The sequence below is a fragment of the Spirosoma pulveris genome (assembly GCF_054781875.1).
This window is the reverse complement of sequence record NZ_BAAGTO010000020.1, coordinates 1-54,591: the sequence shown is the minus strand read 5'-3', so window position 1 is coordinate 54,591 and position 54,591 is coordinate 1. Positions and strand designations below refer to the sequence as shown.

The 54,591-nt window shown below is 46.6% G+C and carries 52 protein-coding genes, 3 tRNA genes and 2 pseudogenes; 25 read left to right on the top strand and 32 right to left on the bottom strand.

Annotated elements, in window-relative coordinates:
• Nucleotides 1–499 (bottom strand): TlpA family protein disulfide reductase (locus tag ACYVJM_RS30505; protein ID WP_461151908.1); only part of this gene is annotated, 499 nt, incomplete at its 3' end.
• 398 nt (nt 500–897) lie between these two features.
• Between ACYVJM_RS30505 and ACYVJM_RS30500 the strand changes: the two genes are divergently transcribed.
• The 7 genes from ACYVJM_RS30500 (at nt 898) to ACYVJM_RS30470 (ending at nt 12,830) form a co-directional block, all read left to right on the top strand.
• Nucleotides 898–3,255: an ABC transporter permease gene (locus ACYVJM_RS30500; protein WP_461151907.1), complete on the top strand. Its 2,358-nt coding sequence runs from the start codon at nt 898–900 to the stop codon at nt 3,253–3,255.
• Nucleotides 3,256–4,674: 1,419 nt separating this feature from the next.
• A complete protein-coding gene (locus ACYVJM_RS30495; protein ID WP_461151906.1) occupies nt 4,675–9,717 on the top strand; it encodes an Eco57I restriction-modification methylase domain-containing protein in 5,043 nt (1,680 codons plus the stop codon).
• Nucleotides 9,718–10,064: 347 nt separating this feature from the next.
• Entirely contained in the window at nt 10,065–10,343 is a 279-nt protein-coding gene (locus tag ACYVJM_RS30490) for a hypothetical protein (protein ID WP_461151905.1), read from the top strand.
• 35 nt (nt 10,344–10,378) lie between these two features.
• Nucleotides 10,379–10,720: a hypothetical protein gene (locus ACYVJM_RS30485; RefSeq protein ID WP_461151904.1), complete on the top strand. Its 342-nt coding sequence runs from the start codon at nt 10,379–10,381 to the stop codon at nt 10,718–10,720.
• An 11-nt stretch (nt 10,721–10,731) separates the two neighbouring features.
• Nucleotides 10,732–11,028: a hypothetical protein gene (locus ACYVJM_RS30480; RefSeq protein ID WP_461151903.1), complete on the top strand. Its 297-nt coding sequence runs from the start codon at nt 10,732–10,734 to the stop codon at nt 11,026–11,028.
• Between the two features lie 59 nt (nt 11,029–11,087).
• Entirely contained in the window at nt 11,088–11,501 is a 414-nt protein-coding gene (locus ACYVJM_RS30475; RefSeq protein ID WP_461151902.1) for a hypothetical protein, read from the top strand.
• Nucleotides 11,502–11,870: 369 nt separating this feature from the next.
• The gene (locus ACYVJM_RS30470) at nt 11,871–12,830 is read left to right on the top strand and encodes an ArdC family protein (RefSeq protein ID WP_461151901.1); all 960 of its coding nucleotides are present in this window, start codon (nt 11,871–11,873) and stop codon (nt 12,828–12,830) included.
• A gap of 230 nt (nt 12,831–13,060) precedes the next feature.
• Here ACYVJM_RS30470 and ACYVJM_RS30465 read toward each other — a convergent pair whose 3' ends face one another.
• The 14 genes from ACYVJM_RS30465 to ACYVJM_RS30400 all read right to left on the bottom strand — a co-directional run bounded on the left by ACYVJM_RS30465 (nt 13,061) and on the right by ACYVJM_RS30400 (nt 25,027).
• Nucleotides 13,061–13,225: a hypothetical protein gene (locus ACYVJM_RS30465; RefSeq protein WP_461151900.1), complete on the bottom strand. Its 165-nt coding sequence runs from the start codon at nt 13,223–13,225 to the stop codon at nt 13,061–13,063.
• 76 nt (nt 13,226–13,301) lie between these two features.
• Nucleotides 13,302–14,435, bottom strand: a complete 1,134-nt coding sequence (traN, locus tag ACYVJM_RS30460) for a conjugative transposon protein TraN (RefSeq protein ID WP_461151899.1) — start codon at nt 14,433–14,435, stop codon at nt 13,302–13,304.
• Between the two features lie 26 nt (nt 14,436–14,461).
• Nucleotides 14,462–15,784, bottom strand: a complete 1,323-nt coding sequence (gene traM / locus ACYVJM_RS30455) for a conjugative transposon protein TraM (RefSeq protein WP_461151898.1) — start codon at nt 15,782–15,784, stop codon at nt 14,462–14,464.
• 252 nt (nt 15,785–16,036) lie between these two features.
• On the bottom strand, nt 16,037–16,687 hold the full coding sequence (gene traK / locus ACYVJM_RS30450) for a conjugative transposon protein TraK (RefSeq protein ID WP_461151897.1): 651 nt from the start codon (nt 16,685–16,687) through the stop codon (nt 16,037–16,039).
• Between the two features lies 1 nt (nt 16,688).
• The gene (locus ACYVJM_RS30445; protein WP_461151896.1) at nt 16,689–17,741 is read right to left on the bottom strand and encodes a hypothetical protein; all 1,053 of its coding nucleotides are present in this window, start codon (nt 17,739–17,741) and stop codon (nt 16,689–16,691) included.
• 11 nt (nt 17,742–17,752) lie between these two features.
• Complete coding sequence (locus tag ACYVJM_RS30440; RefSeq protein WP_461151895.1) at nt 17,753–18,622, bottom strand: hypothetical protein; 870 nt, start codon at nt 18,620–18,622, stop codon at nt 17,753–17,755.
• On the bottom strand, nt 18,619–19,467 hold the full coding sequence (locus ACYVJM_RS30435; protein ID WP_461151894.1) for a hypothetical protein: 849 nt from the start codon (nt 19,465–19,467) through the stop codon (nt 18,619–18,621). Before ACYVJM_RS30435 ends, ACYVJM_RS30440 begins: the two co-directional genes overlap by 4 nt.
• Nucleotides 19,468–19,520: 53 nt before the next feature.
• The gene (locus tag ACYVJM_RS30430; RefSeq protein ID WP_461151893.1) at nt 19,521–22,058 is read right to left on the bottom strand and encodes a TraG family conjugative transposon ATPase; all 2,538 of its coding nucleotides are present in this window, start codon (nt 22,056–22,058) and stop codon (nt 19,521–19,523) included.
• Nucleotides 22,042–22,368, bottom strand: coding sequence for a DUF4133 domain-containing protein (locus ACYVJM_RS30425; protein ID WP_166693938.1), 327 nt, complete (start codon nt 22,366–22,368; stop codon nt 22,042–22,044). The genes ACYVJM_RS30430 and ACYVJM_RS30425 overlap by 17 nt, the downstream gene beginning before the upstream one ends.
• Before the next feature lies 1 nt (nt 22,369).
• Nucleotides 22,370–22,705 carry a DUF4134 domain-containing protein gene (locus ACYVJM_RS30420; protein ID WP_461151892.1) on the bottom strand — a complete coding sequence of 112 codons (336 nt, stop codon included), beginning with the start codon at nt 22,703–22,705 and terminating at the stop codon, nt 22,370–22,372.
• A 19-nt stretch (nt 22,706–22,724) separates the two neighbouring features.
• On the bottom strand, nt 22,725–22,985 hold the full coding sequence (locus tag ACYVJM_RS30415; protein ID WP_461151911.1) for a DUF4134 family protein: 261 nt from the start codon (nt 22,983–22,985) through the stop codon (nt 22,725–22,727).
• Between the two features lie 102 nt (nt 22,986–23,087).
• Nucleotides 23,088–23,765, bottom strand: a complete 678-nt coding sequence (locus ACYVJM_RS30410) for a hypothetical protein (protein ID WP_461151891.1) — start codon at nt 23,763–23,765, stop codon at nt 23,088–23,090.
• On the bottom strand, nt 23,762–24,313 hold the full coding sequence (locus ACYVJM_RS30405) for a DUF3408 domain-containing protein (protein WP_461151890.1): 552 nt from the start codon (nt 24,311–24,313) through the stop codon (nt 23,762–23,764). The genes ACYVJM_RS30410 and ACYVJM_RS30405 overlap by 4 nt, the downstream gene beginning before the upstream one ends.
• Nucleotides 24,314–24,316: 3 nt before the next feature.
• Nucleotides 24,317–25,027, bottom strand: a complete 711-nt coding sequence (locus tag ACYVJM_RS30400; protein ID WP_461151889.1) for a ParA family protein — start codon at nt 25,025–25,027, stop codon at nt 24,317–24,319.
• Between the two features lie 693 nt (nt 25,028–25,720).
• Here ACYVJM_RS30400 and ACYVJM_RS30395 point away from each other — a divergent pair.
• From ACYVJM_RS30395 to ACYVJM_RS30380, 4 genes are all read left to right on the top strand, one after another.
• The gene (locus ACYVJM_RS30395) at nt 25,721–26,140 is read left to right on the top strand and encodes a hypothetical protein (RefSeq protein WP_461151888.1); all 420 of its coding nucleotides are present in this window, start codon (nt 25,721–25,723) and stop codon (nt 26,138–26,140) included.
• Nucleotides 26,122–27,450, top strand: a complete 1,329-nt coding sequence (locus tag ACYVJM_RS30390) for a relaxase/mobilization nuclease domain-containing protein (protein ID WP_461151887.1) — start codon at nt 26,122–26,124, stop codon at nt 27,448–27,450. The genes ACYVJM_RS30395 and ACYVJM_RS30390 overlap by 19 nt, the downstream gene beginning before the upstream one ends.
• A gap of 154 nt (nt 27,451–27,604) precedes the next feature.
• Nucleotides 27,605–29,662 (top strand): conjugal transfer protein MobC, encoded by a 2,058-nt coding sequence (gene mobC / locus ACYVJM_RS30385; protein WP_461151886.1) that lies wholly within the window; start codon nt 27,605–27,607, stop codon nt 29,660–29,662.
• 19 nt (nt 29,663–29,681) lie between these two features.
• Nucleotides 29,682–30,062 carry a helix-turn-helix domain-containing protein gene (locus tag ACYVJM_RS30380; RefSeq protein WP_461127623.1) on the top strand — a complete coding sequence of 127 codons (381 nt, stop codon included), beginning with the start codon at nt 29,682–29,684 and terminating at the stop codon, nt 30,060–30,062.
• Nucleotides 30,063–30,074: 12 nt separating this feature from the next.
• Here the strand turns inward: ACYVJM_RS30380 and ACYVJM_RS30375 are convergent, their stop codons facing one another.
• On the bottom strand, nt 30,075–30,671 hold the full coding sequence (locus ACYVJM_RS30375) for a M23 family metallopeptidase (protein WP_461151885.1): 597 nt from the start codon (nt 30,669–30,671) through the stop codon (nt 30,075–30,077).
• A 302-nt stretch (nt 30,672–30,973) separates the two neighbouring features.
• On the opposite strand from ACYVJM_RS30375, the gene ACYVJM_RS30370 reads away from it, so the two are divergent.
• From ACYVJM_RS30370 to ACYVJM_RS30325, 10 genes are all read left to right on the top strand, one after another.
• Nucleotides 30,974–32,959, top strand: coding sequence for a DUF3945 domain-containing protein (locus tag ACYVJM_RS30370; RefSeq protein ID WP_461151884.1), 1,986 nt, complete (start codon nt 30,974–30,976; stop codon nt 32,957–32,959).
• A 17-nt stretch (nt 32,960–32,976) separates the two neighbouring features.
• Nucleotides 32,977–34,446, top strand: a complete 1,470-nt coding sequence (locus tag ACYVJM_RS30365) for a DUF3945 domain-containing protein (RefSeq protein WP_461151883.1) — start codon at nt 32,977–32,979, stop codon at nt 34,444–34,446.
• 39 nt (nt 34,447–34,485) lie between these two features.
• Complete coding sequence (locus tag ACYVJM_RS30360) at nt 34,486–35,853, top strand: toprim domain-containing protein (protein ID WP_461151882.1); 1,368 nt, start codon at nt 34,486–34,488, stop codon at nt 35,851–35,853.
• A gap of 59 nt (nt 35,854–35,912) precedes the next feature.
• Nucleotides 35,913–36,116 carry a hypothetical protein gene (locus tag ACYVJM_RS30355; RefSeq protein ID WP_297366897.1) on the top strand — a complete coding sequence of 68 codons (204 nt, stop codon included), beginning with the start codon at nt 35,913–35,915 and terminating at the stop codon, nt 36,114–36,116.
• Nucleotides 36,117–36,263: 147 nt separating this feature from the next.
• Nucleotides 36,264–36,932, top strand: a complete 669-nt coding sequence (locus ACYVJM_RS30350) for a hypothetical protein (RefSeq protein ID WP_461151881.1) — start codon at nt 36,264–36,266, stop codon at nt 36,930–36,932.
• A gap of 89 nt (nt 36,933–37,021) precedes the next feature.
• Nucleotides 37,022–37,411, top strand: coding sequence for a hypothetical protein (locus ACYVJM_RS30345; RefSeq protein WP_461151880.1), 390 nt, complete (start codon nt 37,022–37,024; stop codon nt 37,409–37,411).
• A 55-nt stretch (nt 37,412–37,466) separates the two neighbouring features.
• Nucleotides 37,467–37,880: a hypothetical protein gene (locus ACYVJM_RS30340; RefSeq protein WP_461151879.1), complete on the top strand. Its 414-nt coding sequence runs from the start codon at nt 37,467–37,469 to the stop codon at nt 37,878–37,880.
• A 67-nt stretch (nt 37,881–37,947) separates the two neighbouring features.
• On the top strand, nt 37,948–38,352 hold the full coding sequence (locus ACYVJM_RS30335; protein ID WP_461151878.1) for a hypothetical protein: 405 nt from the start codon (nt 37,948–37,950) through the stop codon (nt 38,350–38,352).
• Between the two features lie 526 nt (nt 38,353–38,878).
• A complete protein-coding gene (locus ACYVJM_RS30330; RefSeq protein ID WP_461151877.1) occupies nt 38,879–39,529 on the top strand; it encodes a hypothetical protein in 651 nt (216 codons plus the stop codon).
• 8 nt (nt 39,530–39,537) lie between these two features.
• Nucleotides 39,538–39,738 (top strand): hypothetical protein, encoded by a 201-nt coding sequence (locus ACYVJM_RS30325; RefSeq protein ID WP_461151876.1) that lies wholly within the window; start codon nt 39,538–39,540, stop codon nt 39,736–39,738.
• Nucleotides 39,739–40,251: 513 nt separating this feature from the next.
• Here ACYVJM_RS30325 and ACYVJM_RS30320 read toward each other — a convergent pair.
• From ACYVJM_RS30320 to ACYVJM_RS30305, 4 genes are all read right to left on the bottom strand, one after another.
• The gene (locus ACYVJM_RS30320; protein WP_461151875.1) at nt 40,252–40,413 is read right to left on the bottom strand and encodes a hypothetical protein; all 162 of its coding nucleotides are present in this window, start codon (nt 40,411–40,413) and stop codon (nt 40,252–40,254) included.
• Nucleotides 40,414–40,630: 217 nt separating this feature from the next.
• The gene (locus tag ACYVJM_RS30315) at nt 40,631–41,779 is read right to left on the bottom strand and encodes an acyltransferase family protein (protein WP_461151874.1); all 1,149 of its coding nucleotides are present in this window, start codon (nt 41,777–41,779) and stop codon (nt 40,631–40,633) included.
• A gap of 106 nt (nt 41,780–41,885) precedes the next feature.
• Entirely contained in the window at nt 41,886–42,305 is a 420-nt protein-coding gene (locus ACYVJM_RS30310) for a hypothetical protein (protein ID WP_461151873.1), read from the bottom strand.
• Between the two features lie 185 nt (nt 42,306–42,490).
• Nucleotides 42,491–43,309, bottom strand: a complete 819-nt coding sequence (locus ACYVJM_RS30305; RefSeq protein ID WP_461151872.1) for a hypothetical protein — start codon at nt 43,307–43,309, stop codon at nt 42,491–42,493.
• 359 nt (nt 43,310–43,668) lie between these two features.
• Between ACYVJM_RS30305 and ACYVJM_RS30300 the strand changes: the two genes are divergently transcribed.
• The 3 genes from ACYVJM_RS30300 (at nt 43,669) to ACYVJM_RS30290 (ending at nt 45,885) form a co-directional block, all read left to right on the top strand.
• Entirely contained in the window at nt 43,669–44,385 is a 717-nt protein-coding gene (locus ACYVJM_RS30300) for a recombinase family protein (RefSeq protein ID WP_461151871.1), read from the top strand.
• A gap of 106 nt (nt 44,386–44,491) precedes the next feature.
• A complete protein-coding gene (locus tag ACYVJM_RS30295; protein ID WP_461151870.1) occupies nt 44,492–45,430 on the top strand; it encodes a hypothetical protein in 939 nt (312 codons plus the stop codon).
• A complete protein-coding gene (locus tag ACYVJM_RS30290; RefSeq protein WP_461151869.1) occupies nt 45,430–45,885 on the top strand; it encodes a type II toxin-antitoxin system VapC family toxin in 456 nt (151 codons plus the stop codon). Before ACYVJM_RS30295 ends, ACYVJM_RS30290 begins: the two co-directional genes overlap by 1 nt.
• Before the next feature lie 141 nt (nt 45,886–46,026).
• Here ACYVJM_RS30290 and ACYVJM_RS30285 read toward each other — a convergent pair whose 3' ends face one another.
• From ACYVJM_RS30285 to ACYVJM_RS30230, 12 genes and pseudogenes are all read right to left on the bottom strand, one after another.
• Entirely contained in the window at nt 46,027–46,410 is a 384-nt protein-coding gene (locus ACYVJM_RS30285) for a hypothetical protein (protein WP_461151868.1), read from the bottom strand.
• Complete coding sequence (locus ACYVJM_RS30280; protein WP_461151867.1) at nt 46,407–46,802, bottom strand: HEPN domain-containing protein; 396 nt, start codon at nt 46,800–46,802, stop codon at nt 46,407–46,409. The genes ACYVJM_RS30285 and ACYVJM_RS30280 overlap by 4 nt, the downstream gene beginning before the upstream one ends.
• A gap of 522 nt (nt 46,803–47,324) precedes the next feature.
• Nucleotides 47,325–47,410 (bottom strand) — tRNA-Ser (locus ACYVJM_RS30275).
• Between the two features lie 127 nt (nt 47,411–47,537).
• Nucleotides 47,538–47,608 (bottom strand) — tRNA-Cys (locus ACYVJM_RS30270).
• Between the two features lie 15 nt (nt 47,609–47,623).
• A tRNA-Tyr gene (locus ACYVJM_RS30265) sits at nt 47,624–47,703 on the bottom strand.
• Nucleotides 47,704–47,876: 173 nt separating this feature from the next.
• Nucleotides 47,877–48,458 carry a hypothetical protein gene (locus tag ACYVJM_RS30260; RefSeq protein ID WP_461151866.1) on the bottom strand — a complete coding sequence of 194 codons (582 nt, stop codon included), beginning with the start codon at nt 48,456–48,458 and terminating at the stop codon, nt 47,877–47,879.
• A 2-nt stretch (nt 48,459–48,460) separates the two neighbouring features.
• Nucleotides 48,461–48,898 (bottom strand): hypothetical protein, encoded by a 438-nt coding sequence (locus ACYVJM_RS30255; protein WP_461151865.1) that lies wholly within the window; start codon nt 48,896–48,898, stop codon nt 48,461–48,463.
• 516 nt (nt 48,899–49,414) lie between these two features.
• Nucleotides 49,415–50,806 (bottom strand): annotated as a pseudogene (locus ACYVJM_RS30250) (IS3 family transposase).
• Between the two features lie 679 nt (nt 50,807–51,485).
• Nucleotides 51,486–51,746 (bottom strand): hypothetical protein, encoded by a 261-nt coding sequence (locus ACYVJM_RS30245; RefSeq protein ID WP_461151864.1) that lies wholly within the window; start codon nt 51,744–51,746, stop codon nt 51,486–51,488.
• A 309-nt stretch (nt 51,747–52,055) separates the two neighbouring features.
• Complete coding sequence (locus ACYVJM_RS30240) at nt 52,056–52,262, bottom strand: hypothetical protein (protein WP_461151863.1); 207 nt, start codon at nt 52,260–52,262, stop codon at nt 52,056–52,058.
• A gap of 370 nt (nt 52,263–52,632) precedes the next feature.
• Complete coding sequence (locus tag ACYVJM_RS30235) at nt 52,633–52,860, bottom strand: IS3 family transposase (RefSeq protein ID WP_461151910.1); 228 nt, start codon at nt 52,858–52,860, stop codon at nt 52,633–52,635.
• 42 nt (nt 52,861–52,902) lie between these two features.
• Nucleotides 52,903–53,094: pseudogene (locus ACYVJM_RS30230) on the bottom strand (DDE-type integrase/transposase/recombinase); the annotation flags it as partial.
• 419 nt (nt 53,095–53,513) lie between these two features.
• Between ACYVJM_RS30230 and ACYVJM_RS30225 the strand changes: the two are divergent.
• Nucleotides 53,514–54,575, top strand: a complete 1,062-nt coding sequence (locus ACYVJM_RS30225) for an IS110 family RNA-guided transposase (protein ID WP_461151909.1) — start codon at nt 53,514–53,516, stop codon at nt 54,573–54,575.
• Nucleotides 54,576–54,591 lie beyond the last annotated feature (16 nt).

The window sequence follows — 54,591 nt, the reverse complement described above, 5'->3', positions numbered from 1 at the left end:
GACGTTTTGATAGAAGCTTCTGAATTCGGACAGCTGACTCAGGGGCAGGAGCAATAAAGACAATATTTTTACCTGTGTACTTGGCCATTAAATCACTTAAAAGGGGCATCTCCTCGATACAGGGCCCGCAAGTTGTTGACCAGAAATTAATAACGATTAATTTTCCTTTCAAGGAGGCGTTGCTATATACGTTACCCTGAATGTCTTTCAACGAAAAGGCTGGTAGCTGCTTACCAATCCATTTTGCTTTAAATTGATCGTTTGGATTGTCAGCCAATAGTTCAAAAATAATCTGAGTTTCATTCTCTTTGTGGATTACATCCATCTGAGCAATGGGCTTACCTCTACTCGCTGTTTGAATGCTATCGAATTGTTGTGGAGTATATCGAGTACCCCGTGGATCAATATATACTTTCGGTTTTACTGATTGAGCCCATCCTATCGAACTAACTAGAAATAAGGAAACAACCGGTAAGGTATGACGCAGAAAGTTTAGCATAGTCGATTTGAACAATTTGGAGTACATGTCAACGCAATATAGACTGTTGTTTCACAAATCTTTCACACAACATAACTCTAGTGGCTGTTGCATAAGTCGATATCAGCCTATTTTAGCTCTGCTAATAGGTGATTTCAAGTCATTGAAATATCTCTGATCAACGGTTACCTTTGCTTATACGCTCCCTTTCAGACTTTTGCAACAGCCACTCTACTTATATAACTTGACGTATGCCACGGATTAGATTGGACAGATATTAAAAATGAGCGTCTCAGCAAAGGCTCATTCACGAGACGGATGGCTTTTCTCATATGTAGCATAACAGGCTTAACAAACTTTAACAGCTTGTCTATTAGCTATAGACCTACCTTAGGTACTCTATAAGGTAGGAACATTCTATGCTACAGAACTATCTCAAAATTGCCTGGCGTGCCTTAGTAAAAAATCGGCTCTACACCGCTATCAATATTACTGGCTTGTCGATCAGTATGGCTGCTTGCTGGCTTATCACGCTTTACGTTTGGAATGAGCTGACCTTCGACAATTTTCACCAACAGGCCAATTCGATCTTTCGCGTAATTACCCGCTTCAAAACAACCGGCTCGGATGACGGCCTGGCCGTGTCGAGTGCTGATATTGGGCCCCGCCTTCAGCAGACCTATCCTGAAGTAGTGAAGACAGTCCGCTTTAAGGCTATGCCGGTGGCTATTCTACGAAACGCTACTGGTTTGGTTAATGAACCTGATATGTATCAAGTGGACAAACGTGTATTTGAAGTCTTCTCCTACAACCTGCTTTCGGGCAGTAAGACTGCGTTAAATAAGCCCTATAGCCTGGTACTCACTCAGAAAATGGCCACCAAATACTTCGGTATTGGCGACCCGATGGGGAAGACGCTACTAGTTAATAAACAGCCCTACACCGTCACCGGCGTACTACGTGACCTACCCGTTAACTCCGACCTGAAATTTAGTATGCTGCTTTCTTGGCAGGATGCTCCCCCCTCCCCTGAAGACGTATTCGATACATCTTGTTTTACCTACGTGTTACTAAACGACCAAGCGCAGGCCGTTCGCTTTGGGCAGAAGCTGGCCCAATTTGATCAGTTGCAGGTAGCCCCACGGATTAAGGCATTGGGCTTAGGCAATGACATCCAAGTTAACCATCAACTGCAACCACTGACAGAGCTTCACTTCGTGGAAGGGCTCTTCGATGATACGCCCAAGGGTAATCGACTCTATTTAGTCGTCTTCTCCATCATAGCGGCCTTTGTTTTGCTGGTGGCCTGCATCAACTATATGAATCTGTACGTAGTGCAAGCGGCCAAGCGGCAGAAAGAAGTGGGTATCCGGAAAGTACTGGGGGCTGGTACGTGGCAGTTGATGAGTCAGTTTCTGGGCGAAGCACTTTTATTAATGGGGGTGAGTTGTGTACTATCTGTGGCCATAATCGGTCTGGCTAGTCCCTTGTTTGAGCAGTTAACGGGCATTCCGCTACTGCTGCCCAAGGGATCATTGATGGCGGGTGGTCTCACCGTGTTGGTACTGGTTGGTCTGCTAACGGGGCTCTATCCGGCCTTATTTTTGTCGTCCGCTCAACCGGTACGGGTGCTGAAAGGACAGACTTATGGACTAGGTCGTGGGTGGACCCGCCAGTCGCTACTGGTGCTGCAATTCACGATTTCGGTCACGTTTATCGTCGGTACGCTAGTGGTACGGCAACAGACCAATTACCTGCGCAGCAAAGACCCGGGCTTCAGCAAAGAACAGGTGCTGGTCATTAGTATTCCCCCCGACGAATCCATTCGCAAAAAGATGCGCCTTCTCAAGGCAACCCTGGAAAAAAGCAGTCGAATTGAAGCCGTATCGCTAGGTTTGAGTCCGATCACTAACGAAGCCAAAGCCAGTGTGATCCGGGAGAAAAACGGTCAGCGGACCGAGCAGCTCGTCTTTTCGGCGCATATCGACGAAGATTATCTGCCGCTGCTACAAATCCGGTTACGGGTTGGGCGAAATTTCCGTTCGGAGGGTGACAAATCCCGGGCGGTCGTGGTTAACGAACGCTTTGTACATTGGATGGGCTGGCGCATGGATCAAGCCATTGGCCAAACAGTGAAGACCTCCACGACGGACTCCCTTCCTCAGCAGGTGATCGGGGTGGTCAAGGATTACCATTTCGCCTCCCTGCATAATTCGGTTGAACCCCTGATTTTATATTATCAACGGGATAATCCATGGAACGTGCTGGTCCGGCTCAAACCCACGGCGATGGATGAGGTTCGGTCGGTGTGGGCCTCCCTGATTCCCGAATACCCTTTTGAAGCGACTTTTCTAAACACAAGTTTCGATCAACAATACCAGCAGGAGGCCAAAGGAGAAACGCTCCTCCACTGGTTTTCGGCCTTGATTATTCTGCTGTCCTGTTTAGGGGTGTTCGGTTTGATGGCGTTTACCACGCAACAACGGACGAAGGAGATTGGCGTCCGCAAAGTACTGGGTGCGTCGGTGACTCAGATCATCAGCCTGTTGGCCAAAGACTTCCTGATCCTGGCACTTATTGCTGTTATCGTGGCTAGCCCAATTGCTTGGTATGCTATGCATCGGTGGTTGCAAAGCTTTGCCTACCGAGTAGCAATCGAGTGGTGGGTATTTGTTTGGGCCGGTCTGTTGGCTGTTGGCACGGCTCTGATAACCATCAGTTTTCAAAGTGTCAAAGCGGCTTTGGCCAATCCCGTACAGTCCCTACAAAGCGAATAGCCTCACAAACCATTGATTGGAAGAGTTTGAGAATGTATAAACTGAGTTTATTTATTCTCATTTAACGCTCCCAAGTGAGACAGCTCTTTCCACTGCTGATTCAAACGACGAATTACCTCCGCTCTTGTAGAACTGACTAGTGTCGCCTTCTGGACCCGTAATCATGAACATGGTCGCGATTTTTCGATCAATGGCTTTATCAGTCATTATTCTGATTTTATTATTGTGACCAAGCGGGATAAGGTCATTTTAGTCGAAACCAAAGGCGACCACTTCGATAAAACTGTTACGGTAAAAAAAACGCTCGGGTAACCTATGGGAAAACAAAGCAGGCAATGACTACCGGTACTACATGTTTTTTGAAACGAAAGATGTTGTAGGTGCCAATACCTTAGCCTATATGGTCAATAAAAACTATTAGTTGTAGGGCGAAGATAACGAAGTAAATCATCGTTGATGGAGGGAATGTGCTACAAGGGGCCGATGAGCATAGCGGGGAGGTAGGCCATGTATAAAAGAAAACAGCCTGATAAATAAAGCAAGTTAAAAGTCGTTTCTACAGATTTACAGGCAAAATTGGGTTTAACGAATTCGTAACCAGCAGTAATATGCCTAAAATCGAGATTTACAGGCGACCGAGGTAGATAATTTAGTGATTTGTGAGTCAGTTCGTGGATATTTCTATCAAAACCGTCACAATAGTCGAGAAGAAATTAGCGGCCAATAGGCTGAATATCAAAACTCTGGAAGCCCCATGGCTGTCGCCAACACCTAAAACCTACTTCTATCTTGCTTTAACAAAGGCGCTGTTTTCTACATCGACATTAGATACAACATCGTGTTAAACAATTACTGGAAGGACCTAACCAAATGATGATTGTAAATGGAAGGGAATACGATCCATCAATTAGACAAGCAAACCTACCGAGGCCAACAACCATCAGTGATTGCTGATGCTCTATCTTAATCTAAAAGCAAGATGGAAGTAGGTTTTAGCACGATTTGATGTTTAATGTTAGTTACTTAACCTAGATTATCGAGAAAACTACCCGGCGTATAGTGTGATTCTCTACCGCTATCAATAAACTGATAAACGCCGTAAGAATGGCTCTGTAAGAGATTAGGCCTACAAATTGATAGCCCAGGATCAATTATTGGCAGAGAACATCTATATAACATGGCCTTTAAGAAAGAGGATGTGTTTCTTGGAAAAGGGTATGCAATTCAGAAGTATTTTGACTGTTTATCTGTGAAAACCGACGTTTGTAATGCTTTAATGGACGTTGACGAATCGGAAAACGAAAGGGGGCGAAGGCTCCGGCTATATCTTACTGAAACCTTGCCATACCGCCTAATAAGCGGTATTTTTATAGTGTTACTTCTGCGCGGCTCCGACGTGTTACTTCGGGCAAAATCAGGATGCGTCAACGCCGACATATCCATGCTGACCGTATGCAGGTCAGCCCGCCCAACTGTATCCAGCTTAGTCTGTTCGGGCTTGTCTCGTCTGCCAATGTACTGACTTTATCGCAAGCCAGAGATAGCCAAGGGTGTCTTTTGCCAAGTGATAGGCTGAGCGACGAACCCAATGTCATTTTACCGTTTTCGGGTGTAGAATCAGGGTTAAACAGCCGTAATTACCGACTGTCTGCTGATACGTTCTATAACCGGACATTAAGCGAACGTATAAAGGCTAACGTTAAAGCCATTCAGTTAGCCAAGTTTCTTGCCAAAGAGAGCCGGAATGCTACGGCCGACGAGAAAGGTGTATTAGTACAATTTTCAGGTTGGGGAGGTTTGGCATCTGCGTTTGAGGAAAGTAGCCGCTACTCATCGGTTATTGACGAAGTGCTGACGATGGAGGAACGGCAAGCCGCAGCCGCTTCATGCTTAACGGCTTTTTATACGCCCCCTACCCTCATTACCGCTATTTGGCAAGCCGTTGACCAGTTCGGTTTCACAGGTGGCCGCATTTTGGAGCCGGGCGCAGGTATCGGGCATTTTGTGGGATTTGCTCCCCCTTCTGTAAACGACCGCGCTGAATGGGTAGCCGTTGAAAAAGACCCTATTGCCGGGCTTATTCTGCAATTGCTGTACCCAGATGCTACCGTCGAGGTGGGCGGGTTTGAGCAAGCCGATCTACCTAATGGCTCGTTTGACCTTGTTATTGGTAACGTACCTTTTGGAGCCTACAGCGTCTATGACCGGCTGAACTCCGATGTATCGGCCTATCCGATTCATAACTATTTCATTGGCAAATCGGCGCGGTTGGCAAAGCCGGGTGGTTTGTTGGCACTAATTACCTCGTCGGGTACACTTGATCAGGGCGGGGCTGAGTTCCGGCAATGGTTGACCCGTCAGGCTGAGACGGAATTGGTTGGGGCTATTCGTTTACCATCCTGCGCGTTCGAGAGCCACAGCGGTACGAGCGTAACGGCCGATGTGCTGTTTTTGCAACGGCGCGACGGAGTGAACCGCCAGTTTGCCGGACATTCCTTTGAGCGAACCGTCATCGTCCGGAACCGAACGGTGCAGGAAGAAGGCGAGGAAGTGACCAACAACCTGTACGTAAACGAATACTTTGCCGGGCGGCCAGACTTTATGCTTGGTGAAATGGTTTGGGCCGATGAAGTAGGGAAAGGAGGGTTGTACCGAGCGGACCGGCCAACCCTTTATTTAGAAAACCAATCTGAGTTGACAGATCGGTTAGCCAATGCCATCGACCAACTACCCAAGGTTTTTTTGTCGAAGAGTCATAAAGGACAACAAACGAAGCAGCCCGCCGTAAATCAACTTGCTGATTTATATCCAGGCGTTGTACGTATAAAAGGCCGGTCGTACATTCAGGCAACTATTGTCCGGCAATACATTCGGCTCCGCGATACGTTGACGGGCTTATTAGAGGCCGAACGGGAAGGAAAAGACGATTGGGAGGTTGCCATGTTGCGTACCCACCTCAACACACTATACGATGAGTTTACCGCCTTCTTTGGTCCGCTGACCAGTAACCGGCATCTGTCATTTTTAGAAACGTTTGATGGTCAATTCAGCCGTGTTCAGGCGTTAGAAGTTCCTGAAAAAGTTAACGGGAAACAGGTTCTACAAAAAGCGACCATTTTCCGGGAGCGGGTAAACGTAGCCCTCTCCTATCCTACTTCGGCAGAGTCAATAACCGATGCGGTGAATCTGTCAATGTGGTTTCATGGGAGGTTGATATTACCGGCCATTACAGGTTGGCTTGGGTTGTCGGTTGGTGAGGTCACTGAACAGTTATTAGCCGCCGGTTTGGGATTCATTGACCCTGTAACGGGCAGTCTGATTGACCGGGATGCGTACTTATCCGGTAACATTCGGCAGAAATTAGCCATAGCCGCAGAGAAAGCCCGTCACGAGCCGATTTATCAGGCAAATGTGTACGCTTTGGAACATATCGTTCCTCCGACGATTCCGGCCGCGTTAATATCCTTTGGTTTAGGGTCGGTGTGGTTGCCGGATGAATTAGTAACCCGATTTATTCAGGAGACCTTACAACTGCCAGAAGTAACGGCTACTTACAACAACCGTAGCCGACAGTACGAGATAGAAACGCCAACCTATTTTTATTCATCGTTGAACCAGTCGTTGGGTACGTCAAATAGAACGGCCCTGCAACTGATTGAATCGGCCTTGAATAGCCGAAGTGTGGTAATTGCCAAAACCATTACCCAGGATGGTAAAGAACGCTCTGTTCGCGATGTAGAAGCAACGAGCCAGGCGATTGCCGCGCAGGAACGACTAAACGAGCTGTTCGTTGATTTTGCCCGGCAGCATTACGAACATGTCATTGAACAGACATTTAACCGCCTGTATAATACGCATGTTCCCCGGCGTTTTGCCCGGCCATCGTTTTGTCAGTACCCAAATGCTAACCCGGCCATTTCATTACGTGACCACCAGTTTCGGGCTGTTGAGCGCATCAAGATTCAGGATACGATGTTGGCCCATGCCGTAGGTAGCGGAAAAACCTACACGATGATTACCGGCGCAATGGAGTTAAAACGGTTAGGTATTGCCCGCAAACCGCTGTTAGTCGTACAAAACTCAACGGTTGATGAAGTGGCCCGTAGTTGGCGGCTGTTGTACCCGTCGGCGGTTGTATATGTGCCGCAACGGAGCGATCTGGAAGCAACGGGCCGTAAACGGTTCCTGCAACGAATAGCGACCAACCACTTCGACGGGATTATTATTCCGCAAAGTTTCCTCAAACTGATTCCAGACGATCCGGCCAGCGAGCAAGCTTTTTTGCAAGAGGAAATAAACCGGGTAGAAGCCGCCGTTGCCGCAGCGTCCCGCCAGACCGAACGCGGCCCGAACAAGAGTAAGAAGTCATTGGTAAAGCGGCTCAATGAATTACGGTTACGGTTAGAAGCCCGGAGACTCCGGCAAGCCGACCGAAAAAAAGACAATATCCTGTCGTTTGATGAATTGGGCATCGACGCGCTGTTTCTGGATGAATGCCACAAGTACAAGCGGTTAGGCTTTTTTACGTCCCGGCGCGGCATCAAAGGCATTGACCCGGCAGGATCGGAGGATGCATTGAGCGCCATGTTTAAATGCCGCTCGGTGCAGGCCCGGCAAGGGCGGGTTGTACTAGCTACGGGAACGCCAATCAGCAACACAATGGCCGAGGCATGGACAATGTTACGGTTTATCGCCCCTGACCGCCTGGATGAAGCTCGAATTGCCACGTTTGACCAATTCGCGGGAGCTTTCGGACAACTAATTGCCTCCTTCGAGTTAACGACTACCGGCCAGTTTAAAGCTGTTTCTCGGTTTGCCCGGTTTGTCAATGTCCGTCAGTTGTCAGATTTATACTGTGCTCATGTTGATGTGGTGCTGAATGATGATGTAATCGAGTTTCAGCGGGACCAAACCTTGCCGACGCTGAAAGACGGTGGATTTACAAAAATTATACTACAGCAGACCGAAGGCGTACAGGCTGAGTTAGACGCGATTCGTGAACGGCTACGGTGGTTTGAGGGATTAACAGGCAGTGAGAAGCGGGAGAACAGCCATTTGCCGTTGGTACTCTTTGGGCAGGCCCGAAAAGCTACGTTAGACATTCGATTATTGAACGCCAGAAACGAAGACGAGCCAGGCTCAAAACTAAACCGAGCCGCAGCGGAGATTCTACGGCTGTATCAGCTCTCAGATTCATATAAGGGTACTCAGTTAGTTTTTGCCGACGTATACCATTCACCGGCAAACTTATTTGCTGATGAAGACGAGCGGCTATATGTTGAGGCTCGGTTTAATCTCTTCGACGACCTGAAAATGAAACTCGTTTCCGAAGGTATTCCGGCCTGTGAAGTGGCCGTTTGCCCCGCCGAAGCAGATAAACGGGAAGCGGTTTTTGCCAAAGTCCGAACTGGTGAAGTTCGGGTAATGCTGGGCACGTCTGAGCGAATGGGCGTTGGGGTTAACGTGCAGGAACGGCTAGTTGGCTTGCATCACCTTGACGCGCCAAACCGCCCGACCGATTTTGAGCAACGCAATGGGCGTATCATCCGTCAGGGGAACGCACATGCCGCCTGGAATATGCCCATTGAAATTCTTACCTATGGCGTTGATAAAACACTCGATGCGACTGCCTACGGACGATTGGCGATCAAGCAAAAGTTCATTAACCAAGTGCTGAAAGGGCATCTGACCGACGAAGGTATGAATGACATTTCGGCTGATGATGATTTTGCAGCTATGTCGTTCGAACAGATGATGGCTACTCTTTCGGGCAGTCAGTATGCCTTAGCCTATGCCGCCAAGCAACTTGATTTGTCTCGATTGCTAACCGCTCGTAAGAACTGGCAACGGGGCGTTTTGGATGCTCAAATGCAGGTAGAACGCGCCCGGCGTACGTTGTCAGTGCAGGTGCCTTTACTGCCAACGCTCCAGGCAGAAAGCGCCATACTTAAGACCCGGTTTATTACTGATGGAGACGAATACAGAGTAAACGAGGTGATAATTGAGGGCCAAACCCATACTGAAAAGTTTGGTGGACCATTACAACACCTGTTGGACAAAATGCGCGGCCAGCTAAAACGTCGGTTGACAACGCAGGCAATCGTTACGGTAAACGGGCTACCACTGATATTGACCGGCGAGATTCGGCAAGACCCCTTTTCATTTCGGAACGAGTACGTATTTACCTATCAATGGGGAAGCAGTTTGCGGGGCGAAGTGATGAGCGGTCCCGGCTTGTTTCAGTCTCTACGCCAGTCGGTGGCCCATGCTGCCCACTTGCCCGCGCAATGTCAGCAACGAATTGAACGCGCCCGCGCCGACGAAGCGGCTTTTCTGCAAAAGGTTAATGAACCGTTTCGCCACAGCGAAAAATTAGCTCAGTTGGAAACGGAGATTGCCGAACTACAGGAAGCCATGTTGGCCGCATCAGAGCCAGAAGTCGAAGCGGTATTGGCAGAGTAAGAAAAGAAACACAGTAGGCCGGGGAACACCCGGCCTACAAATAAAATTTGCCTTACACGGTTCGTACCACTCCCCTTCCTCCTATTGTCGGTTAGTGAGCCATACGCACTAATAAGTAGCAGGACATCGCCTAGGGCGAAAACCTGCTGGCACGCACACTTCCACCTGCCACGAAAAAAACACGGCTGTAGCAACCAAAAAACACTGCAAAGGTACTTGACAAAAGGGAGTAGGATTTTATCCTAAAAAACTATAAGTCAGCTATATAGCTTGTATAGGTAACGCTATTTTCGTATCTTTATAGTGTCCCCATTGCGCGGCACCGACGTGTTACATCGGGCGAATCCATGATGTATTCAGTAGCGACCTGCCCGATAAGGCAGGGTATTGACAACCGCCTGAATCGCGACCTAATTGCCCAGGCGCGGGAGCAGGGATTTGTGTTCTCTGACCCTTTTGCAGATGCTGATATGTGGCGGGGACTAGAAGCCGCCGACATTGAAAACCCGGCTCACCAATGTGACCCGGACGAAGCGGATTGGCTGTTTGGTAAAGCCATCGAAGCCACCTTGTTTTTCCTTTATCAACAAACCCGTCGAGTTGGCGGCCAATGCTCCCAGCTATGAACGGCAACTATTCTATTTGCCAACCGAGACATACAATGAACCCATGTGTCCAGGCAATTTATAATCAAATTGGTCAGGTTGCTTTCGCCCGAATGAAGGCAACAACGTTGAAGCCAGATAACCGCAAGAATGCGTTGCAATGGAAAATGAAAGGCACCCGGTTTACATCGATTCGTGTGGAAGGCCAGCAGAACGGAGTCGGATATCAGGTAAGCTTTTTCATTATCAACCATCAGCAGTTTACCGAAATAGTCATTGAGCAGGTAGAGGCACAGGAACTGATTTCTACAATTGAGCGCATAACGGGTTTAGTGCAATCATACGTACCTACCAATCTAGTGCATGATGTTGATGAGAACTTCACCCTTAAAGAGTAACGCTCAAGCCTATGGAAACAGCACAAGCAAATTTATGGAATCGACTAACGGCAGACCCTACTTACGTGGCCTTTCACATGGCCCGAATAGCCCCAGTTTTTGCTATTACCCCGGCTGACCTGATATGCCTGGTAGCAGGGAATGAAAAGCTGATTCGGTTGGCCGCTTGTCGGGTTGATGCGCAGATCGGACAAGCATGGATTGAGCAGGTTAGTCAGTATACGGGTATAGACAGTGAAACAATCGACCTATATCTGGTCCCCATGATTCAGGGCTATTATGATACAGTAACCATGAATGATCACTAAAACCAGTTAACGCCCGACTCCTGACCGGTCGTCCGTTTCGAAGTCGGGCAACTAAAGCAATGGTCAACACACAAAACTCTCAGGGGTCAGCCTACTCCGCTCCTACCCCATCCGGCAGAACGCTAGAAGAATTCAGGATTCGGATTTCAGCCATGACCAAAGACAACCAACTGACCGTAGCAGGCAAAGATCTGGTTAAGGGGTACGATTGGAAATTTGCCGGTGAAGAGTACCGCCTGGCTTGGCGCTATTTGTTCAACCGTGCCGGGCAACTTGGTTTGACTTATTGCAAACATTTTAAGCGGTTCTACAAACCACTGCCACCAAAACCAGCCGTTGGTGACCGAGTGCGGTTAACCAGTACTGGAGCTACCGGCATCGTGACCGGCTATAGTCGGTTCAATGTTATGGTCAGTATCGACCAGGAGCAACGCGAAGCAGAAGTTAGTGTCGAGTATCTCGAAAAAATTTAGGCATCAAAAAACGCCTGAGCCAGGAAGCCTCTGCTCTGACTCAGGCGTTTTAACTTTCTGCGAGCTGCACACGCGTTTCACGGGTCATACCACTCCTTGCGAGCAGCGGAGCCGTATGACCTAATTCTACATCCCGGATAGCCACTGAAGAGTAGCCATCCATTCACGATGCACGCTAACACTAAAGCACGCACAACTTTTGCCACTGGAGATACACATCTTTTACACAAAGCTTAAAGACGAAAGGGGGCGAAGGGTTAGGTGTAAACTTCTGTATATCAACTATATATGTTGTATGGGTGCCAGAAGTGCCGTATCTTTATAGTGTTCCTATTGCGCGGCACCGACGTGTTACTTCGGGCGATTATAATGCAGAATGCAAAGGCTTCCGCACAGCGGGGCAGTATGGATCTATACGCCCGGGTTACTGATCTCATCGTCGACGAGCTTGAAAAAGGCCGTATCCCATGGCGCAAACGGTGGGGTATCCTGAAAGATGGGCAGGTTGAGGTGGCTCAAAATTACATAAGCAAACGCTCCTATACGGGTATCAATAGTGTCCTTTTGGGATGCGCTAGCTATGAACGCCCGTATTTTCTGACCTTCAAACAGGCAACAGAATTAGGGGGAAATATTCGCAAAGGTGCGCGGGGTAATATGGTCGTTTTCTGGAGTGTGCTGGAGAAAGAAAAGGAAGTAACGAACAACAAAGGCGAGGCCAAAATCAAAAAGGTGGGCTTCCCGCTCCTTAAGCATTATTTCGTTTTCAATGTGGCCGACGTAGAAGGAGTAACTATTGATTTGCCGGAGTTGAAAACACCTGATGCTCTTGACGATGTGTATAACTACAATGCCTGTGATGCCGTATATTCAGGTTATTCAAATGCACCCGAAATCGTGCATATTGATCCTGCCCGTGCTTATTACAGCCCGTTGCGCGATGTCGTGAATATGCCCCGCCCTACTGCTTTCGATTGCCTGGAAGCTTATTACTGCGTTTTGTTTCATGAACTGATTCACTCAACTGGCCACCGCGACCGCCTGAACCGGGAGGAGTTGGTCCATTCTGATGGGTTTGGTGGGGAGTTATACGCCAAAGAAGAATTAACAGCCGAAATCGGAGCCTGTTATTTGGCCAGCAGTTGCGGCCTTGACCTGACAGACCACCGGCTTTTGACCAATGCGGCCGCGTACCTGCAAAATTGGCTGTCGGCTTTGAAAGGCGACAAAACGCTAATTTTCCGGGCATCGGGACAGGCTCAGAAAGCAGTCAACTATGTACTAAATGACGTAACTGAAGAAATAGCTTCGGATGTTGTAGCGGCCTAACACGTATGTGGCCGGGTTAAAGCCCGGCCACATACTTTTAAAAACACTACGGTAAATTCACAACTAGTAAAAATCATCACCGATTCACTGACCGAGTACATTTGACGGAAAAACGATACATCAAGTAAATGCACGTAAGGTAGCAAGCTGGGTCTACTCTTTAATTTGAAGTGCACACTGCCAATACTTGACAAAATACACACTTTACTATACCTTTCGGCTAAATAGACTTAAATCCGGTTGACGGGTAGAAAGGAGTGTGAGCGATGGTAATTGGATTCGTAGTTTTCTTCCTGTTTTTCTTCATTCGTGGCTTTGTGCAGCAGCGGCAACGGCAGCGCATTGACAAACTGCAACGCGATATTGACCAGATGAGTCGTCGATTGCGTCAACAAGAACGTCGGTAAGGAATAGAATAAATGCAAAAAGCTCCGCTTGTGACGGAGCTTTTCTGTTTGGTAGATAGTGCCCTTATAATGGCCGGGCCTTCATGATGTCCTTGTTCTGTACCTGAAATGCTAGTTCCCGACCGCCATTCTGTTCGCCAATCACAATCAGCAACTGCTTATTGCCCGGTATAGTAAACCGCTGAAAGGCGTATACACGCTCGACCCTTTGATGTCCACGCACCGTGGTAATTGCTTCGTTATGCACATAGATAGGCCGTAATTCAATTTCCTGCCGGGAGGTCAGTTTTGCCGTTTTGCCATCTACGATGAAGTACCGCACGTAATCGATGTCGTAGTTAAGATTCGATTCATTCTCGATGGCTAGCCGATAATAAAGCACGTTGTCTTTCACATATAGCCCCCGTAATCGAGCCTCCATCTTGTTGGCCTCAGTTCCCCGCTTTCCCCGGCCACGATTGCGTAGTATGCGATCACTGGCATAAACGATGTCTGACTGCGTTGCTTTCACCGCACCGGCGGACCGCCCCGCAAACTGAATATTTCCTTCCTGGCCATCGAGACCATTTACAGATTGGGTGCGATCGTTTAAGTTAATCTGACTGGCTTGGCTTCCCGGCTCCGTTTTTCCAGACCCTGCCAGGTTGAGTGCCAGGACCGCTGGCGTTTCATTGTAGTTGACCACAAAGCTGTAAAACTTGCCGTCGGTAGTCATCACCGAAAAGTTAGTTTCGTTGAAGCCTATTTGCGACGCTTTTACTTTCAGTACGTTCTCTACATCAGCCGCTTTGTCGGCCATAATGCTGCGGCTTCCCAGGTCGACCGAAAGTACGGCCGTTGGGAAAATAATCGATACCGTTTTGTTGTACGCCAAATCGACGTAGTACGAGCGGATTATGTGCTGGGGTTGTATAAGCGCTTCTGGAGAAGTGCGCGGAGCCCCTGAAGCCGATACCGGCTTGTTCTCAGGGAAGTTTACGGCAAACTTACTTTCAGCTCGAAGCGTGCTGTCTGGCTTACCAACCGTTTGTTGCTGAACTAACAGCACAGGGCTTTCAGGGATGGGAGACCGGGCCGGTACGTCCCGCTTGTTTATCAATTTTGCGTACGTACGCTTGATATACGTTGGTTTGCGTTGCGCCATACCCGGACCCGATAGGATGAGGAGCGCGCTAACAGAAATAATGAGTCGTTTCATATAGTTCAGTAATTACCTGGCTAAGCTCATTTGAGCAGTACATAATAGTTTCCTTTCAGTGTAGCCTTCTGTTGGACAATCTTTCGTTGAAGAATGCTTCGAGCACCAGAGAGGCCTAATTGTGCAGCTGATATGCCGGCCATTGCTGCGTCTGCTTTGGCGCTATTGGCTGAGATACCATTCAAATTGTAGTTGGCCCCACCAATGGTCTGTCCCAGAAGTTGCTTTCCTTCCTGTGCGGCCAGCACGTTCGGTACGAACACGCCAGGCATACCGTCCATATCGTGCACTGTGAGCTTGATTGGAAATATTTGTCCTTCGTACTGAAGATTACTCAGTGTAATACCCACGCGTTCTGTCCCAAAACTGCCAGTACCGAAAACCAGTGTATTGGCCGGAATGAGAATACCACGTACAGTCACTGGCTCCAGTAGGCGAAGCTGTACCCGTCCTCCATCGGTAATTTGCTGATCTTGATGAATGACCGCCCGGATGGTGCCCAGATCTTCCGTTAAAGCCGATTCCTGACCCCCTTTCTGGTCCTGTGTGTATAACCCATAGAAACCATTCAATCGTCGATTGGTGGTTTCCCCCAACGTAGAGACGACAGCTCCTGATTCTGCCTTACGCGGCCGCTCCCCTTCGCGGGCAATAGCCGCCTTGGCTTCTTTGTCCCGCTTGTACTCTGTCAATAAAGCCAGTAATCGCTGTCTATCCTCTACTTGTTTCTGCACATCTCGTCTGGGCAATGCCTCCTCATCAAATTCATCAGGAAGTACCGTTTGGGCATAACCTGTTGAGACCGCCCGAATTCGATTGGTTGGACGGGGCCTACCTCCTACCCTGTTTTGACGCGGAGGGGGCGAAGGGTTATACAACGAGTCCATCGCGGCAAATTCCGGATCGATTGCTTCGGGCATCCGCTTTTGCTTGTATACATAGGGGTCTAGCGTAGCAGGTAAACCCGTAGAGGGCGCTGATTCAGGTAGTGCAGGGACAACACCAGTTTGCATACCGTTGACGGTAGACTGACTATTTAAGCCTTGTCGCTGCTGGGCTGCCTGTAACTCCAACTTAGACTTGGGTACGCTGTCGGTTTGTGCGTTAGGGATCGTAGCGTTCACATTGTTGATGAGCGGCATTTGTTTGCTCTCAGTCCCCGATATCAGGAAGTACCCGGTTGATCCCAGTGCGAGTAATAACACGGGGGCCGTCATCCAAAATCGTTTGTCTTTCAAAACGTCCTGAAACGATTTGCGAGCCGTTGGTGCTTCGGTCGCATCAGGTATATCCGCTGGTAAAGGATTATCGATGTAATTTTCTGGTTGAGTCGGATCGGTAAGGTTCATGAGTTACACGTTGGGTTTCTGAATGATTAGATACCTTCGGGGTTAATGGTTGACCCTTGGAGAAAGAGTATGGCAGGGCAGGTGGCTGGTGCGACAGATTCATACTCACGGACCACCCACCCAGTAGCAGAAGGGTAAAAAATGCGGCCAGCACGTGCCATTTTCGCTGAGATACAGGTCGACTTTCCCACCCCCTTAGTTTTCGGACAACAAGTCTGCGCCATAACCGCCAGTACGCATGATGTGGCCTGTTCATAGATTCGAAGTCTGGTTGGACCGCTGAACCGTTTCGATGTCCTGATTCTGGACCACCTTGAACCGCTCAATCATGAAGCCATGCGGGTTATTGTCCGTCCTGGCCACATCAATGAGGTAGCATTCCGTCACTAATTTTCGGATGGTAATGTTGTTCGCCCGAATCAGCAGTTGCCGTCCGCTGGTGACAACACGATAGGGCGATTGGCTAAAATTGACCTCGACTTTATCAATCTCTACCTTCTGGTGTACGTTACCCTGAATCAACTGTCCATAATATCCCGCTTCCTGCAAATCCTGATACAACCTGACAACCGAGCGATCGCCCAGATACGTTGCTTCTCGGATATTACCTTCCACCTGTTTCTCGTCGGGCTCAAGCGTGAAAAAGAGTCGATGAAATGTCTTGATATGGTCTTTTGCTTCAGCTGGCCGGTTGATATTCTGCTCCTGAGCGAGGGCTACCATAATGGACTTTCCATTGTCTAGTACGTACACTTTCTGGCGACTGGCCGACACCTCGGCGAAAGCCCAGTAGGCTACACCCAGCGCGAACGCGAGGCTTCCAATTACCGCAATGATGGCCATCCAGCGCACCATTTTGAAGGATGTTTCTAAATTGGTCAGGTAACGAAATTGTCCGTTCATGTTAGATGCTGTTTGAGGTCGGTTGCGATTTTGACGATGAGAAAGCACTGGCAACGGTTCGACCTAGTGAGGCTGCTCCAGCCCCGGCTGCCTGGCCTGTGCTGGCCCCGGCTACTATTGCCGTTGGTTGTGTGGCTGAACTGATTGCATCACCCACCCCGGTAGATTCGATGATGTAGGAGGCTACTTTTGGGATTGACAGGTACGCTCCAGCGCCAATGAAATAGAAAATGATTAAGCCCCAATCGGACGAACCCATGCCGGTATTTCCCGATCGCAGCTGCTCATCGAAAACGGCCAGATCCTGATTCAGCATGGAGATATGGATTGTCTCCAGAATCGAACCCAGAATATTGACCAGCGGAATGTACAGCAGGATATGGATCAGGCGCGAGAACCAGGCCGCTAGACCGGAGTAAAACCATTCGAAGGTGGCTAGGCCAAAGGTGATTGGGCCGGTGAGCGCCAGTACGATCAAAAAGAATGTGCTGATCAGTTTGATGTAAATAGCCGCCAGATCGTAGAAGATTTCCCCCAGCCAACTCAGAAACTGATCAAAATAATACTGCATGACCCCGCTCACGGCATTTCCCACCAAACTGTTACCGCTACCTGTGGGGCCGAATACAGTCTTGACAACATCCCAGGTGCCGATCTCGCCATCTTCGCCGGGCGGAATGAGAATCTTATCCCAATTCTCTTTGACTTTTGCTTTTTTGACCTGGTTCAAGCGCTCTACTTCCGCTTTTTGACTGGCCACCATGGAGCCGGTTCCTTTATCAAGCAATCGCCCGATACCTACCATACCTTTGACCAACAGCGGATAGCTAAGCAGGCAAAGGGCCAGGGCGAAGGGGCGGAGCAGCGGATACACGTCGATGGGCTCGGCCCGGGACATGTGCCCCCAGATCCGGTAAAACACATAGCAAAGTGCACCGATGAAGCCAATAGCCTGACCAAAGGCAACCAATGCCCCAAATCCATCTGAGAACTGGGTGAACACTTCGTCGATCGATGTTTCCAGGACGGGCGAAACCAACAGAATTGCTTGCATACAGTTGAGGTTTAGCGATACGATTGGGTTCGTAGGTATTTAGTTTGGTAAGCTTTCCGATTACGTTGGTATTTGTAGTAGTCCAGCCCCTGCGAAGTGATTTTGTCCATCGCCAGTAGCGTTGTGCGACGGGCCTTGCTTTCCTTATCAATTTCGCGAAGCAGCCGAAGCCGGTCCGCTGGTGATAGGTAGGCCGTTTGACCCTGCTTCTCAACGAGGGCCATTTTTGCCTTCAATGTTTTGTCATCGGCTAGCAACGACGAGCGAGCTGAGGCTAACACTGTCCAGCCAATGTCCTCGTTTGGATAGCGCGCATCAATGTCCTCTTTCATCAGCCGAGCATTGGTGGGATCTGTGATTGTTATGGCGACAGGCAGCCCATCTGTCCACAATGCCTTTACTGACTCGTCAATGGCCTGGCGACGGGTGCCTTGCATCACGTCTAACGGGGCTTTATTCATTGCCTGCTGATAGGTGTATTTGACTTTGAAATCCTGATAACGAACTTTGTTGATCCGTTCCTGGCCATCTTTCCACGTTCTCTTCAACTTCTCGATGGCTTTGGCGAGGTCCTTATTCTTCTGTTTCTGGTATTGCTCCATGATCTCGGTAGCAATAGGAGCCAGTACAGTAGCATTAGCAATCCCTTTGACTACCTCGTCCATGACCTTTTCTTTTATGAGCTCACCATAGTCGAGTCCAGCATCTTTTAAACCCGCCATTATGTCGCTTTCTGACACGCTTAATAGTTGGTCTATCTCGGATTGAATGACGTTGCTACCCCTGTTTCCAGTTGGTATTGCATTGGCGGAGGGCATCTGTGCGTTGGCAGTACCAGCTACGCAGCCGAGCCAAACCCAGTATAGTGTTCGCTTTTTCATCTGGTTTGGTAGGTAGTGGTGCGGGTGCTTACTGTCCGGTTGAGCGTTGAGTTTTGTTTGTACAATCCCTGCCTATAAGCGTTTTTAGCTATTTCCCGAGATCGGAATTGATAGGTCGCTCGGATTAGGGCTAATGTCTGATTGGTCCGCTTAATTCGGTCGTAAAGGTCCGTTCGCACGGCGTTTAGGGCCGATAACCGTTCTCCTTCTGACATCCACACCGGTTTACCGCCGAGGTTAATAATCGTTTTAACCTCAGCTTCCAAATCGCTCGTCTCAGCAACCCCCTGTAAAACCTGTCGCATTGCTGCCGCTTCTTTAGCCGTAAATGCTGACGTATTCAGAAATTTGTCGGCCGCTTTCTTACTGGCCCCAATGGCACCGGTAAGCTGGTTCAGATTTAGCTCCCGATAGTATGTAGCAAAGGCAGGCGAGAGCTCCATGTGTGCTTTTTTCCAGGCGTAGTCTACCTTATAGTTTTGATACTCGATCTTTTGCTGCTTGGATAAACCGTCCTTCACCATCGACTGGAGGGATTTAACAGCCGAGATAGGCGAGACGTCAAATAGTTGGCCCAGGGCGTTACCAAGCAATCCGGTAAGTTCATCCTGAATACCCTGCATTATGGAATTCTCTGTTTCGCCGATGATACTCTCGATTTCTCCGGATAACTCATCGCCTAAACCACCAAGCAACGTCTGTCCTGGTGGCCTTTGTTGTGGAGGCTGACCCGGATTTGTGGTGTCCACTTCAGCCATCGCCGACTTAACGTGTAAGCCATTTGGTACGCTCCTAACACCGGCCTGAATGGGGTACATCCAACCAAAAAGGCAAAGGCTTGTCAAGAGCAGTTTGTTAACAGACTGCTTCACTTCAGTATAGAAATAGATTCGCAGATTTAGCGACTAACGAGGGTGCCGGTCTTCACTTCGTCGGCGTAGTCGCGCAGGGCTAAGTCGTAATTACCGCCGTAGGTTGCCACCTTTTCTTCGAGCCGATTTTTTTCGTTTTGCTCGGTTGAATAGGCCAGATACTCTTCGGTCGATACTTCGACGCCATATACTTTTGATTCTTGTCCTCCCCAGGAGATAAAGACCTCTTTATATTTCCGCTTTGGGTCGAGGTCCCTGTTCAATGACAGGCAAAGATCTTTCTCCTTATCTGTCAGGGCCAGCAAATCCTTTACGTGGGAAAACTTGTTGCGGTACTTGCGCTGGTCGAGCAGGATCTTGGTGTCGGCATTGTTGATGATCGAGTCTTTAACGATCTTGTTGCCAATGATGTCGTCCACTTCCTGCGTGACGATCCAGGCTTCCCCGAAAAACTTACGTACCGTTTTGTAGAGGTATTTGATGTATTCAGCCATCCCATCTTTCATGATGGCTTTCCAGGCCTCTTCAATGAGAATTATCTTCCGAACCCCATTCAGCTTTCTCATTTTTGAAATGAAAGTGTCCATGATGATAATCGTAACCACCGGGAACAGGATCGGGTGATCCTTGATGTTGTCCAGCTCAAATACGATAAAGGGTATGTTCAGCAGATCCAGATTAGCCCGGCTATTGAGTAGCTCCTCGTATTCGCCACCCCTGTAAAAGGGCCGTAGTACATAGATGAAGTTATCATAATCGAAATAGCCGATTTGTACTTTGTGTTCGTCCAGGTACCGGGGGAAATCTGACTGCATAAACTCGTAGAACGAGTTGAAACAGGGGAAGGTATCCGGATTATTGGGCAGGTAACTTTCGAAATATTGCGTTACTGCATCCGAAAGCGCGGTGTATTCTGACATCGTTTGCCGTTCGTCACTTCGTTTCCAGAGCGTCTGCAGCAGTACCTTGATGGCTTCTTTCTTCTCGACGTCGGGGAGCAGGCGGTTTTCGATAAAGAATGGATTGAAGTTAATCGGTTCTTCTTCTGAATAAGTAAGATACAGCCCACCCAGCATATCGCACAGTCCGCGGTACGAGTGGCCAACATCAACAATGACGGCATGGCTACCCTGAACGTGAAAACTTCGCAGTGCATGGTTGGTAAAGAACGATTTGCCGCTGCCCGATGGACCCAGTATGAACTTGTTCCGATTCGTTACCCACCCTTTGTTCATGGGGTGATCGGATAAGTCGACCAGTAACGGCTTTCCGCTCATCCGCTCAACCAGTTTCACGCCGTAGAGCGAGACAGAATCATAGTAGTTTGTTTCCTGGTTGAGCAGACACACTGATTGCGGCACAAAAGACCAGTATTTGTCTTCACTGGGCAGATCGGCCGCGTTACCTGGTATGCCTGCCCAGAATAGACCCAACGCGTCCTTCGTGTTTTCACGGGGACGAACGCCTAACTTGGCGATGGCTGAAGAAACCAGATTGCGCAGTACTGGTAAACGGCTTCTGTCTTCGGTCCAGACCTGAATGTTGAAATGAGAACGTACCGGCGTAAAACCAGTCTCAGCTGCATAGCTTAGATACTGGTTCAGTAGCATGGCGTTCACTTCGTTATCCTTCCCAAAGTTGGCCAGTGACCTCATTTGTGTAGCCCGTTGCTCTAATTTGGGGAATGCCGCCTGCTTATCCTCGATAAAGATGTACTGGTTGTAAATGTGATTACAAGGTAGCATCAGCGAAATCGGAGCCGCATAGCTTACCGACACATTCGACCTTTCTGTGGAGAGTGCTTCAACCCGGTTATTGGTGTGTACCCACTCGGGCAGATCGTCAATATCCGAGATTGTGTAGAATTTGGCATACTTCCCCCCAACCCGTAACTCCTCATCCATCTCTAAATCCGCCAGCGTTACTACCTCATCGCGGAGCGATAAACTCATATATCGCTCTAACAAGCCCGCTTTTTCGCTCGTACCGGCCAATTCGGCTGATCGTAGCCGACGCAGGCCAATTAACCGGCTACTTTCCAGAATCGAAGTGAACTGCTCAACGCTGTTAAAGAACTCCTCAACTTTGTGCTTATCCCCTACTTCCTTTGGTACCAGTCGACCACGCGCCAGCGATGTTTTGACCGCACTCACGTCCCGTCGTTCTGGATGGGTTTTGGTTAAATACAGGTAGCACTCGTGGTGGAGGTAGGGACGCTCATTGAAATGGCGATCACTGGCCCGATCAAGGAATGTGCGTTGCGTTGTGCCTGCTCCTTCGCCTGAAGTTTGATAGTTTTCTTCTACGAACCAATCCTGTTTGTGCAGGATCGTATAGCTTGGCAGTACACCTAACGCTTTTGTCCATACGTTGCACAGGGTGATGTAATCTCCCTGCTCAACGCGCCCCTCCCCTACCCCATCGAAACTTGCATTCAGGGTAAATATTTCTGGTAAGCTAACGGCGAAGCAAACGGTCAAATCCCCGTGAACCGATATGAGGCAATCCTGCTCAATGGCTCTTAGGGGAAACACGTCATGAATAGCTTTACTTTTTAGGTTCATGCCTCAGTTGTTTATATACCCCCGAACTTCTAACCATGATCAATTTAGGCTGTCTGCCCCGTCCCTGTGTTCGGGCCATTCCCCGTTCCCCATGCACCCGGGAAATCCGTACCAGTTGTCCATAGAGTACAATCAGCCCAACCAGGTACGTACCATAACAGATCAATCCTGACCAGCCAGTTACGATCATAATGAACGTACTTACAACCAGCAGTCCAACAGCTGCTCCTCCCAAGACCATCAGGAAATTCATTCCTCTGATGCCGAGTACCTGAGGTGGCCTATCCACTCCTTTATTAACTCGAAACATATTAAGCTCCGAATACGGCCGACAGTGTCACTACGACCAATCCCGCAAAAATGAGCGCGCCAAACCAGGAGGCTGCTGCTTTCCGGGTATCAGGATCTCCGTTTGACCACTTGCTATAGACTGAAATGGCACCAACAATGCCTATGATGGCACAAACGGCGTACATCAAATTCGTTACGATCGTGAACGCTCCTCTGACCTGTGTTGCCGCCGTGCTCAACCCTTGAGTACTTAATCCTTGCGCCGGGGCCATATGTGCCACCAGTATGCCTGCCACAATTAACGCGATAAGTTGGGCCGCGCTAGTACCCTTCGATTGGTTAAAGCGATTTTGCATTGTTGAGTTGTTTTTACAGTTAAATGGACTCTAGAATCATAAAGGCGATGGCTATGAACAGCAAGCCACCCAACCAGGAAGCACTGGCCTTCCGTACGTCACTCTCTCCGTTTGACCATTTACTGTATACCGCAATGGCCCCCACAATTCCCACTATCGCTGCAGCTGCTTGTCCAAGTCGGATCGCTCCCGCTCTAGCGTTCGTTATTTGCGTCGTTGCACCCTCAACTGCCTGTTTTAATTCATCTTGGGCGAGAATCTGTTGACTCAGTAGAAGCATCCCTACAATGCCTAAATTGCACAAAGTTGCCTTCATTATATAATATACATATTGAAAATACGATGCTAATATATATAGTATTTTAATTGGGGCAAAATTTTTTTAGGCTATTAAACTTTCAATCCGATCGAAGAGCGAGCCGTAATCAGGTTTAGACGTTTGCTCATGCTGTTTGAAAAGCCAATCTAATGCCTGGTCATTCTCAAGCTGATACGTATCGATCAATAGCCCTAGTTCTTGTTTTACAAAGCTTGTATCTGCGTTGCGTCGTTTGTTCAGTTGCGTCATTTTTCGTTGAACTGTATGTACTCGCTTTACATATTCGTTCAGCGGCACAAGTGGCTGTTCACTTTTTGATTCATCATCGTTTTCAAAGTCGACCAATGAAATAGATTCCTCATCCATCCAGCTGCACGTTTCGGGTATCTGATCCGTTTCGGCTGGGTACTCCGTTTCGTTCATAGGTCCATCTTTCGGCATCAGGGTTGTGGCTGGCTCAATAATTGGTCCTTCCGTCTCTTCATCGATGCTGCTATCATCAGTTTCAAGGGCTTGTTGGTTTGTTGTTGTAAATCCACCCAGTAACTTCCCAAAGTTGGTTCTTGAACGGCCCAAGCCATTCTCAGCTGATATGGTGTTTTCTGATGAAGGTATTTCAGCAACTTCCCCCTTTTTAGATAGGGTTGTGCTCCTCCCCCACCATCCATACTCTTTTCCTAACCGGTAGCCCTGCCAGCCCGTCAGAGCTAGCAGGGATGCACTGATCCATAGTGTTATCATTCGTGTAGTTCGGCTTCTTTTTGTTGTACTGTTGTCCTCATCATCTCGATTTCAGCCTTATTGTCGCTGAAGTGCTGTCGGAATATATTCTCCATGATTTCCTGCATTGATACCTTGCTGCCTGTCAGGTCAGCGTATCGCTGTAAAAATGCGATATATGAATGTGAGCGTTTTGATATGTAAGCCACCTTTGTGGGCCTTTCAAACCCTTTAATAGGTTGTAAGTACGTGTTTGTGTATTTATCCACCTTTTTACCTGACGTTGCGGGCTCCTTTGATACTTTGCTTAAAACCTCAGTTTGTGATTGGATTGCCTCCTCCACTGTTGGCACAACCGGTGATTCATCAACTGGTTCATTTGCTAATGGTTGTTCTGATGGTGCTGACACCTCCATTGCAGTCACTTTCGGTTGCTGTTCGACTGGCGCGGTTTCATCCGCATTCCACCCGTAATTCTCCTGTAGCTTGCTGAGGTCAGATGAAGCCGTTGCCAGGTTAGCCATCGCCCGTAGGGATGCGTCGTCTAAGGTTTTCTTGTTTTTAGCCATGGCTTATCCTACTGGTTGAGTGATGTTAAGTAACTGATTTAATTCTCCAACCAGGTTTTTAACCTTGTCGCTCGGAAACAGCGTGGAACGTTCCCGTTTCCAGGTTACTGAGTCACTTACCCGGTGTTCAAGTATCTTCACATTCCCTCGTTCCCGCACAATGTTTTCTATTCCCTGCATCAAGCTCGGATTTTCCGATTTCTTGTATTTGTTCCAGAGCATAAACAGCTGGTAGTCCGCTCCCTTTGCTTCCCTGAAGAGGTCGAAAAGGTCTAACGTTTGCAGTCCGGCTGTGAAGCTCATCTTATCTGCTTCCATTGGTAGTATAACGTAATCCAACTGCGATGCCACCCGGTCGAAACCTTTGACGTTCATGGTACCAGGCATATCGATGAAGACTAGTTCATCTTCCCCCCTACCCTTTAGGTCGGTTAAGAACATAGCTAATTCCTCGAGTGAACCCTTGTAGACCTTGTACAACTCACGATTCATCTCCGGGTATAGTGTTACATATAGACTTTGAATCTCTTCGTCGTTCTGGATGCTTGCTAATTCAGATCGGCGCGTTGCATCAAAAGAGTGCTGAGGGAAGTCAGCATCAATTACCGTTACCGGTTTCCCTAAGGTAGTATGGTAGTAGGTAGCCAACAGCATAGTCAGTGTCGTTTTACCGACACCCCCCTTCTGGGTACATACGGAAATCAGTTTTGCCATTTTGGAAGCGCTTTTATGATTTATTGCAATTTTAAGAGAAATATATAAATGCTTATGTATTTATTAGTTAAGTTCTTTATTAAATACAATTAATAATTATTAAGTACAATTGATAGTAAGTCAATAAGGTAGTAAATAAAGTATTACTTTATATAGTATTTAAGATAATATTTTATTTATGTAAAAATATAATATGACAATGCAAATTCACAATAACACACTAAAACAATAAACTAATATTGTTGCACTATTATATTGTTGTTTATAAATAATGTGATATTACGACACAGCTATAATGTCATATTGTGAGTTTATGATAAAATCATATTGTGAAGTAGAGGATTTAATGTATGATATTATAACAAGGTCATATTATTATAAGGCGTTAGTTTATAAGGCTGATTATTAAATACTTGCAGTGTATTTTTCTTGAAACACGTTACATCTCTTCGAACAGGACAAAATAAGAAAGGACAAGTTAAGTGGGTTCGATCTTAAATGATATGTTGTATTAAGCACAACAACGGCACTTTGATAAAAGATAGAACATAAGCATATTTGTACTGGCCATCTGAATACACAACACCTCACTAGGACGTATTTGCAAGATGTGTTTTGCTACCCGCGAAACTGCCCTGCTTTCATTCTCACTTAGAACAGAATGGAAAATAAGTTGAAAATCAACGGTACGCAGTGTACAACGCAAAGGTGGAAAAAAGTAAAACAGGCCCACGTAAAGGGGGAAGACCTCCTAAAATCGATTCTGAGAGATCGACTATCAAACTTAATTGCTGGGTAACTCCCGTTGAGAATAGGCAAATACAGGCAAAATATGAGCAGACGAAGGCGGGCAGGAAGCTGGTGTTTGCCCAGTTTCTCAAACAAGTATTGTTATCAGAGAAGCAAAGCAGGGGGCCGAAACCAGATGAATTGCTACTGACAATCATCATCAATTTACAGGAAAGGGGGCGCCAATTGCAGCTTATCGCTGAGATAATCGGAGAAGATCGGAAGCAGGAAGCCCAGTCTATTGTTGGCAATAAGCTAAGCGAAGAGCTTCTTAAGATTCAGGAAACCATTGAAAAGATCGCAGCATGGTTATACGAATCTTAACCGGAAAAGATGTAGCAGGAGCGTTCCGGTACAATGAGCAGAAAGTGGAGCAGGGAGAGGCCGAGCGTATCCAAATCGCCAACTACCCCGATCATGAGAAAGCCCAAAAATATGCGCGGTTCAGGCTTCAACTGCTCGAACAGTACGCTCGTCTCAATCCTGCTATTCAAAAACCATCGGTACATTTAGCCGTTGCGTTTCATCCCAAAGAAGTGGTAAAAGTCGATCAGCTGCAAGCCATAGGAGGTGAGGTAATGAGGGAAATAGGTTTTGGTAAACAGCCTTACCTGATGTACCAGCATCATGATACGAAACACCCGCATATTCACGTGGTGAGCGTTGCGGTGGATGCAGAAGGGCGTAAAATCACGGATACATTCATCAAGAACCGTTTGCAAAAAGTACGTCGTCGACTCGAAACGAAACACGGTTTGGTGCAGGCCGAACGACCATTCGTGACTAGAGAGTCAGATAGGGTAGCGGAGGAGTTAGGTGTTGAACAACATTCGACCAGGCTGACAGTTGATGAGAAGGTAAAAAGGACATTGGAGACGTACTCATTTGGATCAGTGAACAGCCTCAAGCAATACTTGAGTTGTGAAGGGATTGTAATGAATACGAAAGCTGGGCGTAGCCAATCAGGAATCACCTACCAACATGTTAATCCAGGGGGTGCTAATAATCGACCCATAAAAGCAAGCAGTCTGCCAAGCCGCCCAACACATGCCAGGTTAACAGAACTATTCTCAAATCGAGAAGATCAACACAAAAAAGAGTGCAGAGCAATAGTAAGCCTGATTGAAAAGCGATTAGCCCTTTACCGAAGCTTGACAGAGACCGAGTTTAAACAGACGTTACGTCAACTCAGCATCGAAATACGAGAAACGGATGGAGCTTACCTCTACATAAGTACCCAGACCAGAGCTGTTATACACGAAGCCGAATTAGAAAAGCACTTCAGCAGGGAAGTGCTAGTGAAAGGCTTCTCAGAAAAGACGGAACGGAAACCTATTGAAAAGTCGAAACCAGTAATCCAAAGTTCTCATGATGCTGCCGTTAAAAAACAAAAGCAAGTTGCTACGAGTGAGACAAAAGCACATAAACGAGAAGCTACAGTGTTTACGGAATCAACGATCGTCCAAAGAAAGAACAAGGTGATTGAAGAGAAAACCGAGAAGCATACGAAAAGCTCAGTAGTACTGGATCAAACTGGAGAACTGCCAGAAAAACCAGCAGGAGAGGAGCAGGTTCTGGGCCAAGTGAAGAAAAAACAGAAAAAAAATCTGATGCGAAAAATTCGTCGTATGTGAACAAATAATATATTATATATATGGAGTGGGTTTGTGGAGTATCTATCTGAGCCTGTTTGTACGCTTTTAGACATCGTGTTGATGAAAATAATATATATCATATATTAGCGAGAGGAATAACTTTGTATAACATTCATCGCTACGTCAACGTAAAATGGGAACGCAGGATAAAGAGTATAGGGGCATACTGAACATGCTCCTTTTTATGTCGCTAGCTCTGATTGGGTTTCATCTATACTTCTTCTGCTACGACACGCTACAATCGATAGGGTTCAGCTTTACCTTGTTGGACCGATTCATCTTGAGTATTGACCGGGCAACCCACCTTTTTTCACATCCCATGTACTCCAAGCTAGTCGCCTCATTGCTACTTGGGATATGGACGTTTGGTAACAAAACGCGTAAGAAACTAAACGTAACTTGGGCACATGTCATGCGGGCCAGTATTATTGGCGGAGTATTGTTATTGTTGAATGGAAAACTTCTTCGGGTGGCGTGGCTGTCAGCTGAGACCCGTAATGGAGCCTACTTATTAACAACGCTGATCGGTTATTTGCTGCTGATCAAGGCTGGCAGTTACGCAAATCAGATTCTGGGTGTGCAGATTGGGGAAGATGCGTTTAATGACGAAAACGAGTCGTTCGAGCAAGAGGCAGAGTTGAAACAGAACGAATACTCAGTCAATATTCCAACAGAATACCATGTGAAGAAGAAGCTTCGGAAGGGATGGGTAAACGTGGTCAATCCGTTTCGGGCAACGTTGGTCATGGGTACGCCTGGGTCAGGAAAGTCGTTTGCTGTCGTCAATAACTTCATACGGCAACATCTTGAGAAGGGGTTTACCATGTACATCTACGATTACAAATTTCCCGATCTGTCGAATATCGCATACCATTACTTACAGAAAAACCGTCGGGCATTCAAACGGATGCCGACATTCTACGTTATCAACTTTGATGACCCCCGGCGATCGAATCGGTGTAACCCATTGCTGCCGGAGTTAATGTCAGACATTATTGACGCACAGGAAGCAGCAAGGACCATTCTTTTGAACCTCAATAAATCATGGATTCAGAAACAGGGGGATTTCTTTGTGGAGTCACCAATGAACTTTCTAACGGCCGTTATCTGGTACCTCAAAAAATACGATGAGCGTCGATTGCGAGGTCTGGCCCAGCAGGGGTTGCCAGATGACGGTCAACGCTACTGCACGTTTCCCCATGTTATTGAATTTGCAGGAGCTGAATACCGCGAGCTCTTCCCGATCCTACAATCGGAACCCGAGATTGAAAACTTACTAAAACCCTTCGCCAGCGCGCTTAGAAATGAGGCTTATGAGCAACTGGAGGGTCAAATTGCATCAGCTCGTATCCCACTTTCCCGACTCTCCAGCCCGGCGCTTTATTGGGTGATGACGGGTAATGATTTTAGCCTAGACATTAACAACCCAGACGATCCCAAAGTGCTGTGTGTAGGCAATAACCCGGAACGTCAGGAAGTGTATGGAGCAGCACTGGGTCTCTTCAACGCACGACTAATCAAGCTCGTCAATAAGAAAGGCCGGTTAAAGTCGTCGCTAATTATTGACGAGTTGCCCACTATCTATTTCCGGGGGTTGGACAACCTGATAGCGACCGCACGGAGTAACAAGGTGTCTACGTGTTTGGGCTTACAGGACCTGAGTCAGTTAAAGCGTGATTACGGTGATAAGGAGGCTACTACCATATTCAATACGATCGGAAATGTGTTTTCGGGTCAGGTGCTTGGTGAAACGGCTAAGACCATGTCCAGCCGCTTTGGAAAAAATAAACAGGTTCGACACTCACTCTCGTTCACGGAACGGGATACCAACTTATCTATTTCCGAGAATCTGGATTCGGTAATACCCGAGTCAAAAATCTCAAATTTGTCGCAAGGACATTTTGTCGGAGCGGTTGCTGACAACTTCGATGAGGCTATTAAGCAGAAAATATTTCATGCCAGGCTGCTGGTAGAACCGGCGATGATTGCTGAATTAGAGCGGGTAAAGTCCATTCCGCCGGGTGTCGAATTTGCCCAAATCTCTGACCATCAACTAAGTTATATGTTGGAGATGAATTACAACGGGGTAAAAAAGGATATTTCTGCGTTAATTCAAGCCGAAATTGAGCGGCTGACCAATGATCCAGCATTGAAGCACCTGGTCGAAAACCTGCAACCTAAAGATGAGTAATGACCGTATAACACCAGTAATGGAACAACTAGAAAAGGATAATGAAGCCTATGCAGCACTTGTAGCCCGGCGAATGGCTAAAGTACGTGAATTCCTGAAAATGAGTCAGCAGGAGCTAGCCGACGAGTTTGGCACCACACAGAATCTGATATATCGTCTGGAGAACGGGCTGAAAGTCTCGCGCGAAATGTTCACGCTTATTGCTCTCTACTACGTAAAAAGGCACAAGGTAAGTTACGAGTGGCTGTTCAATCCCGAGCAGGAGGAAGAGCCGAACGTACCTATGTTCACTAATGAAGTGGTCAAACGACAGCGTATTAATGACCAGCGCGAAGCCCAACGACTCGCCCTGCTTCATCAGTTCATGGAAGAAATCAGTAAGGTCGAGCAAAAGCCATAACAAATTGGTTGCTCAATCTCGCTTAATCGTTCCTTTTGTACTCTTTGGAATGAAACCTTGCCCGTCAGATTGATGCTGTTGTATTTGGGTTAGTTCGGCGCGGGCCAGCTTGATCCATAAAAAACAATACCGTTCGGGGTCAACAGGCTTGCCCTGAAATAGTATTGCATAGTGTAAGTGCGGTCCTGTAGAGCGACCCGTACTACCTACCTGTCCAACTAACGCACCTCGTTGGACGACATCCCGCTCACGGACCGCATGGGTGGAAAGATGTCCATATACGGACTCATATCCCGATGGGTGCTCAATACAAACGGCTAATCCCAATCCATCCATTTCCCGCTTTACCCATTTTACAACGCCAAAGGCGGTTGCATAAACCGGTGTGCCGGTGGGTTGAGCTATATCAAGGCCACTATGATGGCTAATAGTCCCGCCAATTGGATGAGTCCGCCAGCCAAACTTACTCGTAACGCGATACTCCTGCCAGGATACTAATCGTAGGGGTGGTATAGCTGGTACATACTGTAACTGGTGGACAGGGTTTCTAACGGAATGTTTAGCCGCATTAGAACCGTTAAAAATACTATCTGTGAAACAGGCCAGCATTGAGTCTATTTCCGGATTGATTACCGGTCCTCCTAGAGAGCTGTCACGTTGCAAGTTTACTGTTGAATCGAAGCAGCTAACCCGAAAGATGGACCGGCCTTGCCGGTTTATTGACGTATCCAGGGGTAAAGCAGGAGTAGTGAAAAGGACCTGAGCCTGAAGGGACTTTGTGCACATTAGTAGAAGCGCGGTGCTTGCAGCCATGATCTTTAATTTCATGTTTAATATATATAATAAATTATTTATAATAAAATTATATGAGTAATATATAAAAACAATAATTTTGCCTGAAACAACACAAAATGCATATGGAGCCGATGCGTATTGCCGAAAGCACGGTAGAGCCTAAACCCAATGAGCGCACACGCCTGGAAGCTGAGCAACTACAGGAATTTGAGCGATTAGAAACGCAACAATATCAGCTGGTGCTGCCCGCACAATATGAACAGTTGAGGGGATACTTGGCCAATGATGGCTTACTGTCGGACGAGGAGATTACCCGATGCCTGTACGACGAGACGCTAAAAAAAGCAGACCTGGCTAAACGCGTTGAAGAGCGTACCCAAACAGCACCTGAAACCGACCGTGCTAAACTAACTGATTACCTGTGGGAGATCCATGAAACGGTAAAGGGTTTGCCGCTTTCGTTCATCGATCCAAAAGAGACGTACCGCATTGATGTAGTCAATACGCCCGGGCGTATAGCTGAAGCCGAATCTCGTAATGAACAAGTAGGGGAGTTGGGTACGCCATTAATGCGTAGTCAGGTAAGTCCTGTGACATTACACCTGGACATTAATGGTGGGTTTCTAGCCAACTTCCTGCACAATGCTCAGCTTAACCATGAGCAGATGAGCCGATTTATTACCGATCTGGAACGTCAACATAAAGAACTGAAAGGCCAGCTCCAGAGCAATGACCGTCTTCAGCCAATCCAGGAAGTAGGTTCTGAAAAAGTCAAACCTGTCGAGACTCCATCCTTTCAGTTACTCCAGGAATCTAGCCCCTCTTTAACCGCCTGGCAACGTCTGCGGCAGTCCGTAAGTGACTGGATTGCGCCAGCAAAAGCAATGCCTGACAACCGGGAACCCTATGACATAGCACGCCAACCGGACTCTTTCACAAAACCGTCTCAGGTAGGGGAACGACTGGGAACTGTCAACCAGGCAGATGCACAAGTTCCCCAATCTACAATCGCCCAAACTTCCCAAGGTCATATCAGCTCATTTGCTGAGGCACCAGCTATAACTGAGAGGCATCTGTCTGCTGAAAGTCCATCGGTTAATACGGCGATGGAACGTAAGCTAGCGACCGATGGAGCGACCACAACTGCGGGCATATCGCTTCAATCGACTACTCAATCAATTGTAAATAATCAGACTCAAGTTATATCCATGAACGAGACAAACACTCCGGGCGTAGAGGTACCCGTAATGGGTCGGCCAACTCGCTACCAGTGGGCGGAAGTTGCCGCTCAATTCGAAAAGGTTGGGGTGACCCGGCAAGATTTAGAAAAAGCTGGCCACCTTGATGATTTGCTCAACGGTAGAAAGACCGGGTTGATGAAGCTGACGCAGGCGGGTGAGGAAGGTAAACCCTTTCAAATAGCTGGGAAACTGTACATCGTCAATACGCCAGACAATGGGCCAATTGTCGGTATACAGCCGGAGCGTAAGCAATTGCTGCTACCGAAAGAATTTCTCGGCTATGAGTTGACAGCCCGTGACAAGCAAAATCTAGAAAAAAACGGGGAGATGGGTAAGCGGGTAGACCTAACCGACAAAATCACTGGCAAGCCGTTCGTGGGATACATTGGCGTTGATAAAGACACGAAAAGCCTGACTGTCCTTCGGGCCGAGCGCCTACACATCCCGCAGACGATCAAAGGGGTAACACTGACTAAACCGCAGCAAAAAAACTTAGAGCAGGGGCGAGCCATCAAGCTGGAAGGTATGACTGGTAACAATGGTCAAACCTTCAACGCTTATGTGCAGGTTTCGGCGGCCAAACGCTCGCTCACATTCGCTAAAATCCCAGATAACGCAGTCAAACAGACGGTCGATCAGAAGACAGCCCAGGACCTGACCAAACCCGTACACCAACTCAAAGGAGATGGGGCTGGCGGTAAGAAAACGATTCAGCCAAAAGAAGAACTAATGCAGGCAGCCGCACAACGGGTCGAAGCACCCAAGCCAGCCAAACAGAAAAGACAGGACGCGCAGAAGCCACTAGGGGAGGAGGCTAAACCCAAGAAAGTGAAAAAGCAGAAAGGGCCAAAAGTAGGGTAAACTAAGATTATAGTTGTATGCATGAAGGACCGAAAGTCACAGCGCAAGTGAGGGCTTCAAGGGCACAGCAGGTGCTTGATCTGGTAGGGGAGGCCATTCTTAAAGAGATTCGCCAAGTACTAATCAGCGACGAACCTGTGGGGGAGCCGATCCGGTATGTATCGGAAATTGATTCAACTAGTCAGCCGCCTTCAATCGAATTGAGATTTGAGAATACGTCTCATACCCAGCATCTGTATCAGTGCTTACCAATTGATCCACAGATTGATGTGTATTGTGCTTTATCCTCATCAATTCGTTACACGATAAATCAGTACAAACCTTCTGACATACGAAAGGAACCGGAGGCAGAGGTATACATTTTTAACGACCAATCTGCCGTCGTATTGATTGAGGAAAAGTATCGACGAGACGAACCGCTTTTTTTCCCTACGCTCAGGGCCATAAGCTGGAAACAACCTGTGCTCTTAGTTGGTGATCCCGATTGTCCTACAGAAATGAATCTTTACCGGTTGGGTTATCGGGAAGCTATACGCACCATTGAAACTATACTTTATAGTCACTATGACCCGAGCATGCCACTAGTTGGCTACGGGTATGTTGGAAGTCAATTTCACGTAACAGTTTTCAATAAAGGGGAATCACCCAAAGTCGTGACTGTCGTTGGTACTTTACCGGGTACAGGTCAGTTTGTGGACCTGCGTCAGGCAAAACTTGTTTCGGGTGAATCGTTGGTTGGATCACCGGTAGCTGAAAAGCCAGTAGTAAGCCATCTACTCCAGCCATTGGTATTGGAAACTCGATACCCTGATTCACTGCTCGAACAGGCTAACCGTCAGTTTGCTGTCGAGCTAATCGGGGAGAACGCAAAGCGATTGCTCAATGGCCAAAAAACGGATGTCGTCACAACAGGTGATGGCAATACCGGTAAGCTATATGTGTTAAATACGCCAGACGACGGCCCACAACTTGTACTTCAGGACGTTCAGCAGAAGTTGACACTCAAAGAAAGTTACCTGGGGCATATCTTCTCTGAAAAGGATAAAGCTAATCTTCATAAGTACGGCGACATGGGCCGGGTAGCCGAACTAATCGACAAGCAGAGTGGCCAAAAGTTCACTGGCTTCATTGGCGTTGACAAAGACACGAAGACACTTACGGTACTTCGTGTAGATGTGATTCGACCGAAAATTGAGCGGATGTCCCATTTGAAAGGTGTAACGCTCAATGGCCTGCAAAAACAGCGGCTGATTGAGGGAAAGGCCGTTCGGCTCGATAACATGACCAGTAAAGCCGGTACATCTTTTTCGGCTTACGTGCGTGTCTCAGCGGTAAGCCGAGGCCTACGTTTCGACCACATTCCAACCGCTACATCCGAAAAAAATGGTTCGATCACCGCATCTGACTCCGGCGGTAAAAACAATGAAAGTAAGAGCGAAACAGCAAACGCTCCTCGGGCAAAGCGGGCATCTAAAGCAAATTCCTAAGCAACTTCTCTCAACGTTATAACCAACTAACATACACGTATGCTGACTACAAAGCCGCAGTTATCCGACTACAAGCAGCAGATTGACCTGGTGCAGTTTCTGGAGACAGAAGGTTTCACGAAGGACCGGCGAAAATCGACCCGGCGCTGGCCAGTGCTTGAAAACGCCGAAGGTCGAAAGCTCATCATCGGCAACAATCAAAAAACAAACGAATACTTTTATTATAACCCAGAGGACCGCCGTGATCGGGGGACGATTGTTGATTATGTAATTGATAAACTACACATCGACACGGCAACAAGGGAGGGCTGGCAGCAGCTTCACGAGTTTATTGGCCGGTACACGGGTGATTTATCACACCTTGCTAATAGCCGTTCCACTGGTACGGTTGAAAGTCAACCGCCCGCTGAAGCGACCCGAAGTAAGGCCATGTCTAATTACTTCAGGCTTGATCCGTTGACCAACACGGATTATCTCTTGGAAAAGAGGGGCTTGACAGTCGATACAATTGGCCACCGGGCGTTCATCGGTAAAATTTTCAACAAAACGTTCATTAGTAAGAAAACAGGGGAAACGGTCATCAACACGGTATTTCCTATGGAGAGTGAACAGGGCATTACGGCTATTTTACTGAAAAACGACAGTCCTACGGGTTTGGTCAATGGACATACATGGGGCGAACGCCTAGAGAGCATCTGGGTGTCGAACCTGCCCAAAGGCCATCAACCCAAAGAAATGCTGATTTGTGAAAGTCCGATTGATGCCTTGTCGTATCATCAGCTTCACCCACCGAAGGAACCCTACGACCGGGTCTATGTGGCTACTGGTGGGCAACCTTCTTCACTTCAGCCCCTTACCGTACAACGGTTAATTGACCGGGTGAAGCCGGAGCAAGTAATTCTGGGACACGATAATGATAACAGCGGCATTCGCTTCAATATTGGCTGGTCAGGTCGACTTCAACTTCTAGGCCAATCCATTGAGCAGGCGAATCACCAATTGAGTATCAATCATAACAAACACAGTAACATTTTATCAATTGACGTATATGGGTTACCGGTTGAAGAAGCAAAACGGCAGGTGTACCTTGAATCACTACAAGAAAAAGTGTTGACAAGCTTAAACAAAGGGTACACACCGGACATGAATCGAGCGACGGCGGATGCTATTGTGAATCAGGGAAACCATAGTTTGCTGACCATTCACTTGCCCAACCACCGCCCTATGCTGACCCGAATTGAAAAACTGGCCATCGAATGGCGGGGTCTAACCGACAAACTGGTTGTCAAACGCCCCTTTGCTAAGGATTGGAACGAAGAGCTTCAAACGCAAAAAGCAAATGTCGAGAGGTCTCAACCCACTTTGAGGAACACACCTTCTAAAGCTACACCACAAAAATTAATGTAATTACTTGATAACCAAATTAACAGCCATTGACTTGATGCCAATGCTTGACTAAATAAAACATGGATGCTGAGCAACAAATGGACATGCAGAGTGGGTACGTTGAGCACGAACAGTATGAGCGATTAGTAAGTGACCTCATTGACCGCATCAACGTTGCTTCGGAGGAAGTGAGCCTATCTAAGCTTGACAAACTGACCATTAGCTTTGGCCTAAAGCTTTTACGATTTGAGCTGGCAAAGGAGGCTGATTTAATGCAAGAATAACCCTTAAACGAACGGCGAACGAAAGGGAGCGGAGGGTTGACTTATATTGCTGTTTAACAGGTAGATAGCCTTGTATTATGCCTATTTAGCTGTATCTTTATAGTGTTCCTATTGCGCGGCACCGACGTGTTACTTCGGGCAAAGACAATGCAAGCGTTAGCGAATGCCTCTGTTGCCGGGTCGCCAGTTGGTCCCTTTCAGATTGTTGATACTGAAACGGGTGAAGTTGTAGACAAATACCTGTACATTCCAGGTAATCCCAAACAGTACCGATTCGACGCCAAAGAGGGCAAGTTCTCCATCCATTATGATGAGAACAATATCGAAAAGCTAAGTTCATCGCTATCGTTTCAGCCCATCGCCTGGCGTATCTTTTCGGATGACATTTTGGGTCAGGGGCTGAAAATATGGGCTGAATTATTTTTCATTGACGAGGCCGATTGCGTTTCGGAAATTTTGTTTCACGGTTACAGTGTGGCTAACCTGGAGCGACTTATAACCCCCTTGGTCTATAACCGTATCAAACTCAATGAAGTGGTGCTGACGGTGAATGCGGATAAGCGGGAGAATAACAAAATACAGCCCAAAGGCATATACTACATCGCGTCATTTACCTACAAACCCGCTGATAAAGCCATTACGCAGGAAATGACCGATTACGTGCAGACAGTTAACCTGTACCGTCGTGAGACGCTCACCGAGACGGGGAAAACGCAGGTAGCTAAAAACGTATTCAACCCGTTTGTGGATCTGCTTCCCGAACCCGAGCCAAGCGAATTGCAGGAAGAAGCAACCGAACAGACTGCATTGGCCTGATGCGAATTGAGCTGGACCCTATTGTCCAGCTCTTCTTTACTTTTTATTGATTCTGTGCGGCTCCGTCATGTTACAGCGGGCACTTACGAATGGCAACGAAACCCGTTCCCTCTCCTCAGCAACCTATACCGGTATTTCTGATCGACGCTACTAATAAGCAGGTGCGTCCGGTTTCACATGATGGCTCATTAGAGCAGTTTTATAAGTGGATTGATTGTGACACCATAGATTATACGGCCCGCCAACCTGATGGAGACGGTATTTTCTGCAATGACCTTCTCCCTAATGATCCTTACCAAGTAGCTTTCAGGCTGCGTTCTACCGGACAGATTATTTTCGGTAATGGAGTATGGACGGGTAGTAATGGGGAGGGTGATACGGTAACTCCCGGCGCAACTCTAGTGGAGGTAACTGCCGAAATTGAGTTTTTAGGCCCAATAGCCTACAAACCTGCGCCCATTTATGTGTTTTCATGGTAAATGATCACGGCCGTCCTAGCAGAAAGACGGCCGTGATTTTAACTCCTTATCAAAGATGACTGAGCTGTTAAAAATTGACCCCTATCTGGAAAAGGTATATCCCGTTGACATAGACGATTCACTGGTCGACGTTTGTCGACAAATTGGGGCTCGTCGGCTTACAATTGCCGGACAACAATCAATCGGTACAGACGACTGTTCTGATGCTGCCTATTGCGATGATGAAGCGCTCTACACGGAACCTCTGCCGCCTGCATTTCGCTTAAGGACGACTGGCCACATTATATATGGGTGTGCCCTCTGGCATCGGGTAACGCAGGAGGGAAGTCTGCAGGCACCGGCCTGGACCCAATCAGAATTAACTGACCAGGTGGAATTTATAGGATTTACTTCTCTTGCATCTGCGCAGGCAAATCGGTCTATGCTCGATGACGAAAGCTTGCCTTTAGAGGAGCCTGATGGGGACTAACCAAGAGATACAAGTTTTGGCTAGTATAATATGTATTTTATATTATAACTGTTAAATTTAATGTGAAATGCATATTTTTGAAAATCAATTAGTCGTTGTCCTCAACATGAAAAACATGAAATCAGACGAAAAAACAGTCCAGGCTTACCAGGTTGGCGATATAGTTTGGACAACTGAATCTTTTGGCCCGAATCCCGCAGGCAGTATGGGTATTGTTTACGAAACGTATCCTGATAACGGGGTGCCTGAGTCTGAAATAGTCAGCATCTTATTGACAAACGGGCATGACATTGGCAGCTTCAATCAAGCAGAGCAGACAGAAAGTCTAACGTGGTTGGCTCATGTGGACATTGCATATGCTTATAGTAGCCCCAATCAACTCATGACAGATTTTCGTGACGGCTATTTTAATCATGCTTTTGCTGAAGCACGAGCCGTTGCCGATCAGGTTGGTGTGGGCAGCTTGGCTTAAGCATAAAATAGGGGTTAGTGTACTTCAACCAGTTGAATAAACCCGATGGAGATTATTCTAGCAGAGTTCATTAGTTGTCCTTATTTCTTTGTCAATAACCAGCTTACTGAACTGTGCGATTGGTTCACAAAGGAAGCTCATGTACTTGCATCCAATTATGCTATTGGCGGATTGTTGATCGCATTTTTGCTGCTGATCGGTTTATTGCGAGTAAGTCAGGAATAGGCCGCCGATTGTTTAACTGTCCGGCTCCGGGATGTTACACCGGGCACGTAGAATGATTACTAAGTTGCCAGACAAATTGAGTTCGCACTAAACCAACCGCCTGTTTTCAATTCTGGCTTCCCATTTTGACCATGATCGGATACCGATGGTTGGTGCATCCAAGGGTGGACAAAACAGAAAACGACTATCCCTACTCCGTTCATACGCCCGTTATCCGTCAGTCTCTTGCACCAAATGGCGTATATTTGGCAAGGCCGCTTTAGGCCGAGCCTATATTATGCCTGGCTGGAATCGCCGATTTATGGAGCAGGAGACTTCTTTAAACAACTTACAGACTAACCAATCTGCCAATGCCTTTGCGGTGGTAGATGATTACCGAATTTTGCTGGATAACGCACAGGCTGTTGTTCATTTTTACGAAGGAAGAGGAGATTGGGGAAGACTAGTCAGAAGCGTACCGATTGAAAAATGGTCGGGAGACTGGTTAATTAGGACCATCGGTCGATTCTTTCGGCTCAATTACCAGTTAAGTGACGATAAGGTAATTGCATCCGTACAGAGGAATGGGTATCTGACCGTACATGTAAAGCACCGCATTGGTGGAGCCATTCTTTATCAACGTGCATTAAAGACAGAATTCTGGGACTATTGTGTAAGCTACAGGGGAGAGCTAGGATTTGGGTTAACGGTTCATGCAGCCATAACTGATTTGCGAAGCAAGCTGGCTGCTCGAACAAACGTCGAACAAGTTGAAATAACGCTCCAACTTGGCTCATCCAGTCGATTTACCCAGCACCAGTTGGAAGCCTTTTGTGAAGCTAATGGTCTAATGCCAGGTAGTCGCTACACACGTCAGCATCTTCGTCAAGCTATTCTGCGTCAGCGAAAAATGAACTGTGAACAGTTCCGCAACCAACTTGTTTACTTCGATATTCGGATCAACTGTAAATAGTCCCTAGCATGAATCGTAAAACCCCAAATAGACCATTTGCGGCTGATTATACGTATACCGTTGAAGGAAACATCATTGCAATCATTGATCTTGATCTTGGTAACAGGAGCGTCACGAACGACATGCATTATGTATTAGCAGAAATCCGTGCTGAGGTAGGTGATCTGTCGGGTTGCAGCGTCATTTGCCGAGATAGTATGGGACATTAGGACGGTGTTCGAATGGTCAATAATTCTGTTCATTTTTACGGGCTCGGTGAGGCTGAAAAGCAGAGCGCGATGAGTAGATTATTGCATTTACTCGATCAATAATACATTCTGCATAAAAGAGAGTTTTACTAAAATGGCTAGATAAAGTTCTAGTTGGTTGTGGTTTAAACAAATTGGACGTTTGTCTGAACGATGATTGTATAGAAGAAAAGGACTGTAGATGCCCTAAATGTGTTCAATAAAGCCGTTCAGTAATTTAGTTCAATATTTGCGGTTGTGTTGAGGTTTGTTTGGTTGAATGTCTTACTGCTTCGGTATTTAGAAGGCTCGTCATTCAACCCTTTTATAGGACTTCATTAGTTGAGAATTCTCAATAAAAACTATCTGCTCTTCTAATATTCGAGATAGGAGAATAGATGATTGGGATAACTACTATCGTCGATTCTGTTCTATTGAGAAGACAACTGGATTTACTACTGCGGATGATTAGCGAATGGGTCAATAGCGACCGAATTAGTTAGGAGTCAGTGACTGGAGTATAGTGGCCGTGTTGCCGTCACCAAGCTGCGATACATTGGCGGTGTTTCCAATCGAGCCAGTCGTTGATCCGTTCTGAACAATAATCAGCGTATTACCATCATAGGTTTGAGTGGAAATTTCGGAGGGGTTGACCAACTGATTTCGAAAAAGGCTGATAGGTTGTTTCGCCTTGAAATGACCGCGCCGCGGTGGCCAGTTTAAGTAATTGATAATTTATTTGTTAGGTTTAAATTGTTCTGAAAAGCTAGCTGGTCAATTTGCTACGAAATCGGCTGGTCAAGAGCACTTAAATCTCCACCATACCGACTGTTTCACCACTGAGTATGAGCTTTCGTCGGGTGATGGACACTTCTTATTTAGCTTCGACCGGGGGCAACCCACCGGGGCGTACAGCTACGGGGCTATTTATTTGTTTGAGGGGCAGTAATTTTCTACTAAACCAGATAGTTAAGGGCTTTTCGATTCGCAGATAAAACGGAATGCTGATAGCTGTGCAACCAATGACCATAAATAACGAATAGGTCACGGGGCCGACAATTGGAAATGGAAGACGTTTAATAAAGCCAAGCGAATACCCGAGGATAGTCTGATGAAGGAGGTAATTAGAGTAAGAAGCATCACCCACTAGAATAATCCATGCCGGTATGCGAAACGAAAAGAACCTTTCAGCAAGTGTCGATCCTAACAATAAAAGTGCGCAGGGGATACCCCATACTAAACTTCGCTTAGCAGCCAGCGAACTATTGAGGGCCAGAAATTGGGGATCGTGAAAGTCATTAAAGTTCAGCCAAATAAAGCTCACTATAAGGCCTGAACCAAGTAATAGACTAATTCCTGCTATGAGGTTCCAGCCAATTGTTTTTTTTGCCTGGTCGTAAATAAGTCCGGCCAGTACACCCAATGCAAATTCAAAAAGAAGGGGTGATGTTAAAAAATCAAGCGTGGTGCTCTGGGGACTAAATAGCAATCCTGCTATGCTCAAGCCAACGAGTAGGCAAGACAATAGGGCTGGGATATGCTTGGTTCGCCAAACGAGTAGCAGCGTAATCAATAGGTAAAAATAAAGCTCATAGGATAATGACCAGCCAGCGGGTATGATAGGATTTGTAAACGGATTATCAAAAATGGGAAGAAAGATAACGGTTTTAATGATCGCCCTAAATCCAGCAACAGCATGTCCATAAAAATAGTCAATTATGAATTTACATAGGGATAGACCCCAATACAAAGGCAGGATTCGGGCAACTCGCTTGACTGCAAAGAACTTCCAACCCTCCATTTCGTAGTATGAGCCAATAATGCGGGTCATAATAAACCCACTAATAGCGAAAAATAGGTCAACGCCTAGGGAACCCCAAATGCGTAAAGAACCAACAGAAGATTCGGGGCTGTATCCAAATAAGTTTTCAGCTCTTTGAATGCAATGAACATAAACCACAAGGATAACGGCAATAGCCCGTAATGCCTGAATTGAATCAAGCTTATGTGTACTTATTTTCATGGTGTGAAACTTTGGGTAGTCTTGCCGTTTCGTACAAAATCCGTCACTTGAGTTATATTTTACGGTCCGCCGTTGCGTATCGCACGGCAAGGCGACGCCTAATGACCTACTTCTTATCCAATTTACTTCCCGGATGCTGCTCGACCGAATAGAGCGTAAGCACCACACGCGCACCAACTTCGGCAATTCTGGCCAGTATCGTGGTCGAAAGATGGTGACTGAACTCCCTGGGCTCATCTCCGCATTGATAGCCAATATCGAATTCGCGACGGGTGCAGGCTGCCCACAGCTTACGGGAGGACTCGTCCAAGGCATCAATTGCCATGAGCATGACACCGATATTCAGGTCAGGTTCTGAGCAAGATCCACTGGTCTCGAATCTGGCTGACCACAAACCGTTCTGTGCCGGTCCAACGTAAAGCGAGCAAAGCACTCCATTACTCACCAAAGCCTCGGCCAGCGGAGCCAGGTCATACGGAGCCAAAAGATCGAGATCGGTGTTGATGTAGAAAATTTCGCGTTTCATAGGAGTTGCTCAACGTCGTCTATCGGTTCGGGGTTATATTTTAGCTAGGTTGAGGGTTCCAAGTGACGGATTTTGTACGAAACGGCAAAACTACCCATAGATGTGTATCTGCTTACAATAAGAACCCTGTGATCAATCATTTATTAACAAACAAAAGATGCCGATATGGACGCATGTGTGATTTGTTAATCCCCTAATGAAGATGTGTATGGAGTATGCCCAGAGCCAGAAATTGGGTGAGCAGGAGGAGTCGATACTCCGTTTCCAAATGGCTGAGCTGGAGGAGTCGTTGTTGGCGGTAAAGGCTGTATGTCAACGCCTAAAATTTCAATTGGTGAAATTGGCGGCAAGCTATCAATGTAGCTTCTTAGGGTAGTAGTAAAGTTTTTGTCTGTATCAACCTGCTGGTTTGTTAGTCGAACCTGCTCATATCTTCTTAAAAAGCGTTTTGCTACTTCCGGATTTTCGTCCAAATCCCTTTTGACCAATACTAATGAGTCTTTAAATAAGTTTGTAAACGTGGTTACATTGAATATTATAGTACCATTTTCATCAAAAAATAATCGTTCGCCCGGTCTTTTCGATAGACCAACTTGCCTTGGTAAAAATAAGTGAGCTGCGCCGTGCCTAAGCAAGTTTTGTATTGGTTCACTTAATATTTCGTATTCTTCAGGTAAGTAGTGAGTAAAGTAATATGTCCAGGCTTCACTGTGATTTTTAAAGTATAAGAGTTCATCCCCATCGTACAATGTCTTTCCGAGGAGTTCAAGCATCGACGTAACACTAAGAAGCTGACCTACGGCTGCTAAACCGTATTTCTTTTCCTCATCAAGTGTTATTTGTTCGAGATTTTGAATGTCACCCAGGAAAAAGCCAACAATCACAAGATCCCAAATCTTGTTCACTTCTTCTGTAACCTGCTGGTCAGTCAAGCTATCAACGCTCGCTTGAGCGCTGGACTTTATGGCTTCTGTTTTAGCTCTTGCTACCTCTGCGTTAGTCATATTGAATTAAATTTAATAATAAAGAATAATCTTGTCTGTACTACTGCAACTCAAATCGAAAACCATAATATGATACCTTTGACAAACCCATAACGCACGTAATGGTGTTGTAAAATAAGGCTATTTAAGTATATCATTTGCACTAATTAGACTCGTTAAGAAATGGAATATTATTATGTTTACATAGTTACTCCAGAAGGGCCAATGCCCATAGGAGACTTCCCGGAGCACTAGGGAATTATTGCCTTTGATTCAAGCGAAAGGCTCACTCTTGAGGAGGCAACTCAGCGTCGTGATAAATTGGCTCTTCGCCACCCTAGTCATGTGTTCTTTGTGTCAAAGCTTAATGACTAGGAGTAATGGCGAAGAAACCAACCTCTGCAACTACCTCCGGTGAAAAGCAGTATGTGCTTTACTTTCGGGTGTCGACAAAGAAACAGGGAGAGTCCGGCTTAGGGCTGGAAGCTCAGCGGGCGTATATCGATCACTATTACGCTGGTAAGCCAATCCTGGCAGAGTTTACTGACGTTCGATCCGGTAAAACCATAGCCAAGTGGCCTGAGTTGATGAAAGCATTAGCCCTCTGCAAAAAAGAGGGAGCTACCCTGGTTGTTGCCAAAATCGACCGGTTAAGCCGCAACACAGAGAACGCTCTGTACATCTACAAAGAATTGAATGAGCGGTTAGAGAGCTGCGACATCCCCAACCTCGACAAGTTTACGCTCACGCTATTCATGGCCATTGCTGATCGGGAACGGGAGTTAATCAGTATCCGGACCCGGCAGGCATTAGAGGCCCGGCGTAACCGGTTAGGTGAGTGGAGATCCAGCGGGCCAAACGAGAAGAAAGCGGCCGCGTCGGTGCTGGGTGTTCGGATCAACAAAGAGATGGCTGCGGACAATGACAATAATCGCCGGGCTACCTCAATGGCTGAAATGATGCAGAGCGTAGGTAAGAACCTCAGCGAGATAGCCAGCGAATTAAACCGCGCTGGCTTCACTACAGCGCGTGGATGTAGCTTCCAAGCTACTCAAGTAATGCGGCTACTTCAGCGGTCAAAACTGTTGGCAAATTAAAACTAGTCAGTTGCGCGTTGGTTTGTCACATTGCTACTTACTTGCATGCAGATTGCAATATGCCTTAAGAAACATTATAAACGCAGGCGCATCGCCTTACTAGAGGATGGAATATGAGATTCGACTTATGGGGGCTGAGGAAGACGATGGAACTATTGAGTTTGGTCGGCTAATGAGTCTTGCTAGTGGTGTAAAAAACATTGCAAAAGGAGCCCTTCAGATTAGGCTCAATGGTTTTAGTAGGCTCAAAAATCCAATTTCTAGGCGGATACAGAATGCGCTTAAAATAAATTTGACTGCTGTAAGAGAAGAGCGGTCTACAGTGCTCATAGTTGAATGTAACCCTTTCGGAGAGTCGTTACAGGGGATTCAGGGAGATATTTTTAATCCATCAATCTTAACGACTTTACCTACACTAACGCCCATGTCCCTTTTTATGGAGGCTTTTAGGGCGGCTATAAGTGCAAATAGTAGCGATAGCTCGTATGAGTGGCTAGATCGTCCCCTTCTGACAGATCTAAAAAATTTCCGTAAAGTTTTTTTAGAAGATGGAGAGACCATTCGGTTTGCCAACAGGGGGTCAGTGCCGGAGTTGTCATTGCGTCAATCTGACTTTCAAAAGATAACTACACTAGAGGAGTTAACACCAGAGTCTAGGGAGATAATGGTCACAGGCCGTTTAGATGAACTGAAATATACAGGCTATAGGGTTAGACTTGAAACGTTGCAGGGCCCAGTTAATGGCGTCATAAAAGATAATGTGAAACACGAAGAAGTTAGTACGTTTTGGGGCAAACAAGTCACTGTTTCGGGCCGAGGCCACTATAAACCAAGTGGGAAGCTTTCGTTCATTGAGATTAATCGAGTAACTGAGGCGTCCCCCAATGATGCATTAATCCTTCGTGTCCCCAAGGCCCAAACTATTGAGCAACAAATTGAAAGCCAATTGAAACAAGGGAAAGGGCGTAATCGCTTAAATGAAATAGTGGGACAATGGCCTGGTGATGAATCTATCGATATATTATTGTCTCAGCTTTCGGACTAATGCGTTTCTTACTAGACACAAACATACTCCTCAACCTACTTCGCGCAACTGAATTATATAAGAAAGTTGAACGCGACCTCGATCTGTCTAATCCCAGTAATGATATTCTAATCTCAGCTGTATCAAAGGGAGAATTAATGGCTTTAGGTATACGCAATAAGTGGGGAGCCTCCAAGATGCACTCTTTGAGCGAGTTGTTGAATAAGCTCGTAATAATTGATATTATAGCAGACGACCATTCTCTTTTCGACATATACTCACAAATGGATTGCTATAGTCAAAACGTTCTCCCAGGCACTTCTCTGCCTTCTACTCATAGTGCTCGGAAAATGGGTAAAAATGACCTTTGGATAGCTGCTGCAGCACATTTAACGAAATCGACTCTGGTAACCACAGATGGGGACTTTGTTAATCTAGCGCTTAAATACATTAGCCTCAAACATGTGGTTGTTTAGTATGAACTTAAGGCCTTATTATCCTGTAATCAAGGTTTGAGCCTATCACCGAATCAAATTACACACAATGCCACCGTCAATGCTTGTGATCTGCAAGTTATATTGTGCTTACAAATGTCTGTCGATCAACAATATAAAGTTTTATGCAGCTATTGAGGGATTACATGAAAGGAAATATGCATGCTTAATCACTAACCCGTTAAACGTACAATTAGCAATCAATACAGAACTATGAGCTACGCTTATGGGAAAAGTGGATTTAAGAAGTGACGAACTATTTTCGTCAAGTATGATGATACGAGTAATAATGCTTAGTTGACCTAAATCTAATCTTTCACGCAATTTATTAGATAAGTAATTTAAGCTCTCACGTTTTTTGTTTTGACGAAGCCAATCGGCTGATACAACGAGATCCCATCTGTTATCAGCATCTTCTCGTAAGAACAACGCAAACAATTCGTAATTGCCTCGTTCATCCGCAGTTTCAATCTCAATTGTTAGCAATTTGTCAACTATCTCATTCATAGGTTATTAATAATAATCTTGGCGCTATCAATCATATCTTTGGCATCCTCTTCGGTGACGTTACCGGACGGGTTATATCGGACTTCTGGTCGCCAGCCGCTGACGAGTGACCATTCACTGAAATAGGATCCTTTTAGTGTTGCTTCGGCTCCACTCAACGAAAGTAACTTGTCTAGATCGTGTGTTCTAACGTGAGATTTTCCGGAAAATTCACTACCAGTACTCGGAAAGCCAGCCCATCTTTCCCTTAGACAGATTTTGTGTTTAAGGGCAATTTCGACCGAGTAGCCACATAAATATGCAGCACCATCGTAGCGATTAGAAGACAATAGCGTTTCCGCGTCAACAAGTCGATCAAGCGCAGTTTTTTGAAGGTCGGCAGGTGTTATCATTCAATGTATGGTAATTGTAATTTCGTCAATTTTAAGTTTATTTAAGTGTACAACTTTACCTTGAGCAAACGATTGAATCAGAAGCAAGAAGATGACAGTAAAGTTAGTTGTTAGACAGTCTATGTATAGGGGTATTGTAGGTTAAGTGAGTTAAATATATAAAAAATAGGAATGGCCCCTTACTCAGAGGACCATTCCATTTATAAGTCAGCAAAGAGCTTATCAAGCTAAAAGAAGTAGTCCGGCTGTCCTTCTGGCCGAATAACGTTCCCATCAGCGTCCAATAGGTCTATAAGAACTGTTGCATCATTATAAACCATTGAATGTAATTGAGCCCCACATTTAGGACAATCAACAGTCTCCCGCTCCTTACACCCCGGGTTACTCCCTTCTGAAATTGAATAGCGCACGGTAGCTCCGCACTTACATTTTACGATAGACATGATTGATGCTATTTTTGAATAAATACTATTTTAATGGTAAGTAAAGCTCAAAGGTAATTATAATTCGATAGACTAATCGCAGAGAGGGCGGGATTTGAACCCGCGAGACGAAAGACGTCTGGCACCTTAGCAGAATGCTGGTATAAGCCGCTCACCCACCTCTCTATGAAGGGTCGCGTTTGAAACACGACCCTTTGTTGTCCTGCCAGGTCTAGAACTTGGAACCTTCTGAACCAAACCGCGACGGCGGACCGTTCAGGCGCACTGTCAATTGAGCTACAAGACAGTATTGAGGTCCGTCCCGGATTCGAACCGGGGGTATAGCTTTTGCAGAACTGTGCCTTACCACTTGGCCAACGGACCAGCTAAAGAATTTTGTGGGAGTAGCAGGACTCGAACCTGCGAAGCCGAAGCAGTGGATTTACAGTCCACCGTAATTGCCGCTATACGATACTCCCAAAAGAAAAAGCCCCTGCCGTTGGTATCCGGTAGAGGCTTCTATAGTAAAGTCTTTTGAACTTTAATCAATAGTCATACCCCCATAAGGCCAACTCTGGCTTTGTGGTTGATATTGATATTGACAGTTATTGTTCATGACGCAAAGGTAAATGAAAATCTGAAAACTCTAAATTCACTGATTGCCTGACTTCGGTTTTCTTTTTGCCCTGGGTTCTTCCTTTTCTTGTCCCTTCTCCGGAGTTCCCCGCTTTGCTTTAAGAAATTCTTGAAACTCATCTATGATATTATCTCTGTATTTCTCCTTTGCTTGCTTATCGGCATACCAAGGATTCGCATCATCCCTGCCAATTCTAAAATCGAGAAGTTCTTCACATTCATTAAGGAGTCGATCTATTCGCTTCATATCTACTTTAATCTCAGTAGCCTGATCGAGCATCAGGTTCATAGAGCGCTTGTTGCTCTGTTCGGCGTGGCGGCTGATCATGTCTAAGTTCTTAGATTTCCTTCCACGATGTAATGTGGAATAGATTTCAGCTTGGCCATCTATCAAGGTTCTTAAACTGCCTAGAACCTCTGTCATGGCATAGCAGAGATAATTAATTTGCTTGTCTCGGTTGAAGTGCCTTAAGTCACTGTCTACAAAATCTTCGACCTTCTTTTTTGCTAAGCGCCTGTAAGTCTCTTCGGTTATTTCTCCTGACTCTTTGCATTTAATCAGCGCTTCCAGTTCTTCTCGGGTTGCCTTGGGGATCATTTTTAATATGGTGTAGATTTAGTTGTGAGAATATTCTTTAGGCGTATCGCTCTCATATTGGCTATTCTGGCTTTGCTAATCGCCTCCTCTTTCCGAATCACATTAGCAGTTTCCATCATGGAATGTCCATCCATCGTTTCAATTCTCTCTAGTCGCGCATGAGCCTCGTTGATTAAGCTAATGAATTGCCCTATTTCTTTTGTAAGCTCATTTGACTCAGCAGCAGGCCTGGCTGATCGCCTTCCATTAAATATGCCAAGCGTTGACCTAATCTGGGTGTCAAGGGGAGCGCACCTGATATTATTGACCGTTATTTTAACTATTACACTACCTGGTTCATTGAGTGCCTCATTGGAAGATTGATCAATGTCCTGATGATCCGGCTTAAACACGAATCGCATGTGATAGGGCTGGCGGGAGAGCAGCGGGTAATAGTGCATAGCAGTGGTTTTGGTTTAGGCATAAGCAGCTTTCCATCTACACATACTATTAATTTGACACCTATATAAATTAATGGAGAGAGTTAATATGAGCTGACGTCAGAGCTATTTTGACTCCACCTAAAATGCCAAAAATTAAGTTAGAGGACAGGCAACAACATTTAACAAAACAACCAGCCCCTAAAAGAGACTGGCTGTTTTCTTCTTCTATATGTTTGACTACTCAAAAGTAGATTAAATGGATCACGCTCATTGACAAATGGCCATCACCTATTTTCGATTCTGCCATAAGACCCGCTTCAATTCAAGTGATGCGGATAGGGTATCTCTTTCGCTTGGTAATAATTATAGTCGACCAGTATAAGTAGGTATCTCAAATCGGACAGCTTCTCAATAGGCGGGCTAAAGCCGTGAAAGCGAAACTTCCCATCCTCCATGAGTCGACCTGAAACGCCTTTATACTGTATATCGTCAACCGAAAGTGGACAGATGCGGTTGAAAAGAGAAGAGACGGATTTAATCGCTTTGAACTCGCTGAAAAATATGACTTTTCCGCCGTTTGGCCATCGTTAGCTGCTTGATTTTTTGCCGTTCGGCTACGATTTGCTCTTGGCGGCCCCAGTACGCATCGGCAGGACGTACATTCTCCAGCGATTCATGATAGCGTTGGTGATTGTAGTAATCGACCCACTCGGTTAAGCGATGCCTCAATTCATCGGGACTATAGTAGTGTTCCAACAACAGCACATTTTTCATCGACCGGTGATACCGCTCTATTTTGCCTTACGTCATGGGGTGAAACGGCGCACTGCGAATATGCTCAATACTTTCCCCTTTAGATACTCCTTTAAATACCGAGACACATACGCCGACCCATTGTCGGACAACATGCGGGGCCGTTGACCACTTTTCAGACTGCTCGCTTTCAAAGCTGTTTGCATGGTGCGCTCTACGTCCGTTGCTTGCATACCTGGACACAATTCCCAAGCTAAGATGTAGCGTGAATAGTCATCCAGCACTGTCGAGAGATAATACCAGCCCCAATTCTTGATCTTAAAGTAGGTAAAGTCAGTCTGCCAGAGCTGGTTGGGTGCCGTAGTGGGATTATAGAACTCATCAGCCGCTTCCATCAATCGGTAGGCTGGGGTCGTAATTAAACCCCGGCTTTTCAGGATACGATAAACCGTAGACTCGGACACAAACCAGCCCTCATTGTCAACAATATAACAGGCTAGTTCACGACAAGATAGATCAGGGCGTTCGAAAGCTAACTCCACCACGCGCCCCTTTTCAGTGGGCGGTAACTGGTTCCAGGCACTGGTGCGACGATAAGTTGGATCAGCCAAGCCATCAAAGCCGTCACTTAAATAGCGTTTGTACCACTCATAAAAGGTAGATCGATTGATACCTAACTCACGAAGGGTGGCTTTGACACTTAAAGATGACTGCTCGACCAGGGTAATGATTTCCATTTTCTCCGATTGGGTCATACGATGGTAGCGGTTAGTCGTCGGCTCTAAGGTTTTTTTTTAACAACCGGTTCTCCAGGCTCAATTCGGCCACCAGTTGTTTGAGGGCTTCATTCTCGGACTTGATGGATTGGACTTCGGGCGCGGTGGCTTCTCGTGTGGTATCACCAGCCAAGCGCTTTTTACCAGCTTCGAGAAATTCCTTACTCCAACGGTAGTAAATATTGGTATTGAGCCCTTCTCGCCGACAGATTTCAGCAACTGATTGTTCGCCTTGCAGGCCTTCCAAGACGATGCGAATTTTTTCTTCAGCCGTGTATTGGCGTCGGGTCTGTCGCTGGATGTCTTTAATGATAGATAGCGCGGGTTTGCGCTCAGAGGAAGTGGCTTGAGTCGTTTTAGAACGGCTAGGAGGAGATTTTTTGGTTGAATTGGACATAACCAAGGTGATTTTGGTGAAACAATTTAATGAATTGTCTCTTCTCTTTTCACCCGCATCTGTCCAATTTCGGTTGACGATATACACCAATTGCTAGTGAAATTTAGGTTTTTTACCGCCCGGCGGCCCGGCCTACTTTTCACTGGCTCACTTTTAAGGGTTCAGGACATAAATACCATAATACGGTGCCAAGTCTCACTCATAATTATTTAAGGGGAAATTGATGAAGCAAATTAAGATAATAACCCCACAGAGCAGGTAATTAAAGATTAGCCAATATAAACCGCATTAAGAGCTAAAACTTCATTATCCAACCCTTGATAATTAAGCAGACCGGTTATGGAAAATTACTAATAAAGTAGAGCAGAATACCGACTACGACCCAAAACGTACGATCTTTTTCGGGCCTGTACTGTTTATCGTGATTCAGCAGTTCTCGGAAATAGGCGAAGCTAGTTTATAGGCGTGTAAATCTGCCCTGTTGGAAGATGAAGGCTTAGTACAGATAATAAATATGGAACTAAAAAGCCGCGCTCAGATTCTGCTGACGCGGCTTTTTAACTAGGTGAGAATTGCTTGGAGAATTACTTATTCTCTAGTTTAATAACCACAGTGTTTAGGAGGTTTTCGATTGTTTAGTGATCTCAAATTTTGAGATCACTAAACTTTACTCACTCTATTACCCTACACCAACATGGACAGTATGGCATCCTACAAATGGAAGACATACTGTGATGGAAACGCAGGCACCTGCGACATTTTCTTCCAGTGTAACATTAGCATTAAAGTTGATTTTGTCTGCCGAATCACTTTTGAGCTGTGTGAGTTGAGCAGTACCTTCTTTGAGAAAAATTTCGGTCATTTTAAGGCCGAAGTCATTTGTTTTCGTACCACCTTGAACAGGGATGTGATCTTCCAAATACTGTGCTGTGAGAGCCATTTTTGTAGATTGTTAGAGGTTATAGAATTATACATTTCTAACCATTAGAAACTTCACAAATTTCGAAAGAACTGTACCCAGCGGGTATGGGAAAATTGCCCCTTTCGTCTGGGAGAAATACTCTTTTGTAACGTGCAAAAAATCATAGTCCATTAAAAGGTTCTGACCGGTTATCATTGGAAAAATTATTTAGGGCTGGAAGTCTATTAGGAAGCTATATGCCTGTTTTCAGACTGAAAGGCTAATAGGTGATGTCTGTCGTCAAGTAAAGATGGACAGATAGGGTGTGTCAACAAAATTCAGGACGGGTCAGACTTCCCACCAGGGCCGTCCGCCAAATGGCCACTGTCGGTTATTAGGCGCCGCGATCCAATCGGTCCAGATGCCCAGTTCCACGCCAATGTTGTAACTGCGAAAAGCGCCCTGGTAACGGTGAGCAATTTGGTAGGCCAGCTCATACATGGCCTCGGCGGCCTGCCCATTCCAAAACATGGCCGCATCGATCCATTTAGGCAATCCGTAATGATTCAGAGCTAGTTCAGTCTGGCCGTGGCTGATGATCTGTAAGCGGTCTATTCAGGCATAATGTGGACAGCGTTTCGTTTTGTCCCAGAGTACCGTATCGCGGAACAGGGTAAGACCCATTTCCCAGGCCCGCCGGTAATCGTCCTCCATCTAGTCTTTATGGCCGGTGTCGCAGGTGTTGGAAAAATGGAGCCAGCGCCCGTCATCACCCCATCCTCGCACGACGCTGCCGTCGAAGCACATGCCATAGTTCATAGACGTGTCAATTGTTAAGGCTAATTCTAGTAATACTGTTTATTTCATGATTAGAATTTAATCGTCCCTTTCGTCCATTTAGCAGAGCAGTCTGAGGTGGTCCGGTTTAGCGGCACACTGAACTTGCAAGTTTTGTATAATACTCACTCTCGAACTGTTCAGGGCTTTTATAGCCCAGCGACGAATGCTTTCTTACCCGGTTATAGTATATCTCAATATAGTCGAAGAGTTCGGTCCGCGCATCATCTACGCTCAAAAACACGCCCTCTTCCAATAACTCCGCCTTCAGGCGGCCGCTTCGGCGGTCCGATCCACAACGACTCTGCAAAGGCATTGTCGTAGGGATCGTCGGCCACCGTGGCGCGGCCCGACTCATGCTAGGCCTGATGTGCCACAAACGCGCTAACTCCTTCAATTCAGTTGATACATACTGCCCTCCTCGATCCGAATGAATAATTAGCCCTTCGGCAGGTTGACGCAACTGCAACGCACGGCGTAATGAAAGTATAACCAGTTCATCGCCCATCGTTTCACCCACTTGCCAACCCACTACTTTGCGCGAGAACAAGTCCAATCAAGCAGCTAAGTAGCCCCAGCCTCCATTAATTAAAGGCAGATATGTAATATCGCTGACCCAGATCAAATTGGGAGCCTTGTGTAAGGGCTGATTTAATAGTAAATTCGGCCGCACGGGCGGCTCCGCAGTAGCCTCTACCATGGGTACTATCAGTCGTGCGGGGCACAAATGATTTAGCAGGGCCGCCCTTTAGGTTTGTGGCGTGATAAGAAACCAAGATTTGGTAGCTTGCCAGTAGTCAACCAGAGTGGGGTACACTAAAGGGCCGCCGAGGAGTTAGACCTAAGCACAGATTTAGTCCCCACTCTGTCTGACCTGCCCAGACTCGGATAGAAATTAGGGTTCGCGGCCCATGAAAGGGTTCGAGTAAAAGCAAGTTGTTGGCTACATGATCAAAACTAAACAACGACATAGACTTTTGCTACTTCATCGGTATCGACATCGCCAAAGATACCCTCGATTGGGCAGTATATACCCAGCAAGGTGCGCAACTCAGCACCCACGCCCCCAACACTCTGGCAGGCATTAAGTCCGCCTTCACTGAATTGAAAGCATTGCCTGGCTGGCATTATAAACAGGCGGTGTTCTGTATGGAACACACTGGAATTTACAATGCCCATCTGTTGGAGTGGCTTGACCAACAGAAAATGGCCATCTGGCTGGAGTCGTCTTTACAGATCAAACAGGCCGGGGGCATGCAGCGGGGCAAAACTGACAAGGTGGATGCCCAACGCATTGCCCAATATGCGTATCGCTTCCGTGATCAAATACGCCTGTGGGAGCCACCACGCGAGGTTATTCAGAAACTGGCCTTTTTGAGTACCACCCGCCAGCGGCTCAATCAAGCCTATAATCTGTTAGCCGTACCTGTCGCTGAACAAGAAACATTCATCCGTAAATCCCTGCAAAAGACCCTCAAAGGCAATGTCAAAAAGTCACTCATCGCCCTCAAAGAAGAGCGAAAAGCCGTTGATCAACAGATTAAAGAACTCATTCAAGCTGATGCTCGGTTGAAAGAGTTATTTGAGTTGATGGTGTCGGTGCCAGGCGTAGGTCCGGTCATCGCTACGGAACTTCTCTTAGCGACCAATGAAATGCAGGCGATCAACGATCCCAAAAAGTTGGCCTGTCATGCGGGCGTAGCTCCGTTTGAGTACCGTTCTGGCAGTAGTATCCGAGGACGAACGAAAGTGAGCCATCAAGCCCGTAAACGGCTGAAAGCTCTAATTCACTTAGGCACTATGTCAGCTATCCAAGTGAAAGGCGATCTTCAGGATTACTACGAGCGGAAACTCAAGGAGGGGAAGCCGCCGATGTTGGTTATCAATGCTGCCCGCAACAAGCTTATCCATCGTGTTTGCTGTATGTCGTCAAATGAAAGTGGACAGATGCGGGTGAAAAGAGAAGAGATACTTTTAAGCACTTTGAACTCGCTGAAAAATATGACTTTTCCGCCGTTGGGCCATCGTTAGCTGCTTGATTTTTTGC

What these genes read in the sequence shown, in the direction of transcription:
- ACYVJM_RS30500 (WP_461151907.1), top strand. Translation starts at nt 898, where the DNA reads ATGCTACAGAACTATCTCAAAATTGCCTGGCGTGCCTTAGTAAAAAAT.
- ACYVJM_RS30495 (WP_461151906.1), top strand. Translation starts at nt 4,675, where the DNA reads ATGCGTCAACGCCGACATATCCATGCTGACCGTATGCAGGTCAGCCCG.
- ACYVJM_RS30490 (WP_461151905.1), top strand. Translation starts at nt 10,065, where the DNA reads ATGATGTATTCAGTAGCGACCTGCCCGATAAGGCAGGGTATTGACAAC.
- ACYVJM_RS30485 (WP_461151904.1), top strand. Translation starts at nt 10,379, where the DNA reads ATGAACCCATGTGTCCAGGCAATTTATAATCAAATTGGTCAGGTTGCT.
- ACYVJM_RS30480 (WP_461151903.1), top strand. Translation starts at nt 10,732, where the DNA reads ATGGAAACAGCACAAGCAAATTTATGGAATCGACTAACGGCAGACCCT.
- ACYVJM_RS30475 (WP_461151902.1), top strand. Translation starts at nt 11,088, where the DNA reads ATGGTCAACACACAAAACTCTCAGGGGTCAGCCTACTCCGCTCCTACC.
- ACYVJM_RS30470 (WP_461151901.1), top strand. Translation starts at nt 11,871, where the DNA reads ATGCAGAATGCAAAGGCTTCCGCACAGCGGGGCAGTATGGATCTATAC.
- traN (WP_461151899.1), bottom strand. Translation starts at nt 14,435, where the DNA reads ATGAAACGACTCATTATTTCTGTTAGCGCGCTCCTCATCCTATCGGGT.
- traM (WP_461151898.1), bottom strand. Translation starts at nt 15,784, where the DNA reads ATGAACCTTACCGATCCGACTCAACCAGAAAATTACATCGATAATCCT.
- traK (WP_461151897.1), bottom strand. Translation starts at nt 16,687, where the DNA reads ATGAACGGACAATTTCGTTACCTGACCAATTTAGAAACATCCTTCAAA.
- ACYVJM_RS30445 (WP_461151896.1), bottom strand. Translation starts at nt 17,741, where the DNA reads ATGCAAGCAATTCTGTTGGTTTCGCCCGTCCTGGAAACATCGATCGAC.
- ACYVJM_RS30440 (WP_461151895.1), bottom strand. Translation starts at nt 18,622, where the DNA reads ATGAAAAAGCGAACACTATACTGGGTTTGGCTCGGCTGCGTAGCTGGT.
- ACYVJM_RS30430 (WP_461151893.1), bottom strand. Translation starts at nt 22,058, where the DNA reads ATGAACCTAAAAAGTAAAGCTATTCATGACGTGTTTCCCCTAAGAGCC.
- ACYVJM_RS30425 (WP_166693938.1), bottom strand. Translation starts at nt 22,368, where the DNA reads ATGTTTCGAGTTAATAAAGGAGTGGATAGGCCACCTCAGGTACTCGGC.
- ACYVJM_RS30420 (WP_461151892.1), bottom strand. Translation starts at nt 22,705, where the DNA reads ATGCAAAATCGCTTTAACCAATCGAAGGGTACTAGCGCGGCCCAACTT.
- ACYVJM_RS30415 (WP_461151911.1), bottom strand. Translation starts at nt 22,985, where the DNA reads ATGCTTCTACTGAGTCAACAGATTCTCGCCCAAGATGAATTAAAACAG.
- ACYVJM_RS30410 (WP_461151891.1), bottom strand. Translation starts at nt 23,765, where the DNA reads ATGATAACACTATGGATCAGTGCATCCCTGCTAGCTCTGACGGGCTGG.
- ACYVJM_RS30405 (WP_461151890.1), bottom strand. Translation starts at nt 24,313, where the DNA reads ATGGCTAAAAACAAGAAAACCTTAGACGACGCATCCCTACGGGCGATG.
- ACYVJM_RS30400 (WP_461151889.1), bottom strand. Translation starts at nt 25,027, where the DNA reads ATGGCAAAACTGATTTCCGTATGTACCCAGAAGGGGGGTGTCGGTAAA.
- ACYVJM_RS30390 (WP_461151887.1), top strand. Translation starts at nt 26,122, where the DNA reads ATGGTTATACGAATCTTAACCGGAAAAGATGTAGCAGGAGCGTTCCGG.
- mobC (WP_461151886.1), top strand. Translation starts at nt 27,605, where the DNA reads ATGGGAACGCAGGATAAAGAGTATAGGGGCATACTGAACATGCTCCTT.
- ACYVJM_RS30380 (WP_461127623.1), top strand. Translation starts at nt 29,682, where the DNA reads ATGGAACAACTAGAAAAGGATAATGAAGCCTATGCAGCACTTGTAGCC.
- ACYVJM_RS30375 (WP_461151885.1), bottom strand. Translation starts at nt 30,671, where the DNA reads ATGCTGGCCTGTTTCACAGATAGTATTTTTAACGGTTCTAATGCGGCT.
- ACYVJM_RS30370 (WP_461151884.1), top strand. Translation starts at nt 30,974, where the DNA reads ATGCATATGGAGCCGATGCGTATTGCCGAAAGCACGGTAGAGCCTAAA.
- ACYVJM_RS30365 (WP_461151883.1), top strand. Translation starts at nt 32,977, where the DNA reads ATGCATGAAGGACCGAAAGTCACAGCGCAAGTGAGGGCTTCAAGGGCA.
- ACYVJM_RS30360 (WP_461151882.1), top strand. Translation starts at nt 34,486, where the DNA reads ATGCTGACTACAAAGCCGCAGTTATCCGACTACAAGCAGCAGATTGAC.
- ACYVJM_RS30355 (WP_297366897.1), top strand. Translation starts at nt 35,913, where the DNA reads ATGGATGCTGAGCAACAAATGGACATGCAGAGTGGGTACGTTGAGCAC.
- ACYVJM_RS30350 (WP_461151881.1), top strand. Translation starts at nt 36,264, where the DNA reads ATGCAAGCGTTAGCGAATGCCTCTGTTGCCGGGTCGCCAGTTGGTCCC.
- ACYVJM_RS30345 (WP_461151880.1), top strand. Translation starts at nt 37,022, where the DNA reads ATGGCAACGAAACCCGTTCCCTCTCCTCAGCAACCTATACCGGTATTT.
- ACYVJM_RS30340 (WP_461151879.1), top strand. Translation starts at nt 37,467, where the DNA reads ATGACTGAGCTGTTAAAAATTGACCCCTATCTGGAAAAGGTATATCCC.
- ACYVJM_RS30335 (WP_461151878.1), top strand. Translation starts at nt 37,948, where the DNA reads ATGCATATTTTTGAAAATCAATTAGTCGTTGTCCTCAACATGAAAAAC.
- ACYVJM_RS30330 (WP_461151877.1), top strand. Translation starts at nt 38,879, where the DNA reads ATGGAGCAGGAGACTTCTTTAAACAACTTACAGACTAACCAATCTGCC.
- ACYVJM_RS30325 (WP_461151876.1), top strand. Translation starts at nt 39,538, where the DNA reads ATGAATCGTAAAACCCCAAATAGACCATTTGCGGCTGATTATACGTAT.
- ACYVJM_RS30315 (WP_461151874.1), bottom strand. Translation starts at nt 41,779, where the DNA reads ATGAAAATAAGTACACATAAGCTTGATTCAATTCAGGCATTACGGGCT.
- ACYVJM_RS30310 (WP_461151873.1), bottom strand. Translation starts at nt 42,305, where the DNA reads ATGAAACGCGAAATTTTCTACATCAACACCGATCTCGATCTTTTGGCT.
- ACYVJM_RS30305 (WP_461151872.1), bottom strand. Translation starts at nt 43,309, where the DNA reads ATGACTAACGCAGAGGTAGCAAGAGCTAAAACAGAAGCCATAAAGTCC.
- ACYVJM_RS30300 (WP_461151871.1), top strand. Translation starts at nt 43,669, where the DNA reads ATGGCGAAGAAACCAACCTCTGCAACTACCTCCGGTGAAAAGCAGTAT.
- ACYVJM_RS30295 (WP_461151870.1), top strand. Translation starts at nt 44,492, where the DNA reads ATGGAATATGAGATTCGACTTATGGGGGCTGAGGAAGACGATGGAACT.
- ACYVJM_RS30290 (WP_461151869.1), top strand. Translation starts at nt 45,430, where the DNA reads ATGCGTTTCTTACTAGACACAAACATACTCCTCAACCTACTTCGCGCA.
- ACYVJM_RS30285 (WP_461151868.1), bottom strand. Translation starts at nt 46,410, where the DNA reads ATGAATGAGATAGTTGACAAATTGCTAACAATTGAGATTGAAACTGCG.
- ACYVJM_RS30280 (WP_461151867.1), bottom strand. Translation starts at nt 46,802, where the DNA reads ATGATAACACCTGCCGACCTTCAAAAAACTGCGCTTGATCGACTTGTT.
- ACYVJM_RS30260 (WP_461151866.1), bottom strand. Translation starts at nt 48,458, where the DNA reads ATGATCCCCAAGGCAACCCGAGAAGAACTGGAAGCGCTGATTAAATGC.
- ACYVJM_RS30255 (WP_461151865.1), bottom strand. Translation starts at nt 48,898, where the DNA reads ATGCACTATTACCCGCTGCTCTCCCGCCAGCCCTATCACATGCGATTC.
- ACYVJM_RS30245 (WP_461151864.1), bottom strand. Translation starts at nt 51,746, where the DNA reads ATGGCTCTCACAGCACAGTATTTGGAAGATCACATCCCTGTTCAAGGT.
- ACYVJM_RS30235 (WP_461151910.1), bottom strand. Translation starts at nt 52,860, where the DNA reads ATGCCTTTGCAGAGTCGTTGTGGATCGGACCGCCGAAGCGGCCGCCTG.